Origin of the sequence: Micromonospora sp. NPDC007220 (assembly GCF_040634035.1) — a bacterium.
Classification (GTDB): Bacteria; Actinomycetota; Actinomycetes; order Mycobacteriales; family Micromonosporaceae; genus Micromonospora; species Micromonospora reichwaldensis.
On record NZ_JBEYEU010000009.1, the window covers coordinates 115,344 to 171,680 of the forward strand.

The window sequence follows — 56,337 nt, forward strand, 5'->3', positions numbered from 1 at the left end:
GTCGGTGCCGGCGGCGACGCCACCGTCACCACCGTCGACCCCACCGCGCGGCAGCACGACCAGCTCGCCCTCGCCGCAGGAGCCCTTGAGCTCGTAGCGGCCCGGCTTGGCGTCCTCGGAGACCTCGGCCTCGCCGTAGTAGATGAAGTCCCGCTTGTGCTCCCAGCGGTCCTCGTCCTTGCCGTTGCCCTCGGACTCCTCGTCCGACCAGCCGCTGTCGTGGCCCTTCCGGTCGTACTCGTCCGAGCCGTTGCTGTCCGAGCCGTTCCCGTCGTGGTCCTTGCGGTCCTCGCGGTCGTACTCGTCCGAGCCGTTGCTGCCCGAGCCGTACTTGTCCTCGCGACCCTCGCGGCCCTCACGGTCGCCCTTGTCGTGGCCCTTCTCGCGGCCCTCGCGGTCGCTCTTGTCGTGGCCCTTTTCGCGGCCCTCGCGGTCGCCCTCGGCGTCCTGGCCGTGCTCGTAGCCCTTCCAGTCGCGCTCGCCCTCGGCGCCGGCGTCGGCGGCGCCGCCACCCTGGCCGTTGGTCGGCGGCTTCGGCTCTCCGGTGGCGGTGGCGGTGGCGGACGGCTGCGGCTTGGGCGTCTCGTCCTTGCCGTTGTCGTCCTTGCCGTGGTCGCGGCCCTTGTCCTCGTGGTCGCGGCCCTTGTCCTCGTGGTCCTTGCCCTTGTCGTGGTCCTTGCCCTTGTCGTGGTCCTTGCCCTTGTCGTGGTCGCGGGAGTCCTCCTCCCCGCCACGCCAGTCGTTGCGGCCCTCGGCCGGCTTGAGCTTGACCTTGCCGGTGACCTTCGACCACACGAAGGCGTGCTCCTGCCGGTCCGGGCAGACCTCGAGCAGCTTGACCGTCTCGCCCGCCCTGACGACGTGCGGCTTGGCGTAGACCTTGCCCTCGTCGTCGTGGTGACCGTCCGCGAACGCGATCCCCGGCGTGAACACGAGCAAGGAGGCGCCACCGAGGGCCGCGCCAGCAACGACCTTCCCGAGCATCTTGTTTGCCATGACCTGCGTCACTCCATCCCTGTTGTCCTCGAGCCCGGTGACAACCGAGCTAAGGACGACGTTAGACCGATTCACGAGCTATGCAGGGAAAGATTCGTGTTTTGGTATTTATGGAGGCTAAGGGCGGTAGGGGAGCTACGCCGCTTTGGTAACGTGCCCGACCGGCTCGGGTGGTTCCCGCCCTCCCGGCACCCGGAGGGCCGGTCGCGCGGCGCGTGCCCGCGCCGGTGGTCGCGTCCCGTCCCGTCCGCCCCGCCGGCACCGGGCGTCCCCTCCGGCCGCTCCCTGCCACATCGAGGCATTGCCATGGAAGCGCTCCCATGCAAGAATCGCTGCACGCGGTTCGGGGAGCCACACCGCGCAGGCAGGAGTCGAGGGCACCGGTCCGCCGGACGACATCCCGCCTCCCGGCCGGCCCATCGTCGCCGGTCGGACCACCACCAAACGCCCGTCCGGGTCGGGCACCCCCCGAAGAACCCGTGGTACCGGCGGACGTCCGCGCAGGACGCCCATCGGGCCTTATCGCCGGGCCGTTCGCGGATCCGGTCTCGCCCAAGGAGATCAGTGGCATGAATGTGTGGAGAAGGCTGTCCGGCCCCCGCCGGGCCCTCGCGCTCGGTGGCGCGGGCGCTCTGGTCGCGGGCGGACTGGTGACCCTGCCGGTCACCGTGGCGCACGCCGCCACCCAGTGCGACGTGTCGTACACGACCAGCGACTGGCAGGGCGGGTTCACCGCCTCCGTCAACATCAAGAACACCGGCGACGCCCTCAACGGCTGGACGCTGGGCTTCACCTTCCCCGACGGCAGCCAGCGGGTGCAGCAGGGCTGGTCGGCCCGCTGGTCGCAGAGCGGCCAGAACGTCACCGCGCAGAACGAGTCCTACAACGGCGTGGTGGCCAGCGGCGCCACGGTGAGCCTCGGCTTCAACGGCGCCTGGAGCGGCAGCAACCCGAAGCCGACGTCGTTCACGCTCAACGGCGTGACCTGCAACGGCGGCACCAACCCCACCACCCCGCCGCCCAGCACCCCGCCGCCGTCGACGCCGCCGCCGACGACCCCGCCGCCCACCACCCCGCCGCCCACCACGCCGCCCCCCGGTCAGCGGGTGGACAACCCGTACCTGAACGCCAAGGGGTACGTGAACCCGGAGTGGAAGGCCAAGGCCGAGTCCGTTTCCGGCGGCAGCCGGGTGTCGAACAACCCGACCGCCGTCTGGATCGACCGGATCGCCGCCATCAACGGCACCCCGGACAGCAGCTCCAACGGCGCGATGGGCGTCCGGAACCACCTGGACAAGGCGCTCGAGCAGGGGGCGAACTACATCCAGTTCGTCATCTACAACCTGCCCGGCCGCGACTGCGCCGCGCTGGCCTCGAACGGTGAGCTGCAGGCTCACGAGCTGCCCCGGTACAAGGCCGAGTACATCGACCCGATCGCCGCGATCCAGGCCGACCCGAAGTACGCCAGCCTGCGGATCGTCAACATCATCGAGATCGACTCGCTGCCGAACCTGGTGACCAACACCTCCGGCAACCCCGGCGGCACCGCGATGTGCGACACGGTGAAGGCCAACGGCGCCTACGTCAACGGCGTCGGGTACGCCCTGTCGAAGCTGGGCGCGATCGGCAACGTCTACAACTACATCGACGCCGCCCACCACGGCTGGATCGGCTGGGACAGCAACTTCAGCCCGACCGCGCAGATCCTGAAGGACGCCGCCGTCGCCTCCGGCAGCAACGTGAACAACGTGCACGGCTTCATCGTCAACACCGCCAACTACTCGGCGCTGCGTGAGCCGTACATCAAGATCACCGACAACGTCAACGGCAGCAGCGTGCGGCAGTCGAAGTGGATCGACTGGAACTTCTACGTGGACGAGCTCTCGTTCGCCCAGGCGTTCCGCAACGAGCTCGTCGCCAAGGGCTTCGACTCGAAGATCGGCATGCTGATCGACACGTCCCGCAACGGCTGGGGCGGCACCGCCCGGCCCACCGGCCCGGGCGCGACGACCAACGTGGACACGTACGTCAACGGCGGTCGGGTGGACCGTCGGATCCACGCCGGCAACTGGTGCAACCAGGCCGGGGCCGGCCTGGGCGAGCGCCCGAAGGCCGCGCCGGAGCCGGGCATCGACGCCTACGTCTGGGTGAAGCCCCCGGGCGAGTCGGACGGCTCCAGCAAGGAGATCCCGAACAACGAGGGCAAGGGCTTCGACCGGATGTGCGACCCGACCTACACCGGCAACGCCCGCAACGGCAACAGCATGAGCGGCGCCCTGCCGGACGCCCCGATCTCGGGCGCCTGGTTCCCGGCGCAGTTCACGCAGCTCATGCAGAACGCGTACCCGGCGCTCTGAGACTGGAGCCCACCCGCCGCTGGCAGTAGGTGAGGCGCTCCAGCGGCAGGTTCCCCGGGCCCCCGGTCCGACCGTCCGACGGTCGGGCCGGGGGCCCCTCGCGTACGCCGGTCAGGGCACCGTCTTCTCGATCGCCGCGCGGCCCAGCTCGGCCAGGTCCCGGCGGGCCCGCTCGACGTTCTCCGGCGTGACGTCCTGCCCCCGGGCCGCGACCAGGTCCTCCGGCTCCCAGGGCTGCTCCGCCCCGGTACGGATGTCGTCCGGGGCCGCGCCCGTGCCGGTGCCGGTCGCGCCGGTGCCGGCGGCGTACGGGTCGCCGATCAGCTCGTCGCCGCCCGACCGGTCCCCGGTGAACGACGGAGTGTCGCGGTCGGCGCCGCCGCCGGTCCTCAGCTGCGGGATGCCGGTGTCGTCCTCGACCGCCGCGGCCACCTCCGGGCTCTCCTCTAGCGGTCGGTCACGGTCACGATCCGTCATGTCGCTGCCCTCCTGTCGCCAGGTGGTCTCCTGATCCTGCTTGCGTACCCGGCGGGGCGGTGCCCATGCCGGGTGTCGGCGGGGCGGCTCAGCGCTCCTCGTCGGGGGTCTCCGGCGGTTCGACCGGATTGCGCCACTGCCAGAGCAGCATCAGCACGCCGAAGGCGAGCATGCCGAGACCCGCCCAGAGGTTGATCCGGACCCCCTGCGCCTTCTGCACGGCGGAATCGCCGTCGAAGACGCCGATCAGGGTGACGATCGCCCCGTACGCGGTGAAGAGGCCACCGATCACCCGGCGGATGTCGAACAGCCGCGCGGCGGCCGAACGGCGGCGGGCCTCCTCGGTGGCCTCGACCGACCGGTCGTGCCCGTGCGGGTTGAGGTTTTCCATGCTCATGGCCGAGCGCCCCTTCCTAGAAGAACGGCACGTAGAGGAGGAGGGACAGCGCCACCGCGATCAGGCCGAGGAGCACCGGGGAGCGCCACCAGACGGCGTCCCCGGTCAGCAGGTCGCCCTTCACGTCGACGGCGCCCATGCCGTAGACCAGCCCGCGCAGGTCCTCGTCCTGCTTCTTCGCGGTGAACGGGGTGACGACGGCGGCGACGACGGCCGCCGTGACGAACGCGATGCCGGCGCCCCAGAAGCTCTCCTCCAGGTCGGAGTTGAAGTGCACCACCCCGGCCTTGTAGAGCAGGTAGGTGGCCAGCGCCGCCAGGGTGCCCAGCAGCAGGGAGAGGAAGCCGGCCGCCGCGCTCATCCGCCGCCAGAACATGCCGATGATGAAGGTGGCGAACAGCGGCGCGTTGAACAGCGAGAACAGCGCCTGGATGTAGTTCATGATGTTGCTGAAGCCGGCGGCGATGAACGCCGTGCCGATGCCGACCAGCACGCCGCCGACCGTCGCCCACCGGCCGATGCGGATGTAGTAGTCGTCGGGGCGGTCCCGCCGCACGTACTGCTGCCAGATGTCGTAGGTGAACACGGTGTTGAAGCCGCTCACGTTCGCCGCCATGCCGGCCATGAACGACGCGACCAGGCCGGTCACCGCGATCCCGAGCACGCCGTTGGGCAGCAGGTCACGCATCAGCAGCGGGATCGCGTTGTTGTAGACCAGGTCGCCGCTCTCCGCGCCGAGCCCCTGCACCGTCACCAGGGCGACCAGGCCGGGGATCACCGTGACCACCGGGATGAGCAGCTTCGGGTACGCGGCGATGATCGGCGTCCGCCGGGCGGCGCTCATGTTCTTGGCCGACAGCGCGCGCTGCACCTCGGCGAAGTTGGTCGTCCAGTAGCCGAAGGAGAGCACGAAGCCGAGCCCGAAGACGATCCCGATCCAGTGCGCGCCGAGCGGGTTGTCGGTGCCGCCGGTGTCCTGCCAGGTGTGCAGCCCCGCCTCGCCCAGCTTGGACTCGCGCACCGCGTCCATCAGGCCGGACACCCCGCCCACCTTGACCAGTCCCAGGATCGTGATCGGCAGCAGGCCCGCGATGATCACGAAGAACTGGAGCACCTCGTTGTAGATCGCCCCGGAGAGCCCACCCACGGTGATGTACGCCAGCACGATCAGCGCGCCGACCACGATGGCGACCCAGAGCGGCCAGCCGAGCAGCGCCTGCATGATCAGTGCCAGGGCGTAGAGGTTCACGCCGGCGATGAGCACCTGGGCGACGGCGAAGCTGAGCGCGTTCAGCAGGTGGGTGGGGCGGTTGAAGCGCAGTCGCAGGTACTCGGGCACGCTGCGGACCTTGGAGCCGTAGTAGAACGGCATCATCACGATGCCGAGGAAGACCATCGCCGGCACGGCGCCGATCCAGTAGTAGTGCAGCGTCATCGCGCCGTACTGGGCGCCGTTGGCGGCCATGCCGATGATCTCCAACGCCCCGAGGTTGGCCGAGACGAAGGCCAGGCCGGTCACCCAGGCGGGCAGCGAGCGGCCGGAGAGGAAGAAGTCGACGCTGGTCCGGATGGCCCGCCGGGCGGCGAAACCGACACCGAGCACCGTGACGAAGTAGAGCGCCAGGATGCCGTAGTCCAGGACGTTCATGTTCAGCCGCAGGCCATCGCCGTCCATCCCGGTAACCCTTCGTCGACCGTCCGTGCCCGATGAGTGTGCGCGGGCAATTACCCCGAACGCGCAGTTTCACGCCTGCGACGGCCAAACCCGCCCGCACCCTGCTTCCCGACCCCGGAAGGCACGGACGGGACGGCCTCACCGGAGGTGTCGGAGGGCGGCCGCCGACAGCGGGGTCCGGACGCGGAGGCGCCCCCGGCCGGTCGGCCGGGGGCGCCTGTGGGGAACCGGGGTCAGCGCCCGAGCACCCGGTCCAGGAAGTCGCGGTAGTGGCGGACGGCCATCCGGAGCTGTTCGGTGTCGGCGGAGCCGGCGTCCTGCCAGCCGCCCAGCTTGTTCTTCTGCGCGGACAGCGCCGAGGAGAGCGCCTGGATGGCCTCGTCGACCAGCGACTGGGCCTCCCCGGCCGCCGCGCGGGGATCGTCCACGAAGCGCAGCTGGACGTTGCGCCAGCGGTCCCGGAAGCCCTGCGCCGTCGCCGGGTCGAAGAGGCTGGCCGGTTCGGCGGCCACGGTCGCGCCCGCCGGCCGGTCGGTGCCGGCGACCCCCAGTTCCCCGGTGGCCGCCCGCCCGGCCGGCGCGTGCTCGGCGTCCGGGTCGACCATCGTGGGCGTGGCGCTGCCGTACCCGGCAGCCCCGGCCGCGCCGCCCTCCGGGTCGCCGGCCCACCCGGTGACGTCGGCCCGGCGCTCGGGACGGCCGTCTGCGGCGTCCGGCGGCAGCACCTCGGCGCCGTCCCGGCGGTCCTGCCGGTCGTCGGAACGGTCGTCGCCGAGCCCGACGGAACGGTGGAACTCGGCGGTCGGGTCCGCCCGGCGGCCCTCCCGGGGGCCGCCCACGGCACCGTCGCCCGGGCGCGCGGTCGACTCCGTACGCGGGTCGGGCTCGTCCTCCGGCAGGGGGCTGGCCAGGGCGGACGCGGCGACCGCGCCGCCGACGCTGGTGGCCCCGAAGGCGGTCGGCACCGGCCCCGGCTCGTGGAACCCGCCCCGGTCGCGGTCGGCGTCCCGGTCGTCCGGCCGGGCCCGGCCGGCGTCCCGGTCGCGCGACGGCTCGTCGTCGTCGCGGCCGGTCCGGTTGCGGCCGGTCCGGTCGCGGTCGGCGACCGCCGGATCGTCGAAGGTGCCCCGGTCGTCGAGGACGTCCTCGGGTACGTCGGCCCGGCCGGACCGGTCGCCCGGAGGCGGCACCGGCACCGGCTCGGAGCGGACGGCCTCGGGGTGCTCGTTGCCCACCCGCTGCTCTTCCTGGCGCATGGTCATCCTCCTAGCGGCTCGTGACGTCGTGCTGGCTGTCCGGGTCGTGCTGCTCGGACGGTCGGGCTCCGACCGGCTCCTCGCCGAGCAGGTCTGCGAAGAGGGCGCGGTAGTGGACGACGGCCTGGCGGAGTTCCTCCGTGCTCGCCTCGCCCCGGGAGTTGCGCAGGTGGATGTCGTGGGCGTCGCGGTAGTGGCCCAGCGTGCGGGCGTGTTCGACGGAGAGGTGGGCGATCTGGTCGGAGAACTCGCCGGTGGGGTAGCCACGTTCCGCGATGAGCCGGGTGACCAGTTCGTCCGCCTCACCCACGGTCTCGGCGGGGGAGTCGACGAAGCGGACCTGGAGCTCCTCCCACGCGGCGGAGTACCGGGCCCGGGACTCGGGGGCGAGGGGGGTCAGCGTGAGCTCCGCGTGGCGGCGCTCCCGCTCCCGCAGTTCCCGCTCGGCGGCGGTCCGGCTGTCCTGCTCGGCGACGGCACGGTCGTACTCGGGACCGAACCGCGACCGCAGCGCGCGGCGGCGGGCGTACGACCGGGCGGCCACGGCTACGGCCGCGATCACCAGCACGACGAGAACGATGACGACTATCTGCGTGGGCGACATGGCTCCTCCTTCGTCAGGTGGTATTCCCTCCGCTCACTGCCCGCCAATCCCGTTCCGGTGCACTTTCCTGACGAACCCGACCCCGCTGCCCGGCGGACCCGGCCCCCGCTGATTCCCCGCCATGGCATGACGAGTCACACAGCGTGACCGGCTGCCAAAACTTGACTCGTTCCAGAAAACGCGCTTGGGTGGGGTGATGCCGGTCGGATCCTGCTGCGCCGGTTCGCCCCGGCCGGCGGACCGGCCCGGTACGAGCTGGGCGGGACGACCACGACCACCGGAGGAGAGCCATGAGCGACCCGCAGGCCAACAGGCCGATCCTCACCACCCGTCAGGGTCACCCCGTGCACAACAACCAGCAGCAGCGGACGGTCGGTTCGCGCGGCCCGGCGACGCTGGAGAACTACCACTTCCTGGAGAAGATCAGCCACTTCGACCGGGAGCGCATCCCGGAGCGGGTGGTGCACGCCCGCGGCTTCGTCGCGCACGGCGAGTTCGAGGCGTACGGGACGATCGGCGACCAGCCGGCGTCGACGTACACCCGGGCCAAGCTGTTCCAGACCAGGGGCAACAAGACGCCCGTGACCATCCGCTTCTCCACCGTCATCGGCGGCCGGGACTCCTCCGAGGCGGCGCGCGACCCGCGCGGCTTCGCCGTCAAGTTCCGCACCGAGGACGGCAACTGGGACATGGTGGGCAACAACCTCCAGGTCTTCTTCATCCGCGACGCGATCAAGTTCCCGGACGTGATCCACGCGCTGAAGCCGGACCCGGTCACCTTCCGTCAGGAGCCGAACCGGATCTTCGACTTCATGTCGAACACGCCCGAGTCGATGCACATGCTGACCTGGCTCTTCTCCCCGTACGGCATCCCGAAGAACTACCGGACGATGCGCGGCTCCGGGGTGAACACCTACCGCCTCGTCAACGCCGAGGGCGAGGGCGTGCTGGTCAAGTTCCACTGGCTGTCCCAGCAGGGCGAGCACAACCTCACCCAGGCCGAGGCGGACGCCATCCAGGCCACCGAGCTGGGCCACGCCTCGAAGGACCTCTACGAGGCGATCGAGCGCGGCGACCACCCGAAGTGGGAGCTCAACGTCCAGGTGATGAGCGACGACGAGCACCCGGAGCTGGACTTCGACCCGCTCGACGACACCAAGATCTGGCCGGCGGAGGACTTCCCCTACCTGCCGGTCGGCATGATGACGCTCAACCGCAACATCACCGACCACCACAACGAGAACGAGCAGATCGCCTTCGGCACCGGCGTGCTGGTCGACGGCATCGACTTCTCCGACGACAAGATGCTGATCGGCCGGACGTTCTCCTACTCGGACACCCAGCGTTACCGGGTCGGCCCGAACTACCTCCAGCTGCCGGTCAACCGGCCGCGCGAGGACGTACGGGTCAGCACCAACCAGACCGGCGGCCAGATGTCGTACGGGGTGGACGACCGCGGCGCCAACCCGCACATCAACTTCGAGCCGTCCTCGGTCGCCGGTCTCCGGGAGGCCGACGAGTCCTACCGGGAGTACCGTCCGTTCGTCTCGGGCCAGGTCATGAAGGCCCCGATCGAGCGGCAGAACAACTACTCCCAGGCCGGCCGGCGCTACCGCGAGATGGCCGACTGGGAGCGGGACGACCTGATCCTCAACCTCACCACCCTGCTGGCCCAGTGCGACAAGCACATCCAGGAGAAGATGGTCTGGCACTTCAGCCAGTGCGACGCCGACTACGGCCGCCGGGTCGCCGAGGGCCTCGGCATCTCCGTCGACGCCTGATCCGTACCACCCACGAACGCCCCGCCGGCCCCCGGCGGGGCGTTCGTCGATCATGGACGTTCGTCCGGTAGGCCCGGCGCGACGGACGGTAGTGCATCGGGCGAGGATTACGTATCCTGCCCAAGGCGTCAGCCGGACCTGCCCGGCACCGCGGGCCGGAACAGTCCGACCGCGACGCTGCCCGGCCGGCGCCGGCGCCCCCGCAGCCACACCTTCCGGGCGAGGTCTGATTGAACACCCGCGACTGGCCGATCCGCTCGAAGCTGACCGCATTGGTCGTCGTGCCGGTGACCGCGCTGCTGGCACTCTGGATCTTCGCCACCACGCTCACCTTCGGGCCCGCCCTCGACCTGCTCGCCGCCCGGACGCTCCTCTACGACCTCGGCCGTCCCGGCGAGACGGTGGTGGCCGAGCTGCAACGGGAACGCCGGCTCTCGGTGGTGCAGTTGGCGGGCGAGAGCGACGCGCCGGGGCTCGCCGAGCAGCGGCAGCGGACCGACCGGGCGATCGCGGAGCTGCGCCGGCGGGTCGGCGGGGAGGAGTTGCGCGACGCCGCCGACGACATCCTCGACGCCCGGCTCGACCAGCTGGTCACCGCGCTGGACGCGCTGCCCGCCGGGCGGGGGTTCATCGACCGGCGGGCGGTGGACCGGGCCGGCGCGGTCGGGCTCTACAGCGGAATGATCAATTCGGCCTTCCAGGCGTTCTCGGCGATGGCCAACCTGCCCGACCGGGACCTCAACCGGCAGGCCCTGGCCGTCACCGGGCTCGGCCGGTCCCGGGAGCTGCTCGGGCAGACCGACGCCCTGCTCGCCGGGGCGTTCACCGCCGGCCGGTTCGCCGACGGCGAGCACCTCCAGCTGGTGCAGACCGTCGGCAACCAGCGGTTCCTCGCCGAGACGGCGATCGCCGACCTGCCGGACGCCGAGCGCGCCGCGTTCCAACGGCTGACCGAGGGGGCGACCTTCGGCCGGCTGCGGGCCATGCAGGACGAGCTGGTGGGCGCCGGCTCCGCCACCCGGCCGACCGTGGACCCGAGGGCCTGGCAGGAGAACTACCAGGCGGTGCAGCAGGCACTGCGGGAGTTCGAGCTGGCGCAGGCCGACGGGCTCGCCGAGCGGTCGGTGCCGTCGGCCGTGCGCATCCTGGTCCGCCTCGGCGCCGCCGGGCTGCTGGGCCTGGCCGCCGTCGTGGTCTCGGTCCTCGTGTCGCTGCGGGTCGGCCGCAACCTCGCGCACCGGCTCTCCGGCGTACGCACGGCCGCGCTGGAGACGGCCGAGCACCGGCTGCCCGACGTGGTGGCCCGGCTGCGCCGGGGCGAGCAGGTCGACGTCGCCCGGGAGGCGCCCCCGCTGGAGTACGGCGGCGACGAGATCGGCCAGGTGGCGCGGGCGTTCACCGCGGTGCAGCGCACCGCCGTGCAGTCGGCCGTCGACGAGGTGACCCTGCGCCGGGGCCTCAACGAGGTGTTCCTCAACATCGCCCGGCGCAGCCAGGGGCTGGTGCACCGGCAGCTCGCGCTGCTCGACCGGATGGAGCGGCACACCGAGGACCCGGACGAGCTGGCGGAGCTGTTCCGCGTCGACCACCTCGCCACCCGGCTGCGGCGGCACGCCGAGGACCTGGTCATCCTGGCCGGCGCGGCCCCCGGGCGCGGCTGGCGCAACCCGGTCGCGACGGTCGACCTGGTCCGGGGCGCGATCTCCGAGGTCGAGTCGTACGACCGGGTCGACATCACCACCGTGGCACCCGCCGGCGTGCTGGGGCGGGCCGTCGGCGACGTGATCCACCTGCTCGCCGAGCTGATCGAGAACGCCACCGCGTTCTCGCCGCCGAAGACCCGGGTCGAGGTCTCCGGGCAGCACGTGGCGAACGGCTACGCGGTGGAGGTCACCGACCGGGGCCTGGGCATGTCCGCCGCCGCGCTGGAGGACACGAACCGGCGGCTGGCCCGCTCGCCCGACTTCGAGCCCTCCGAGACCGCCCGCCTCGGACACTTCGTGGTGGCCCGCCTCGCCGCCCGGCACGGGGTCCGGGTGCGGCTGCGCCCGTCCGACGGCGGCGGGCTGACCGCCGTGGTGCTCATCCCCGCCGACCTGGTCACCGACGAGCCCTCCCTGCCCCCGACCGGCGGCCCGCGGGTGGCGCCCCGGCCCGCCTCGACGTCGGAGGAGCGGCGGCTCGCCCGGGCGAGCCGGCTGGGCACGCTGCCCCGCCCGGCCCGCTCCACCGGGCCCGCCACGGCACCCTCCACCGGGGCTCCGGCCGCCTCCCGCTCCGCGCACGCCGGCACGGGCCCCGCGCGGCCGGCCCCGGCCGGCGCGGCCCCCGGTTCGGCCCCGGGTGGGGCGGATGCCGGCGGTCCCGCCCCGGTCGAGGCCGTCGGGGAGATCGACGGGCTGCCCCGTCGGGTGCGCCGCCGGCCTCCGACGGTCCGGCCCCGGCACCCGGACACGACCGGGGAGCACTCCTCCGCCGGGGACGCGTCGGGGCGGCGGTCCGCGCTGGACGGCCCGACGCTGCGGCAGCCGGTGATCGCCAGTCCCGCCCCGCGCAGCCCGGAGGAGGCACGGCGGATCATGTCCGCCCTCCAGGCCGGCACCGCCCGTGGCCGCGCGGCGGCCACCGGGACGACCCCGCGACAGGCCGCGCCCGCCGCCGCCGACCGGCCGGACCCGCCTCGTGCGGACCCGAGCCCGGCGCCGGCCGACCCGCCGAGTGCGGACCCGAACCCGACGCCGGCCGAGCAGCCGGTGGACACCGAACCCAGGACCGCGACTGAGAGGGACGCCTGATGCATCCGACTAGGCAGAGCGCCGATCTCGACTGGTTGCTCGACGAGCTGGTGGAACGGGTGCCGCCCGCCCGACAGGCGGTGGTGCTCTCGGCGGACGGGCTGCTGATGGGCGCCTCCGCCGGGATGGACCGTGCCGACGCCGAGCACCTGTCCGCGCTGGCGTCGGGCTTCTCCAGCCTGGCCCGGGGCGCGAGCCGGCAGGTGGCCGGCGGGGCGGTCCGGCAGACCGTGGTGGAGATGGAGTCCGCGTACCTCTTCGTCACCGCGGCCGGGCAGGGCGCCTGCCTGGCCGTGGTCGCCGACGCGGACGCGGACATCGGCCTCGTGGCGTACGAGATGGCGATGCTCGTCACCCGGGTCGGGGAGTACCTCAGCGCCCCGGCCCGGACGACGGCGGGGACCGCCGATGCGGGCTGACTCGCCCGGGCCGCAGCACGAGTGGCTCGACGACGACGCCGGCCCGGTCGTGCGGCCCTACACCCTCACCGGCGGTCGGGTCCGCTCGGGCGCGGTCGGCTTCGACCTGGTCGCGTACGTGCTGGCCGAGGCGGCCGCCGACCCGACCGTCCACCCGGAGCTGCACCCCGAGCACCGGCGCCTGGTGGAGCTGGCCGCCCGACCGGTCCCCGTCGCGGAGCTCGCGGTCGACCTCGACCTCGCGGTGGGCGTGGTCCGCGTGCTCCTCGGCGACCTGCTGTCGCGCGGGCTGGTCGCGGTGCACCAGCCGACGGCCGCCGCATACCTGCCCGACGACGACATCCTCAAGGCGGTGGTCAGTGGACTCCGTGCGCTATGACCGGACCGGATCCGAATCCCGGATCCCGCTCGCGTTGAAGATCCTGATCGCCGGGGGGTTCGGCGCCGGCAAGACGACGCTGGTGAGCGCGCTCAGCGAGGTCCGGCCGTTGCAGACCGAGGAGGTGCTGACCGGTGCCGGCATCGGCACCGACGACCTCTCCGGCGTAGAGGCGAAGTCGACCACCACGGTGGCGATGGACTTCGGCCGGATCACGATCAACGACGACCTCCAGGTCTACCTCTTCGGCACCCCGGGCCAGGACCGGTTCTGGTTCCTCTGGGACGAGCTGGCGTTCGGCGCGCTCGGGGCCGTGGTGCTCGCCGACACCCGCCGACTGGCCGACTGCTTCCCGTCGATCGACTACTTCGAGCAGCGGGGCGTCCCGTTCGTCGTGGGGGTCAACTGCTTCGACGGCGGCCGCCGGTTCAGCCTGGAGTCCGTACGCCAGGCGCTGGACCTCGACCCCGACGTGCCGCTGGTGCTCTGCGACGCGCGGGACCGGCAGTCCGGCAAGGAGGTGCTGATCGCGCTGGTCGAGCACGTGGCCCGGCAGCGCGGCGAGCCCGTCCCGGCGGCCTGAGCCGGCGGCGGCCCGGCGGGCGTCTGCCGGCGGGCCGCCACGATTCGGTGGGGGTTTCGGGGCTAAGCAAGCGGCCCAGTGGGAACGCTGGTGGGATCGACGGAGGAATCGGCGGAAGGCGGACGCGGTGACAGGTCAGGGCGAGATCGTCCACATCGGCGGCTACACGGCGCACAGCGGGGGCCGGGCCGCCGGCATCGTCGCGGCGCGGCGGGACCCCGTCTCCGGTGAGCTGACCCCGCTCGGCACCGTCGCGGTCACCCCCTCGCCCTCCTTCCTGGCTCGGCACCCGCGGCTGCCCGTCCTCTACGCGGTGAACGAGCTGCCCGACGGGCAGGTCAGCGCCTTCCGCGTCGGCGCCGACGGCGAGCTGACCCCGCTCGGCACCCGGCCCACCGGGGGCGCGGAGCCCTGCCACCTGGCGGTCGTCCCGGACGGCGGCCACCTCGTGGTGGCCAACTACGGCGGCGGCAGCGTGACGGTGTTCCCGCTCGACCCCGACGGCGCCCCCGGCGAGCGCAGCGACCTGGTGCAGCACGAGGGGCACGGGCCGGACCGGGAGCGCCAGGAACGCGCGCACGCCCACATGGTGAACCCCGATCCGGGCCAGGGCCCGCTGCTCGCGGTCGACCTGGGCACCGACTCGATCTACCGCTACGACCTGGACGCGGCCTCCGGCCGGCTGGTACCCCGGGCACCCCGGGTGCGCACGGCCGCCGGCGTCGGTCCCCGGCACCTGGCCCGGCACCCGGACGGGCGGCGCTGCTGGGTGGCGGGGGAGCTGGACGGTTCGGTCACCGCCTACGAGCTGACCGGCGACGGCGCGCTGCACCAGCGGGGCCGCGTCGAGGCCAGCGACCGCACCGGGCCCGTCCAGCCGTCGGAGATCGCGGTCGGCCCGGACGGACGCTTCCTCTACGTCGCCAACCGGGGAGTGGGCACCGTCGCGGTCTTCGCCGTGGCCGGCGAGCTGCCGGAGCTGGTCGCCGAGGTGGACACGGGCGGGGAGTGGCCGCGGCACTTCGCCCTGGCCGGCGAGCACCTCTACGTCGCCGACGAGCGGGCCGACATGATCCGGGTCTTCCGGGTGGACGCGGGCACCGGCGTCCCGGCTCCGGTCGGGGAGCCGGTGGCTGTGACGTCCCCCACCTGCGTGGTGCCCTGACCAGCCAACATCTTCGCGACATCGACGCCACGGGGCGGCATGATCACCCACCGTAGCAATTCGGTGATCAACTATTTCTTCTGCGTAACTTTCGTCCGAACGGCCCGTGGCAGTCGTCCCGACAGGTCCGCAAGATGGTCACCGTGTCAGCAGGCCGCCATCGCATGCGTACGAATTTCCACGCAGCCACCGCCGCCGCTGCCGTGGGCGTCCTCGCCGTCACGGCCGGCGGCTGGTTCGGCTACCAGCAGCTGGCGCAACCGAACTGCTCGGGCCGTACCGAGCTGTCCGTCGCCGTCGCGGCCGAGCTCGCCCCGGCGGTCGACGCCGCCGCCGCGCGGTGGGTGAAGGACGGTGCCGCGGTGGGCGGCACCTGCATCGCGGTGAACGTCACGGCGTCCGATCCGGTCGACGTGGCCGCGACGGTCGCCGCCAAGCACGGCGTCACCCTGGCCGGCGTGGGGCAGGCCAGCGGCACCTCGGTCAGCCCGGACGTCTGGGTGCCCGACTCCTCCACGTGGCTGCTGCGGCTCAAGACCGGTGGCGCCACCGCCTTCGAGCCGGGCAACGGGGCGTCCATCGCCCGCAGCCCGGTGGTCGTGGCGATGCCGGTGCCGATCGCCACGCGGCTCGGCTGGCCGCAGAAGAAGTTCAGCTGGACCCAGCTTCTGCAGCAGGTGCAGAGCGACAAGCCGTTGCGCACCGGGATCGTCGAGCCGACCCGCGACGCCGCCGGCCTGTCCGGCCTGCTCTCGCTGACGGCCGCCGCCAGCGCCTCCGGCGGCCCCGACGCGGAGAAGGAGAAGGTGGCCGCGCTGCGGGCGCTCGCCACCGACCGCTCGGCGCTGCGGCCGGACCTGCTCGCCCGGTTCCCCACCGCCTCGGATCCCACGACGATCGCGAGCAGCCTGGGTGCGGCGGCGCTCTCGGAAGAGGACGTGATCCAGTACAACAGCAAGAAGCCGCCGGTGCCGCTGGCCGCGCTCTACCTGGAGCCGGCGCCCGCGCCGCTGGACTACCCGTACGCGGTGCTGCCCGGCATCGAGCCGGCCAAGGCGGCGGCGGCGAGGGTGCTCTACGAGGTGCTCGTCACCGACGACTTCCGTGACCAGTTGGCGAGCCGGTCGCTGCGCGCGCCGGACGGCAACTGGGGCGCGGGCTTCGACGCGCCGCAGGGCGCGCCCAGCCCGGCCGGCGGCGCTCCCGCCCCGCCGGCCAACGGCGGCGGATCGGCTCCGGGCGGGCTCGACCCGCAGGCCATGGAGCGCGCCGTCTCCAGCTGGTCGATCGCCACCCAGTCCGGCCGGATGCTCGCCGTCATCGACGTCTCCGGGTCGATGAAGGAGAAGGTGGCCAACGCCGGCAACGCGACCCGGCAGCAGGTCACCGTCGAGGCGGCCCGGCGCGGGCTGAACCTCTTCGACGACTCCTGGTCGATCGGTCTCTGGACGTTCTCCACGCAGCTGGTGGGCGCCCGCGACCATCGGGAACTGCTCACCATCGGGCCGCTGTCCCGCCAGCGCGGCAAGCTGGAGCAGTCCCTGGGCTCGATCCGCTCGTCGAATGGTGACACCGGCCTCTACGACACCGTGCTGGCGGCGTACCAAGAGGTGCAGGACAACTGGGAGCCCGGCCGGGTCAACTCGATCGTGCTGTTCACCGACGGCAAGAACGAGGACTCCGACGGCATCACGCAGCAGAAGCTGCTGGCCGAGCTGAACAAGCTCAAGGACCCGGAGCGGCCGGTGCAGGTCGTGATCATCGGTATCGGCAGCGACGTGAGCAAGGCCGAGCTGAAGTCGATCACCGACGTCACCGGCGGAGGCGCCTTCGTCACCGAGGACCCGACCAAGATCGGCGACATCTTCCTCAAGGCGATCGCGCTGCGCAAGGCCCCGGCCTGAGCCGCAACGCAGCGCGGGGCGCACCCGCCGCACGGGATCCGGTGCCGTGGGCCCTTTCCCCGCAAGGGGTTCCTCGGGGAAAGTAGTGACGGTAATGCGTCCGAAGCAATCGGCGAGCGGGGTTGTCGGGGCACGATGTCCTGGTGCCCCTACGGCCGGCCCGCGACCCGGGCCCGGCGTACGGGCCGTCGGCGACCGAAGTGGGGAGGGCCGGTGACCTCAGCGACGCTGTTGACCCCCGCCAGCACGTCGTCGAGACCGGACGAACCGCGGCCAGGGCCGGCCCGCACCCGCGAGCGTGCCTACGTCCGCTCCCTGGTGGTGCTGGACACCACCGTCCTGACCCTCGCCGTGCTCGTCGGGTACGTCGCCCGGTTCGGCGACGACGCCCCCGGCGGATCGAAGATCCCGTACGTTCTGGTCGCCCCCGGGCTGGTCCTCGCCTGGCTGGTCTCGCTGCGGGTGCTGCGCTGCTACGACGACCGCGTCCTCGGCTACGGCGCCGACGAGTACCGGCGGGTCGGCACCGCCAGCCTGCGCCTCGCCGGTGGCATCGCGATCGCCGGCTACATCGCCGACGTGGGCGTCTCCCGGGGATTCCTCGGCATCTCGTTCGCCGTCGGCATGCTCGGCCTGGAGGTGGCCCGGTTCGCCGCCCGCAAGCGGCTGCACCGGGCGCGTTCCGAGGGCGCCGGCTGGTCGCGCAAGGTGCTGGTGGTCGGCGACACCGCGCACGTGCTGGAGTTGGTGCACACCCTGCGGCGCGAGCCGTACGCGGGCTACCAGGTGGTCGGGGCCTGCATCCCGGACGCGCTGCTCGCCCCGGTCGCGCAGCGGCTGGGCGACGTGCCGGTGGTCGGCTCGTTCCGGGGCATCCCCGAGGCGGCCACCGCCATCGGCGCGGACACCGTCGCGGTGACCGCCTCCGGCGAGCTGACCGCCACCCGCCTGCGCCGGCTGGGCTGGCAGTTGGAGGGCACCGGCATCGACCTGGTGGTGGCCCCGGCGCTGACCGACGTCGCCGGCCCGCGCATCCACACCCGGCCGGTCGCCGGCCTGCCGCTGATCCACGTCGAGGCGCCCGAGTTCCGCGGGGCCCGCAAGCTGGTCAAGGGCTTCGTCGACCGGGCCGTCTCGTCGGTCGCCCTCACGCTGCTGCTGCCGTTGCTGGCCGTCGTCGCGCTGGCGATCAAGGTCGACAGCCGGGGGCCGGTGCTGTTCCGGCAGACCCGGGTCGGGCAGGGCGGGCGGGAGTTCGGCGTCTACAAGTTCCGCACCATGGTGGTAAACGCCGACGCCCTGCTGGCCGCGCTGGCCGTCCGCAACGAGACCGACGGCCTGATGTTCAAGATGCGCGACGACCCGCGGGTGACCCGCATCGGGCGGCTGCTGCGCAAGTGGTCGCTGGACGAGCTGCCGCAGCTGGTCAACGTCCTGCTCGGGGACATGAGCCTGGTCGGCCCCCGACCGCCGCTGCCCTCGGAGGTGGCCCGCTACGACGGCGACGTGGCCCGCCGGTTGCTGGTCAAGCCGGGCATGACCGGGCTCTGGCAGGTGAGCGGCCGATCCGACCTGAGCTGGGAGGACGGCATCCGGCTCGACCTCTACTACGTGGAGAACTGGTCGCTCGCGGCCGACCTGACGATCCTCTGGAAGACCTTCGGCGCGGTGGTCAACAGCCGTGGGGCGTACTGAGCGGCCGGACGCTCAGTCCTGCGGGCCCGTCCAGTCCAGGCACACCACCACCGCGTCGTCGGTCAGGTCGCCGGCGACGAACGCGCGCAGGTCGCCGATCAGCGAGCGGACGGCGTCCAGCGGCTCCATCGGTCCGGTCCGGCGCAGGAACCGGTCGAGCGCGGTCTCGCCGTACCGGACGTCCTGCCCGGTGGCCTCGATGACGCCGTCGCTGACCACGAAGAGCCGATCGTCGCGGCACAGCTCGAAGTGCTGCTCCCGGTAGTCGGTGGCCTCGAACATGCCGAGCGGGAACTGCGCCTCCAGCGGCAGCTCCCGGACCTGCCCGTCGCGCAGCAGCACGAGGCGGGGCGACCCGGCGTCGACCACTGTGAGCAGCCCCGAGCGCAGGTCCAGCTCCATCAGCAGCACCGCGAGGTGCTGGTCTCCCCGGTGCAGGTCGTAGACCGCCTGGTCGGCGAGGGCCGCCTGGTCGGCGAGGCTGAGCCCGGACCGGCGGGCGTTGCGCAGCGCGTGGGTGGCGAGCGAGGTGAGCATCGCGGCGGCCACCCCCTCGCCCGTGCCGTTGATGGTCGCCAACCAGACCCGGCTGCCGTCGTCGGACCAGTCGAAGCTGTCGCCGCGCACCGCGTACGCCGGTTCCAGCTGTCCGGCGAGGCTGAACGACGGGCGGGTCCGGCTGCGGCCCGGGAGCATCTCCCACTGCATCTCGGCGGCGAGGGTGAGCCGCCTGCTACGCCGTGCGGACCGGTACACGTCCGTGCCCGGGGTGACCGCGGCGATCTCGTGGGCGAGCGTGGTGGCGATCTCCGTCAGCTCGTCGAGCGCGGCCGGCCGGGCCGGCACGGGGGTCACGACCAGCACGCCGCGGCGTTCCCCGCGCATGGACACCGGGAGGTATCCGGTGTCGTCGGCGACGATCGGGGCCTGGTGGTCGAAGCAGCGCCAGGCGGGGTGCCCCGGCGCGGTGACGGGCTCGTCCCCGACGAGCGGCAGCAGCGCCGCCAGCCGGTAGTCGACCTGGAGCAGTTCCACCCGGGCGATCCCGTAGTCCGCGGCCAGGACGTCGGCGATCCGGTCCAGCAGCAGGTCGGCGGGCGCCTCGTTGAGGACCTGCCGTGCCCGGTTGACCGGTTCGCTCATCATCGCTCCCTCGTCACGAGCCCAGACTTGGGGATTCGGAGTAGTCTCGGGCCCACCATGGCGGATGTGCACGGTCCCTCCGGACCCGAGACGAGTATGGCCGTCGAGCTCGACGCGGTGGCCGACGCCCTGCTGACGGTCTGGGAGGCCGCGCGGGAGCGGACGACCAGTCGCGTCTCCGGCGCGCAGTTGCGCGCGATCATGCTGGTCGAGCAGCACGAGGGGATCAACCTCCGCGGCCTGGCCACCGGGCTCGACATGCTGCTCTCCTCCGCCAGCCGGCTCTGCGACCGCCTGGTGGCGGCGGGCATGCTGGAACGGGAGCCCGGCCGGTTCGACCGGCGGGAGATCTCGCTGCACCTGACCCCGGAGTCCCGCCGGCTCCTCGCCGAGCTGCGGGACGACCGGCGCCAGCAGCTCGCGGCGATCCTCGCCGACATGACCGCCGAGGGGCGGCAGGCTCTCCTGCGGGGCATGCGGGAGTTCGACGAGGCGGCACGGCACCGGAACGCCTCCGTGCAGTCCGTCGAGGCGGCCGGCCCCTGGCCGGCGGTGCCGCGGGAGCGCCCGGTCGGCCTACCGGCGCAGGAGCAGCCGGGGAACGGGCCGCGGGTGGCCAGGACGGCCTGACCCGGCCGGAGCGGGCACACGGGTTCCCCGCGTCGACGGGGTTCGCCGAAGGATCGGGCGTGGCCGGCGGACACCCGGCCGCGACGGTTCGGCCGGTCAGGGCGCTGCCGCCGCGACGGCCAACATCGCGATGTCGTCCTGGCTCTGCCCGTCGAGCCACTCGTCGACGGCGTCGAGGAGCCGGTCGACCAGCGCGGCCGGGGCCAACCCGGCGGCCGAGGCCAGCGCCGCGCGCAGCCGCTCCTCGCCGAACATCTCCTGGCCGCCGGGGCCGCCGCGCGCCTCCAAGACCCCGTCGGTGTACGCGAGCAGCAGCTCGCCGGGGCCGAGGCACAGCTCCGCCTCGGCGAACCGGGCGGTGGCCAGCGCGCCCACCGGCATCCCGCCGACCGCGACCGGGGCGACCTCACCGTCGGCCCGGACCAGCAGCGGGGACGGGTGGCCGCCGCCGGCGATCCGGACGGTGCACCCGCCGCCGGGCGCGGCGTGGAGGGTGCCGAGCAGCAGGGTGGTGAACTGGCTGCGGCGGGCCGCGTCCGGGGAGTCGAGAAGCGCCTGGTCGAGCAGCCGCATCAACTCCAGCGGCCGTTGCTCGACCAGGCGCAGGGTCCGCAGGGACTGGCGGACCCGCCCGGTGAGGACGGCCGCGCCGACGCCCTTGCCGGCCACGTCCCCGAGGGCGAAGATCGCGCCTCCCGGGATGGGGAAGACGTCGTAGAAGTCGCCGCCGATGCGCAGCCGGTCCCCGGCCGCCCGGTACCCGCCGGCGAGGGTGGCGCCCGGCACGGCCGGCAGGTCGGGCGGGAGCAGGCTGTTCTGCAACACCCGCGCCAGGTGGACCTGTTCGCCGTAGAGTTCGGCGGCGCCGAGGGCCGCGCCCGCGCGGGCGGCGAACTCCCGGGCCAGCTCGACGTCGCGCCCGGCGAAGCCGGCCCGCCCGGCACGACGGACCAGCACCAGGGCTCCGGTGGTGCGTCCGGCGCCCCGCATGGGGCTGACCAGCACGGTGCCGGGCCGGCCGAAGCCGGGCGGAAGCACGGAGGACAGGCCGGCCGTCTCCTGATCCGGCCACGGGGCCGGGTTGGCCGCGTGCCCGGCCAGCGCCTCGGCCAGGCCGGGCAGCGAGCCGGTCAGCGACCAGGTCGCCAGCCCGGTCGCCGGGGCGGGATCGACCCCGTCGTACCGGATCCAGTGCGGCTGGCCCTCCGCGGGCGGGGGCGGCAGGTGGACCACCATGGCCAGGTCGGCCAGGTAGGGGACGGGCAGGGTCGTGGCGGTCCGCAGCGTCTGCTCGCGCTGGAGCGACAGCCCGAGGCGGCTGCCGGCCTGGGCGAGGAACGTCGTCCGGGACCGCTCGACGCCGAGCGCCTCGGTGCGCGCGTGTTCCTCGGTGACGTCCCGCACGTACCATGCGTGCCGCCCGTCGGCCAGGTCGCGTCGTACGCCCCGCAGCCGGCGACCGCCGTGTTCGGCGTCGAAGCTGTCCGCCCCGGCCCTCACCGACCGGGCCATGGCTGGTATCGGACAGGTGCGCAGGTCGGTGCCGGGCACGAGCTCGGGGAGGAGGGCGGTCGCCATCGCGTTGACCAGGGTCACCAGCCCCGCCCGGTCGGCCGTCACGACCGCCTCGGTGAGCCCGTCGAGCACCTCCCGGGTCAGCCGGGAGTCGACCGGGCGCGCGGGGTCGGGGGAGAGGCCGGAGCGGAAGCGGGCGGGCTGCCCGCCGTCGGCCGGGCGCGTGCCACCGCCCCCGGGAACGGTGGTCACCGCCGCTCGCCGGGCGCCCCGGTCGGTCGACCTGTGCGCATGCTGGTCGTGCTCTCCTCGGTTGGGGGTGGTTGCCTCGGGACAAGCGTACCGAGGCGGGGCGACGCCACCCCCGGGGGAATCCGGCTCAGGCCGCCCGGGCCAGCCAGCCGGCCGGGCGCGCCAGGATCCGGCGTACCACCGAGCCGGCCCCGCCGACGGCCGCGGCGGCGGCGCCGAGGGACGCCGGGCGGACGGTGACCGGCGACCAGGCCGCGGTGAGCACCCGCCGGGAGATCTCGGCGAGCACCGGCGGGCGCAGCCACGGCGCCAGCGGGGCGTACCCGCCGCCGAGCACCACGGTGTCCAGGTCCAGCAGGTTCACCACGCCGGCGACGGCGACCCCCAGGGCGGTGCCGGCCTCGGCCAGGGCCCGCAGCGCGCCCGGGTCGCCGGCCCCGGCCAGCTCGGCCAGCCGGGTCGTCGCGGTGTCCGCCGGCAGGTCCGCGCCGGCGAGGCCGGCCGCGGCGAGGATCGCCTCCTGACCGGTGTACGTCTCCAGGCAGCCCCGCCCGCCGCACCGGCAGGGCGGGCCGTCGGGCCGGATCGGGAGGTGACCGATCTCCCCGCTCCAGCCGCGTGCGCCCCGGAACAGGGCTCCGTCGAGCACGATCCCGGCGCCGATGCCGACCTCGCCGGAGATGTGCAGGAAGCTGGCCCGGCCCGCCGGCCCGGCGTGCAGCTCGCCCAGCGCGGCGAGGTTGGCCTCGTTGTCGACCACCAGCGGCGGTACGCCGTCGACGTGCGCGGTCAGCGGCGGCCCCTCGGCGAGCAGCGCGGGGACGGGCACGTCGCGCCAGCCGAGGTTCGGGGCGAGACGGACCAGGCCGGCGTCGTCGACCAGGCCGGGCACCGCGAGGGCGGCGCCGGCCAGGGTGAGCCCCTCGCGGGCGGCGTCGGCGCGGGCGCGGGCGGCCAGGTCGGCCAGCCGGGCGAGCGCCTCGGCGGGGGAGACGGGCCGCAGGTCGGCGCGGTGCACGGTGTGGTGGCGGACCCGGCCGGCGAGGTCGACCACGCAGGCGGCCAGGTAGTCGACGTTGACCTCCAGGCCGAGCCCGGCCGGGCCGTCCGTGGCGAGCACCAGGCCCCGTGAGGGCCGTCCCGCGCCGGTCCGGGGCGTCGGCTCCGACTCGGCGACCAACCGGCCGGCGAGCAGGTCCTCCACCACGGCCGAGACGGTGGCCCGGGTGAGGCCGGTGCCGGCGGCCAGCTCGGCCCGGGAGGGCGGGCGGTCGGCGGCGGCGATCCGGCCGAGCACCACGGCGAGGTTCCACTCGCGCAGGCTGCCCTGCCGCACCGGTCCGGGCGGGGCGTCGGGTCGGGTCACCCCTTGACACTGCCACAGGCCCGCCAAATAATTCAACCACTGAACAAATAGCGGACGACACCTCGGAGGTCTGCCATGGCACCCCGTCCCACCCCCGCCGACAAGTTCTCCTTCGGCCTCTGGACGGTGGGCTGGCAGGCCCGCGACCCGTTCGGCGACGCCACCCGCCCCGAGCTGGACCCGGTCGAGGCGGTGCACAGGCTCGCCGAACTCGGCGCGTACGGGATCACGTTCCACGACGACGACCTGGTGCCCTTCGGCGCGGACGCCGCCACCCGCGACCAGCACGTGGCCCGCTTCCGCAAGGCGCTCGACGAGACCGGCCTGGCGGTCCCGATGGTGACCACCAACCTCTTCACCCACCCGGTCTTCAAGGACGGCGGCTTCACCAGCAACGACCGCGACGTCCGGCGCTACGCGCTGCGCAAGGTGCTGCGCAACGTCGACCTCGCCGCCGAGCTGGGCGCCCGCACCTTCGTGATGTGGGGCGGCCGGGAGGGCGCCGAGTACGACCTCGCCAAGGACGTCCGGGCCGCGCTGGACCGCTACCGGGAGGCCGTCGACCTGCTCTGCCAGTACGTCGTCGACTCCGGCTACGACCTGCGCTTCGCCATCGAGCCCAAGCCGAACGAGCCGCGCGGCGACATCCTCCTGCCCACCGTCGGGCACGCCCTGGCCTTCATCTCCACCCTGGCCCGCCCCGAGCTGGTCGGGCTCAACCCGGAGGTGGGGCACGAGCAGATGGCCGGCCTGAACTTCGCCCACGGCATCGCCCAGGCGCTCTGGCAGGGCAAGCTGTTCCACATCGACCTCAACGGCCAGCGCGGCGTCAAGTACGACCAGGACCTCGTCTTCGGCCACGGCGACCTGCTGAACGCGTTCGCCCTGGTCGACCTGCTGGAGCACGGCGGCCCCGGCGGCGGGCCCGCCTACGACGGCCCCCGGCACTTCGACTACAAGCCCTCGCGCACCGAGGACATGACCGGCGTCTGGGCGTCGGCGGCGGCGAACATGCGCACCTACCTGCTGCTCAAGGAACGGGCGGCGGCGTTCCGGGCGGACCCGGAGGTCGCCGAGGCGCTGGCCGCGAGCCGGGTCGCCGACCTGGGCACGCCGACGCTGGCGCCGGGCGAGGGCTACGCCGACCTGCTCGCCGACCGCTCCGCGTTCGAGGAGTTCGACGTCGACGGGGCCGCCGCGAAGGGCTTCGGTTTCGTCCGGCTCAACCAGCTCGCCGTCGAGCACCTGCTCGGCGCCCGCTGAGGCCGCCGGAGATGCCGATCGTCGCGGGGGTCGACTCCTCGACCCAGTCCTGCAAGGTCGTCGTCCGGGACGCGGAGACCGGCGCCCTGCTCCGGCAGGGCCGGGCGCCGCACCCGGACGGCACCGAGGTCGACCCGGCGGCGTGGTGGACCGCGCTGGGCGCGGCGGTCGACGCCGCCGGCGGGCTGGCCGATGTGGCGGCGGTCTCCGTCGCCGGCCAGCAGCACGGCATGGTGTGCCTCGACGAGGCGGGCGACGTGGTCCGGCCGGCGCTGCTGTGGAACGACACCCGTTCCGCCGGGGCCGCCGCCGAGCTGGTCGAGGAGGCCGGCGGCGGGGAGGCCGGCCGCCGCTTCTGGGCCGACGCGGTGGGCAGCGTGCCGGTCGCCAGCTTCACCGTCACCAAGCTGCGCTGGCTGGCCCGGCACGAGCCGGCACACGCGGCCCGGGTGGCGGCGGTCTGCCTGCCGCACGACTGGCTGACCTGGCGGCTGGCGGGCGCGCCGGGCCTGCCGGCGCTGCGCACCGACCGGGGCGACGCCAGCGGCACCGGCTACTGGTCCCCGGCCACCGGCGACTACCGCCTCGACCTGCTGGAGCGGGCGTTCGGCCGGCGCCCGCACGTGCCGACCGTGCTCGGCCCGGCGGAGCCGGCGGGCGCCGTACGCCCCGACGCCCTGCCGGGCCTGCCCGCCGGTGGGGCGGTGCTCGGCCCCGGCACCGGGGACAACGCCGCCGCCGCGCTCGGCGTCGGCGCGGGCCCGGGCGACGTCGTCGTCTCGATCGGCACCTCCGGCACCGTGTTCAGCGTCGCCGACGCCCCGGCCGCCGACCCGAGCGGCACGGTCGCCGGCTTCGCCGACGCCACCGGCCGCTTCCTGCCCCTGGTCTGCACGCTCAACGCCGCGCGGGTGCTCGACGCCGCGGCGGCGATGCTCCGGGTCGACCTGGACGAGCTGGCCCGGCTGGCGCTCTCCGCCCCCGCCGGCGCGGACGGGCTGGTCATGGTGCCCTACCTGGAGGGCGAGCGGACGCCCGACCGGCCACTGGCGTCCGGGGCCGTGCACGGGCTGACCCTGCGCACCTCGACGGCCGCCCACCTGGCGCGCGCCGCCGTCGAGGGGTTGCTCTGCGCCCTCGCCGACGGCCTCGACGCGCTCACCGCCCAGGGCGCCGCCGTGCGCCGGGTGATCCTGGTCGGCGGGGGCGCCCGCTCGGCGGCGGTGCGCCGCATCGCGCCGCAGGTCCTCGGCGTGCCGGTGGTCGTCCCGCCGCCCGGCGAGTACGTCGCCGACGGCGCCGCCCGCCAGGCCGCGTGGGTCGCCCTGGGCGGCGCGGCGCCCCCCACGTGGTCCGTCCACGGCACCGAGGAGTACGCCGCCGCCCCCGTCCCCGCCATCCGGCAGCGGTACGCCGCCGCCCGCGAGCACTTCCTCGACCGGGTCGACGCCGTGGCGGGGTAAAGGACTGTACGGGCGCGCCCCGGCTCGCGATCATCGACGGATGCGAACCACCCCCGAAGCGGACGAGGCGCCCGGCACCGGCATTCCCTCGATGCTCCAGTACGACGACGCGGACACCCCCTGCGACGTCATCGACGCGCTGGTCCTGGCGGACTTCGTCACCGGCCGCCACCCGTGGTCGCACACCGTCCGGCTCTCCCGGGTGCGCCCCGACGCGCCGCTGACCGCCCCGGACGGGCGACTGCTCCGCACGGCGGTGGAGAACCGCCAGCTGTCCCGCCTGCTGGCCGGCGACGGCTGGACGGCCCGGGTGGTCACCTGGAAGGGGCGCGGCGCGGAGGTGACGGTCACGGCGATCTCGGAGGAGGTGGGCCGGCCGGCCCTGGACCGGATCGTCGACGGCGCCGCCGAACCGGAGGATCCGGGCGCCGGCCGGATCGGCTTCTGGCACCAGAACCCCCGCCGGGGCAGCCAGCGCGACGTACGCTCCATCGCCGCGCCGGAGTGGGCGGCGATCCGGCCGAACTACGCCGCCGCGGCACGCGACGCGCTCGACGAGCTGATGGCGACCACCCCGGAGCGCCTCTCCGGCCGGCTGGTGCTGCTGCACGGGGCGCCCGGGACGGGAAAGACCACCGCGCTGCGCGCCCTCGCCCGCCAGTGGCGCGACTGGTGCCAGGTCGACGCCGTGCTCGACCCGGACGTGCTCTTCGCGGACACGGCGTACCTGTCCGAGGTGGCGGTCGGGGACGAGGACGGCGAGCCGGGGACGGGCCGCCGGTGGCGGCTGCTCATCCTGGAGGACTGTGACGAGCTGATCCGGGGCGAGGCGAAGCAGGCCGCCGGGCAGGCCCTGTCCCGGCTGCTCAACCTCACCGACGGGCTGCTCGGGCAGGGGCGCGACGTGCTCGTCGCGATCACCACGAACGAGGACCTGTCCCGGCTGCACCCGGCGGTGGTCCGCCCGGGTCGCTGCCTGGCCCGCATCGAGGTGGGCCCGCTGTCGTACGGGGAGGCGACCGGGTGGCTGGGCACGGCGGCGGGGGTGCCGCCCCAGGGCGCGACCCTCGCCGAGCTGTACGCGCTGCGGGCGGGCACGCCGGCCGCGCCCGCCGCCCCGCCCGCGATCGGCGGCTATCTCTGAGCGCCCCGGCGCGCCCGCGCGTCGTCACCCGCTCGTGACCTGATCCTGGTTGGCTGCCGCACATGACCTTGACCAGGGGCGGGCCGGCGCGGGCCCGGGGCGGGACGCCCACGCACCGGTTCTACAGCGTCGTGGTCTTCGTGCTGCTCGCCTCGCTGGACAACGTGGCGATCGGTCTGGTGCCCCCGCTGTACGGGCCCATCTCCGCCGCCTTCGACGTGCCGCAGCGGCTGCTCGGCCTGGTCACCGCCGTGAGCTTCCTGGCCAGCGCGGTCGCCGCGGTGGGCTGGGCGTACGTGGGCGACCGCGCGAACCGCAAGCCGCTGCTGATGGTCGGCACCCTCATCTGGGCGCTGGGTACGGGCGGCAGCGCGGTCGCGGCGAACTATCCCGCCTTCCTGGCGGCGCAGATCCTGGCGGCGGTCGGCCTGGGTGCGGTCGGGTCGGTCGGCTTCTCGGTCGTCACCGACCTGATCTCGCCCCGCCGCCGGGGGCTGGTGATGAGCTTCTGGGGGCTGTCGCAGGGCGTCGGCACGCTGGCCGGCACGCTGGTCGGCGGGCTCCTCGGGGCCGCCGACTGGCGACGCCCGTTCCTGCTGCTGACCGTGGTCGGCGTCGCGGCGACCGTCGCCTACCTGTTCACCTACGACATCCGGCGCGGGCAGAGCGAGCCGGAGTTGGCCGACGCGCTCGCCACCGGCGCCGAGTACGACTACCGGATCAGCCGGGCGGACCTGCCGAAGATCCTCGGCCGGCGGACGAACCGCTGGCTGATCCTCCAGGGCCTCACCGCCCAGGCTGCCTTCGGGTCGCTGGTCTGGCTGCCGGTGCTCTTCGCCCAGCGGGCCGAGGACCAGGGCTACTCCGCCGCCACCGCCGTGGTCGTGGGCAGCGTCTTCGCCACCCTGTTCCAGCTCGGCGGGGTGCTCTCCATCGTGGGCGGGCTGGTCGGCGACGTGCTGCAACGGCGTACGCCCCGGGGCCGGGCCCTGGTCGCGGCGGTCGGCATCCTCGCGGCGCTGCCGTTCTACCTGGTCCTCTTCTTCGTGCCGGTACGCATCGACGTGCCGGACGGCGCCGGCGCCGGCGCGGTGGTGCGGGCGGTGCTGACCAGCGTGTTCACCGAGCCGACGGTCGGGCTGAGCCTGCTCACCGCCGTCGTGGCGCTGGCGCTCACCTCGGCGAACTCGCCGAACTGGTTCGCCCTGATCGCCGACGTCAACCCGCCCGAGCACCGGGGCACCGTCTACAGCCTCGGCAACCTGGTCAACGGTGTCGGCCGGGCGGCCGGAAACGGGCTGGTGGGGGTGGCCTTCCACGGCCTGCGGGCGGCCTTTCCGCCGCCGCTGAACTACGCCGTCGGGCTGGCGGCCTTCCAGCTCTTCTTCATCCCGACGGGCGTCATGTACTGGCTGGCCTCGCGGACCTCGCCGGGCGACATCGACGACGTCCGGGACCTGCTGCACGACCGCGCCGAACGGCTGTAAGCGAAGGGCACCTTCCCACGCACAGCGTTGGGGAAGGTGCCCCTTGCTCACCCGTCAGGCCGGGCGGACCCAGACCGTCACGTCGGTGGGCACGGCGCCGTCGGCGTCCAGCGGGGCGCTGGCGTGCACCAGCTCGGACCCGGCGGGCAGCGGCACGGCGGCGTCGCCGAAGTTGGTCAGCACGGTCAGCCCCCCGTTGCGGAACGAGAGCACCTCGTCGCCGGAGGCGAGCCACTCCAGCGGGCCCTCGCCGAGCCGGTGCTCGCGGCGCAGCCGCAGCGCCGTCCGGTACAGCTCGTACGTCGAGCCGGGCGTGTCCCGTTGCCGGTCCAGGGCGAACTCCGCCCAGAGCGACGGCTGCGGCAGCCAGCTCGCGTCGGTCGGCCCGAAGCCGTACGAGGGGGCGTCGGCCTCCCACGGGATCGGCACCCGGCAGCCGTCGCGACCCCGCTCGGTGTGACCGCTGCGCGCCCAGGTCGGGTCCTGCCGGGCCTCGTCGGGCATCGTGGTGTGCTCCGGCAGGCCCAGTTCCTCGCCCTGGTAGAGGTAGGCCGAGCCGGGCAGGGCGAGCATCAGCAGGGTGGCCGCCCGGGCCCGGCGCAGGCCGAGCGCGGCGTCCGGCTGCGGGTCGCCGATGCCGATGCCGTTGGGCCGTTTTTCGCCGATCGGCAGCCCCAGCCGGGAGGCGTGCCGGACCACGTCGTGGTTGGAGAGCACCCAGGTGGTCGGGGCGCCGACGGCGTCGGTGGCCTCCAGCGAGCGGGTGATCACCGCGTACTGGGCCGGGGCGGTCCACGCGGCCAGCAGGTACTCGAAGTTGAACGCCTGGTGCATCTCGTCCGGGCGGACGTACCGGGCCAGTCGCTCGGCCGGCTCGACCCACGCCTCGGCGACCAGGACCCGCTCGTCGGGGTAGCCGTCCAGCACGCGCCGCCAGTCCCGGTAGATCTCGTGCACGCCCTCCTGGTCCCACATGGGCGGGCGCGGCTTGTCGATCTCCTGACCGGAGAGGATCTCCTGCGGCTCCTGCCAGTCGGCCAGGTCGGCCTGCTTGATCAGGCCGTGCGCCACGTCGACGCGGAAGCCGTCGACGCCGCGGTCCAGCCAGAACCGGAGCACCTCCAGGAACTCCTCCCGGACCTCGGAGTTGTCCCAGTTGAGGTCGGGCTGACCCGGGTCGAACAGGTGCAGGTACCACTGGCCGGGGTGGCCGTCGGCCCCGGTGACGCGGGTCCAGGCCGGCCCGCCGAAGACGCTCTGCCAGTCGTTCGGGGGCTGCGCGCCGTCCGGCCCCCGGCCGTCACGGAAAACGTAGCGGTCGCGCTCCGGGCTGCCGGGGGCGGCGGCGAGCGCCGCGGCGAACCACTCGTGCGCCGACGACGTGTGGTTGGGCACCAGGTCGACGATGACCCGCAGCCCGCGCGAGTGCGCCCCGGCGATCAGCCGGTCGGCGTCGGCGAGGGTGCCGAAGAGCGGGTCCACGTCCCGGTAGTCGGCCACGTCGTACCCGGCGTCGGCCTGCGGCGACGGGTAGAACGGCGACAGCCAGAGCGCGTCCACGCCCAGTTCCACGAGGTGGTCCAGGCGGGCGGTGATGCCGGGCAGGTCACCGATCCCGTCGCCGTCGGAGTCGGCGAAGGAGCGCGGGTAGACCTGGTAGATGGTGGCCCTGGTCCACCAACCGGTGGCCGGGCCGGCAGGCGTGTCCTGGTGCGTCGGGTTGCTGTTCAGGGCCTTCTCCCGTGTGTCGAGCCGGACGGTCGGATGCTGCCGGGCGTCGCCGGTTCCCGTTAGTGTGCCCGGGGTGGTGCGGTCGATTCACGCACGATCAGCCGAGTGGGCAGGATCACCGGTGATCCCGGCGTGTCGAGGTAGGGGGTGCTCCCCGGCGGCAGGGCCCGGCCGTGCAGCGGGTCGAGCAGGATCCGCGTGGCGAGCCGGCCCTGTTCCGCCGCCGGCTGGGCGATCGTGCTCAGCCCGAGGACGCTGGCCAGGTCGTGGTCGTCGACGCCGATCACGCTGACGTCCTGCGGCACCCGCAGGCCGGCGTCGCGCAGCGCGGTCATCGCCCCCATCGCCATCTCGTCGCAGGCCGCGAAGATGGCCGTCGGCGGGTCGCCGCGCCGGAGCAACTCCTCGGTGGCCCGCGTGCCGCCGCTGATGGTGAACTGTGACTCCACGTCGAGCTCGGGATCGGGGACCAGCCCGGCGTCGCGCAGCGCCTCCCGGTAGCCGCGCCGCCGGTCGAGGTGGGTGGTGTAGGCCAGTTCGTCGTCCGGGTCGCCGGAGATGTGGGCGATCCGCCGGTGCCCCAGGTCGAGCAGGTGCCGGGTGGCGGTCCGCGCGACGCCCACGTCGTCGATGCGTACGCAGGGCCAGCCGGGCACCACCGTGCCGGAGCTGATGGTCACCCCGGGCAGCTTCAGCTTCGTCAGGGCGGTCAGGTCGGCGGGCCGCAGCGGCGTGGCGACCAGCATGATCGCGTCGACGCGCTTGTGCAGGTTGGCGGTGCGCAGCACCCGCTGACGGATCTGCTCCCGCCCGCCGAGGTTGTAGAGCAGCAGGTCGTAGCCCGACTGCTGGAGGATGTCCTCGACCGCCTCGACGACGGTGCCGAAGAACCACCGGGTGATGCGGGGGACCACGACGGCGACCGTGCCGGTGCGTCCGCCGGCCAGCCGCGAGGCGCTCGGCGAGACGGCGTACTCCAGTTGCTCGGCCGCCGCGAGCACCCGGCGCCGGGTCGCGGCCGAGACCGTCGGCAGCCCTCGCAGCGCCCGGGACACGGTGGCGGTGGAGACCCCGGCCAGGCGTGCGACATCATCGATCCTCGTCACGCTACCCCCCGCTCCGTGCAGCTCCGCCGCCGCCGGGTCACCGGCGGCGGCGGAGACGCCTCAGCCCTTGACGCTGCCGGCGAGCAGGCCGCGCACGAAGTAGCGCTGGAGGGACAGGAAGACGATCAGCGGTACGACGATCGAGACGAACGCGCCGGCGGTGAGCCGCTGCCACTCGTTGCCCCGGGTGCCGGCCATCTCGGCCAGCCGGACGGTGAGCGGGGCGGTCTCGTCGCCGCCACCGGCGAAGATCAGCGCGACCAGCAGGTCGTTCCAGACCCAGAGGAACTGGAAGATGCCGATCGCGGCCAGCGCCGGGGTGATCAGCGGCAGCACGATGCTGCGGAAGATCTTCGGGTGGGTGGCCCCGTCGACCCGGGCCGACTCCATCAGCTCTCCGGGCAGCTGCGACATGAAGTTGTGCAGCAGGAAGACGGCGAACGGCAGCGCGAAGCAGGTGTGCGCGAACCACACCTGCGCGAACTTCTGTTCGTCGACCAGGTCCCAGGCCGGCAGGATGGTGACCCCGCCGACGGTGACGCCGGTGGAAAAGAACTTCAGCAGCGGCACCAGGGCCATCTGCAACGGCACGATCTGCAACGCGAAGATCGCGACGTAGAGCCAGTCCCGGCCCCGGAAGTTGATCCAGGCGAGCGCGTACGCGGCCAGGGCCGCGAAGGCGATCGGGAAGAGCACCGACGGGATGGTGATCGCCAGCGAGTTGATGAAGTAGCTGGCGAGCTGCCCGGACGACGAGGAGCGCCCGAACAGCACCTCCTGGTAGTTCTCGAGGGTGAACGACGGGCTGGTGAAGAAGTTCCACCACCCGCTGCTCTTGATCTCGTCCTCCGGCCGGATCGAGGAGACGAACAGGCCGAAGGTGGGGATGGTCCAGAACACCGCGATGACGATCGAGACGACGGTCGCGGTACGGCTGTTCAGCCGCCTGCGGACCCGCCCGGCGGTGCTGGTGCCCCGGCCGCCGGTCTTCTGGGTGCCGGCGGCGACGGTGGGCGTCGCGGTGGTCATCTCAGCCCTCCCGCTGCTGACGGATGTTGCGGATCTGGTAGATCACGATCGGGATCACCAGGACGAACAGGAACACCGCCAGCGCCGAGCCCTGCCCGTTCTCGCCGTAGCGGAACGCCTGGTTGTACATCTCGTTGGCGATCACGCTGGTGTCGTAGTTGCCGTTGGTGGACGTCCGGACGATGTCGAAGACCTTGAGGGTGGCGATCGACAGCGTCACCACGACCACGATCAGCGCCGGCCGGATGCTCGGCATGGTGATCTGCCAGAACATCTGCCACGGGGTGACCCCGTCGAGCCGGGCGGCCTCCACGATGTCGGCGGGGATCGCCTTGATCGCGGCGGAGAGCACCACCATCGCGAAACCGGCCTGGATCCAGACCATGATCACGATCAGCAGCAGCGTGTTCAGCGGTGAGTCGAGCAGCCACTGCTTCGGCTCGCCACCGAGGCTGACCACGATCTGGTTGAGCAGACCAATCTGCTCCTGCCCGTCGCCCCGGTAGGCGTAGACGAACTTCCAGATGATGCTGGCGCCGACGAAGGAGATCGCCATCGGCAGGAAGATCAGCGACTTGGCGACCGCCTCGAACCGGGCCTTGTCCACCAGCACGGCGTAGACCAGGCCGAACGTGGTGGCCACCAGCGGGACGAGGAGCACCCAGATCAGAGTGTTGAGCAACACCCGGACGATGGAGTCCTCGGAGAACATCCAGCCGTAGTTGCGCAGCCCTACCCAGTCGTTGCTGCCCTGGTCCATGAACGACAGCAGCACGGTGCGGACGGCCGGGACCACCAGCCCGATGGCGAGCAGCAGCAGCGTGGGTAGCAGGAAGAAAAGCGCGAAGACACCCTCGCGCGGCTTGCGCCGGCGGGGGATCGGGGCGCCGCTCGCGGAGGCAGCGACGAGCTGCGCCTCCCGGCGGCGGGCGAACCAGGCCGGCACCACGTCGAGGAGCAGGAGCAGACCGCCCACCACCGCGACGAAGGCGACCAGCCCGTACATCAGCATGAGGAACTTCGGCTGTTCCGCAGCGAAGTCGAACTCCATCGACCCTCCCAGGTCCTTGACCGGCCGGTGGGCCGGCCCGCGTCCCCGCGGACCGGCCCACCGGTCAGATCACTTCCAGCCGCTCTCCACGTCCCGGAGCACGGTCGCGGTGTCCTTACCGTTGATCCACTGCACCATGGCCTTCCAGAACGTCCCGGAGCCGACGGCCGCCGGCATCAGGTCCGAGCCGTCGAAGCGGAAGACGCTGGACTTGTCCTGGAGGATCTGCACGGAGAGCTTGTCGACGGGGTTGGGGACGTTGGCCAGGTCGAGCTTGTTGTTGGCCGACACCCAGTCGCCGATCTTGGCGCGGCTGTTGGTGTACTCGCCGGACGCGAGGTAGGTCTGCACGGCCTGGACCTCGGGGCGGTCGTTGAAGGCCGCGACGAACTCGCCGCCGCCCAGCACCGGCTTGCCCTTGCTGGCGTCGATCGCCGGGAAGTAGAAGGCGAAGACGTCGCCGTCCTCGGCCACCTTGGTGCCCTCCGGCCAGTTGTTGGCGTAGAAGGACGCCTGCCGGTGCAGCGCGCACTTGCCCGTGGTGATCGGCACGCCGGCCTCCTGGAAGGAGGTGGTGGCGATGCTCTTCACGCCGCCGAAGCCGCCGTTGACGTACTTCTCGTTCTTGAGGATGGTGCCGGCCTTGTCGAGGGCCTCGGCGACCTTCGGGTCGTTGAACGGGATGCCGTGGGTCACCCACTGGTCGTAGACCTCGGGGGTCTGCGTCCGCAGCATCAGGTCCTCGATCCAGTCGGTGGCCGGCCAGCCGGTGGCCTCACCCGACTCGATGCCGGCGCACCACGGCTTGGTGCCGGTGGCGGCGATCTGGTCGCTGAGCTTGATCAGCTCGTCCCAGCTGGTCGGGACCGTCCAGCCCTTCTCCTTGAAGGTCTTCGGCGAGTACCACACGAAGGACTTCACGTTGGAGCCGAGCGGGGCGCCGTAGAACTGGCCGTTGACGGTGCTGTACTTCAGCCAGTCGGCCGGGTAGTTCTCCTCGGCCATCTTCTTCGTCTCGGCGCCGACCGGCTTGAGCTTGCCCGAGTCGACGAACCGCTTGAGCAGACCCGGCTGCGGGATGAACGCGAGGTCGGGGGCGTTGCCGCCGTCGACCAGGACGTTGAGCTGCGCCTCGAACTCGCCGCTGCCCTCGTGGTCGATCTTGATGCCGGTGCAGTCCTCGAACTGCTTCCAGGACTCCGCGAGGCGGTCGGCCTCGATCTCCCGGATCGACGAGTAGATCTTGACCTTCTTGCCGTCGATGTCGCCGTACTTCTCGTATGCGGCGCACTCCGCGGAGCCCGCGGTGTCGCTCTTCTTGTCGTCGCCGGTGCCGCAGGCGGTGGCGCTCAGCGCCAGCCCCAGCACGCCGGCGATCGCGAGAGCCTGGCGTGATCTGGCAAACGCCATGCCGTTCTCCTTCCTTGCCGGCGCGTCAGGGATCGAACCCGCGCCGGTCCGATGGGCGTCACCACATGTAAGCGCTTGCATCTGGCCTGGTCCACCCCTATCCGGACACGAGCGAGTAACAATCCGGAAACCCGTAAACCCCCTGTTGGGCACGCTCCCACACGGGAATTCGACCCCTTTCCATCGATGTCATTTTCTGACACTCTGGAGGTCAGTGATCGAAGGATTTCGACATAGGAGGTGTTGGATGGGCAAGCGCTGGTTGGGCCTGCTGGCGGCCGGTCTGCTGGCTGTGGGCGCGCTGGTCGTCCCGGCGGCCCCGGCGATGGCGGCCCCCACGTTCAAGGTCCCGTTCCCGTGCGGGCAGTCCTGGTCCGGTCAGACCCGGACCAACCACAGCCCGGCGTACTCGCTCGACTTCAACCGCACCGACGACCTCGGTGACGCGGTGGTGGCGAGCGCGCCCGGCACCGTCGACCGGGTCACGGATCTCGGCGGCACCAGTTACGGAAAGTACGTCCGGATCAGCCACGCGGGTGGTTACCACACCTACTACGCCCACCTGAACGGCTTCAACGTCTCCGTGGGCCAGGCGGTCGGCTACGGCAAGGTCATCGGCTGGGTCGGCAGCACCGGCGGCTCCACCGGCCCGCACCTGCACTACGAGCAGCGGCTCAACGGCGCCGACATCCAGGTGCGGTTCAACGGCGCGCTCGCCCTCTACTGGGGCACGAAGAACTACTCCAGCGACAACGGCTGCGGCAGCAGCGCCGGCTCCGGCACGGTCAACACCACCAGCGGGATCGCGCTGACCGTGCGGTCCGGCCCCGGCACCGGCTACGCCGCCGTCGGCACGGTCGCCGACGGCGCCCGGGTGACCATCCAGTGCCAGACCAGCGGCACCAGCGTCACCGGCACCTACGGCACCAGCACGATCTGGGACCGGATCGGCTCCGGCCGCTTCATCTCCGACTCCTACGTCTACACCGGCTCCGACGGCTACATCCCCGGCGTACCCCGCTGCTGAACGGGTGACGGGGCCCCGGCTGCGCGCCGGGGCCCCGTTCCGTCGTCGTGTGCTCCGTCGCCCGGCTCAGCTGTTCCGGCGCCAGATGGCGCTCAGCTGTTCAGGCGCCAGATCGTGAAGTTGAGGGCGGCCGCGAAGGTGACCCACGCCCAGTAGGGCAGCATCAGCAGGGTCGCCGGGCGGGACACCTTGCGGAAGAGCGCGACCGTCACGCCGATCGCCACCCACATCAGCAGGATCTCGGCGAACGCCAGCCCGTAGCGGCCGGCGCCGAAGAAGAGCGGCGTCCAGACGGCGTTGAGCACCAGCTGGGCGATCCACGCCCAGAGGGCCGGGCCGAAGCCGACCCGCCGCCAGACCAGCCAGCCGGCCACCGCGATCATCGCGTAGAGAAGGCTCCAGACCGGTCCGAAGAGCCAGGACGGGGGAGCCCAGGCGGGCTGTTCGAGGCTCGCGTACTCGGCCGAGGTGCCCTGCACGCCGAGCCCGCCGATCGCCGCGGCGACGAACACCGCCGCCCCGAAGCCGAGCAGCGCCCACCACTGCCGGGCCCCGCCGGTCCGTTCCGCGCTCCTGGACATCTCCATGGTCGGGATATGTCCGCTGAAGGTGGACGGTAAACCCGCGGTCACCCTCCGGCCGGCACGACACCGGGGTCGTCGTGTCCGGATGCTCCTGTCGGGAGGACGGAGTTCCGGTCACGACGACCCCGGTGGGTCCTGAACGGCGGCCTGTAGCCGCCTCGTCAATTGAAGATGCTCACACCACCCGGCCCGACGAGCAGGCCGACCACGATGAGGACGATGCCCCACAGGATCTGCCGCCGGAACAGCGCGAGGATGCCGGCGACCACGAGTACGACTGCGAGAATCCAGAGAATCAGCTCCATGTTTGCTGAATACCCGACCCGCCGACGCCGGAAACCTGTGCGTGATCGAGGTGGTCGCCCAGGTGGAAGACGCTGTACGCCTGCTTGATCACGGGGTGGGCGACGTTACGGACGCGTACCCCGCCGGGCGTGGTGCCCCGCTCGGAGCCGGCGTGCGCGTGCCCGTGCAGGGCCAGCGCGGTCGGCGCCGAGTCGATCGCCTGCCCGAGCTGGTACGAGCCCAGGAACGGGTAGATCTCCAGCGGCTCACCGGCGAGCGTGTCGGGCACCGGCGCGTAGTGGGTCAGCGCCACCAGCACGTCGCACTCCAGTCCCCGCAGGGCGGCGGACAGGGCGTCCGCGCTCTGGGTGGTGGTCCGGACGAACGCCTTCATCTCCGGCTCGCCGAAGTCGCTGGCGCAGCGGCCGGCGAACCCCCCGCCGAACCCCTTCACCCCGGCCACACCCAGCCGGCCGCCGGCGCAGTCCAGCACGACGCCGTCGCCCTCCAGCACGGTGATCCCGGCGTCCTCGAGCACCTTGACCACCTGCGGCACCTGGTCGCACTGGTGGTCGTGATTGCCCAGCACGGTCACCACCGGCACGCCCAGCCCGCCGAACTCGGTGGCCACGCACCGGGCCTCCGACTCCGTCCCGTGCCGGGTCAGGTCGCCGGCGAGCAACAGCACGTCGGCGTGCTCGGGCAGCTCGTCCAGTGCCGGCCGGAACCGGCCGACCACGTCCTCGTCCAGATGCACGTCGCCCACGGCGGCGATCCGGATCACCATGGAACCTCCTCAGGGCAGTTGCTCGATCTCCGTGGGCGCCTGCGCGCGGATCACCCCGATGTCGCTGGTGACCGGCACGTCGGGGAAGCGTTCGGCCACCCGGCGCAGGATCTCCTCGCGCCGGTGCGGGCTCTCGACCTCGCCGTAGAGCACGAGGCCGCGCTCGCGGCGGACCACGGTGATCCCCTGCTCGGCCACGTCCGGGTCCTCGGCGAGCAGCCGGTGGATCTCCGCCTCGACGTACTCGTCGGGCGGTCCGGTGGCGACGTCGCGGTGCTCGGTCACGGTGTCCCCTCTCCCTCGCCGGTGCCGGAGTGCGGCACCACTTCCAGCCGGTCCAGCAGCACCAGGAACGCCTCCGCGTACGGGGAGTGCTGCGTCTCCTTGCGTACCCGTTCCCAGTCGATCTGCTCCCGCAGGGAACGGGCCAGCGGCAGGCCCCGGGCGAAGTCGCAGTAGTGCTGCGAGAAGCTCAGCAGCTTGTGCACCATGAGCTGGCTGGCCGAGAGCACCGGCATGTGGATCGCGTCGACCGGCCGCACGACCGTGTCGGCGAACGTCTCCTCCGTGACCGGCGTCTCGATCGGCCGGTGGATCAGGTCCACCATCCGACCGTCGTCGAACACCTTGACCAGCCAGTCCTCGGGCGGCCGCTCGGCGGTGAAGCCCGCCGCGACCAGCGCCTCGAGGGACCGTTCCACGTCGACCTCCCGGATGAGGAAGTCGACGTCGTGGTCGCTGGAGTGACCGCCGTGGGCGTACACCGCGAAGCTGCCCCCGAGCGCGAAGGGAATCTCTTCCTGCTTGAGCACGGCGGCGACCTTCTTCAACGTGTGCACCAGGCTCTCGTCCCCGCGCTCTGCCATTGGCGTCTCCCGTCGATGGTGGTGGGCGGCTGATCCAACTCCGGTACCCGGCATCCCGGCGGGCCACACCTGGCAGGTGGCACGGTCGGGGTCAACCGGGAGGACACGGCACAAATCTCCGGGTACGCGAGCGTGGGTCGGATAGCCTGTGCAGAGTGTCCAGATCACCGGGGGCGCGGCGCGGCAGGGCCCGATTGCGCGCCGTCGCCCTGATCGGCATCGACGGCTCGGGCAAGACCACCCAGGCGCACCGGCTCGCCGACGCGCTCACCGCGGCGGGCCGCCCCGCCACCTACCACCGCAACGCCGGCGGGCGGCGCTGGCTGGGCCGCCTCGCGCACCGCCTCGGCCGTCCGGACGCACAGCGCCTCGTCGGGCGCAGCGGCATGCTGGCGGTGGAGTCCGTGCTCCGCTGGCTGGCGATCGCCCTCGCCCTGCTCAGCTGCCTGGCCACCGGCCGGGTCGCGGTGATGGACCGCTACTCCGCCTGCCAGTACGCGAGCATCCGGGCGCACGGGGGCCAGCGCTGGGAGCGGCTGGCCCGCGCCGGCTACCGGATGTTCCCGCGACCGCAGCTGACCTTCCTGCTGACCGTCGATCCCGCCGAGGCGTACCGGCGGATCGAGCAGCGCGGCACCGACCACGAGAGCATGCGCTACCTGACCGCCGCCGACACCGCGTACCGGACCCTGCCGGAGTATCCGACCTTCGTCGTGGTGGACGCCGGGCGCCCGCCGGAGGAGGTCTCCCGGCTGATCCAGGCCCACCTGGCGGGCTGGCTGGCGTCGTCCGCCGACGGTCGCGACGGCCGGCCGACCGACGATCGCGACGGCCGGGCGCCCTACGGGCGGGACGTGCGGTCCGCCGTCGTGCCCGCGCCGCCGGGCGCGGAACCGGTCGCGATCGGCCGGCTGAGCGCCTGAGCCGACGGACCTCCGGCCGGCTGCCCGGGATCCGGCCTCGTGACGGGGCGCCGCGGGAGGCGGCGTGATGGCATCGTCCGTACGGGGCCGAGTGCGGGCCGGCGGCGACCGGGCGGCCTCTCCACGCAGGTCCGGCGGGGGAGGCGACCTCCTCCGTGGAATGGCACGCTGGGCGGTACGGATGGCACGCTGGACGAAACGGCGTGTCCGGGCGGGCGGTACTTTCCTCAATACGCGCAGTCATGGTTGACGCTCACGCCTCGTGAAAGTAAGTTTCATCCGTGGCGAAGAGTCCGAAGATTTCTGCGAGTCACGAGCCGGGTGGGCTTATCGTCCACATCAGCGGCCTGCTCCCGTCGTTGTCGCCGGCCGAGCAGCGGGTCGCCCGGCTGGTGGTCGCCGACCCGGCCGCCGCCTCGCGTCGGACCATCACCGACCTCGCCACCGCCGCCGAGACATCCGAGGCGACCGTCATCCGGTTCTGCCGATCGGTCGGCATGGACGGCTACCCGCAGCTGCGGATCCGGCTCGCCGCCGAGGCCGCCCGCCGGATCGAGCCGCCCGACGCGCGGGTCGTCGGCGGCGACATCCCGCCCGGGGCGGACCTCGCCCAGATCATCGCGACCATCGCCTTCAACGACGCGCGGGCCGTCGAGGAGACGGCCGAGCAGCTCGACCCGGCGATCTGCGAGCAGGTCGTCGACGCCATCGCGGGCGCCGGCAGGATCGACGTCTACGGGGCGGGCGCCAGCGGCTTCGTCGCCTCGGACTTCCAGCAGAAGCTGCACCGCATCGGCCGCACCGCCTTCTACTTCCCGGACGTGCACACCGCGCTGACGTCGGCCGCGCTGCTCGGGCGGGGCGACGTCGCGGTCGGCATCTCGCACACCGGCACCACCTCCGACGTGATCGAGGTGCTGGAACAGGCGCGGGCCCGGGGGGCGGCCACGGTGGCGCTCACCAACTTCCCCCGGTCGCCGATCACCGAGGTGGCCGACTTCGTGCTCACCACGGCCGCCCGCGAGACCACCTACCGCTCGGGCGCGATGGCGAGCCGGCTGGCCCAGCTCACCGTCGTCGACTGCCTCTTCGTCGGGGTGGCCGCGCGCAACCGGTCCCGGGCCAGGAAGGCCCTCGAAGCGACAGCCGAGGCGGTCCGGTCGCACCGGGTCGGCCCGGGACGGAGGCGGGCATGACGGCGGGCGCGGTGGAACCCCACGAGGTGACGACCCCGGTGACGGCCCGGCCGGTGATCCGGGTCGGCGCGCCGACGGAGCGGCGCAACCCGCTCAGCGCGGACCTCGACCTCATGTCGACCCGGGACGTGCTCACGGTCATCAACGAGGCGGACCGGCGGGTGCCCGGCGCCGTCGCGGCCGTCCTCGACGAGATCGCGGCGACGGTGGACCTGGCGGTGACCGCCCTGCGCGGCGGGCACCGGGTGCACTACTTCGGCGCCGGCACCTCCGGCCGGCTCGGCGTGCTCGACGCCGCCGAGCTGGCGCCCACCTTCAACTCGCCCCGGCACTGGTTCTGCGCCCACATCGCGGGCGGGCCGGAGGCCATGTGGCGGGCGGTCGAGGACGCCGAGGACGACGACCGGGGCGGTGCGGCGGAGGCCGCCGACTGCGTACGGGCCGGGGACCTGGTGGTCGGGCTCGCCGCCAGCGGACGCACACCGTACGTCCTGGGGGCGCTCGCCGCGTCGAGTGCCAAGGGGGCCTCGACCGTGCTGCTCTGTGCCAACCCGGAGGCGCAGGCCGCCCGGTCGGTGGACGTCTTCATCGGGGTGGACACCGGACCGGAGGTCGTCACCGGGTCGACCCGGATGAAGGCGGGCACCGCGCAGAAGCTGGTGCTGAACACGTTCTCCACGGCCGTGATGGTTCGGCTGGGCCGGGTCTACTCGAACCTCATGATCGACATGGTCGCCACCAACGCCAAGCTCCGGGGCCGGATGATCTCGATCCTGATCGAGGCGACAGGCTGCTCGGAGGAGATCTGCCGGCGAGCCCTGAACGAGGCCGACGGGGACATGAAGGTGGCGCTGGTCTCGCTCGTCTCCGGGGTGGAGGTGTCCGCCGCGCGGGCCGCCCTCTCCCGCTCCGCCGACCAGGTCCGCGGCGCCCTGGCCCTGCTCGCCTCCTGAGCCGACCCCACACCCTGCCCTCGCCGCAGCTGCCCTGCGATCCCCGTCACGTACGGGCACGGGTCCGCGGTGCGGATTGTTCACCGGGGGGTGGGGTATTACCACGGGCGTGGATGAACCGACCGGTCCACCCGTGCGTGACTCCGCAGTGACCAGGATCGCAGCCCGACGGTGACCCGGGTCGCTGCGTCTGCGGGCGGGGCGGTGCTGCCATGGACCGGGACACGGCGACACGTCGATCCGCCGCCCCTGGCGTGGTGCCCATCGGAGAGCCGCCACCCGGGGTGCTGACAGCAAACATGGACCGCGCTCTCAGCGGATTATCAGGCATTCGTGACACTTTCGACTCACGACATGGAATCCCCGGCGCGTCTCAACTGTTGTGTAGGTGTCAGCACCGGTGGGCACAGCGGGTTACGGGGGAGGGCTGATGGACGTGGGGATGGCAAGGAACCGGGCAACCGGCGCGAGCGAGGGGACCGTGGGCAACGTGGACAAGAACATCGGCATGCGAACCGACGAGGTTGCCGAGGAGCGCGACCTGGTCGGCGTCTACCTTCACGAGATCTCCCGGACGCCACTGCTGGACGCCGCCAAGGAGGTCGACCTCTCCAAGGCCATCGAGGCCGGCCTCTACGCCGAGCACCTGCTCGGTGCGGACCGCGTCCCCGCCGGCGCCGACCGGGACGACCTGGAGCGGCTGGTCGCCGAGGGCGAGCGGGCCAAGGACCTGTTCATCCGGGCCAACCTGCGACTGGTCGTGTCGATCGCCCGCCGCTACGTGCGTTCGGGCATGCCCATGCTGGATCTGATCCAGGAGGGCAACACCGGCCTGGTGCGGGCGGTCGAGAAGTTCGACTACGTGCGCGGCTACAAGTTCTCCACCTACGCGACCTGGTGGATCCGCCAGGCGATCAGCCGGGCGATCGCTCAGCAGGAGCGCACCGTGCGACTGCCGGTGCACCTGGTCGAGGACGTCAACCGGATGCGCAACGTGGCCCGGCAGCTCACCCGTGAGCTGGGCAGCGACCCGGAGCCGGAGCAGATCGCGGCGTCCCTCGGGGTCACCGTGGAGCGGGTCAACGAGTTGGTCCGCTGGTCGCAGGACACCGTCTCGCTGGACACCCCGGTGGGCGACGACGGCGACACCAACCTCGGTGACCTGGTCGCCGACAGCGACGCGCCGTCGCCGGAGGAGATCGTCCTGACGGGGCTGGAGCGGCAGCGGATCGAGGGTCTGCTCAACCACCTCGACGACCGTTCGGCCGGCATCATGCGGGCCCGCTACGGGCTCGAGGACGGCCGGGAGCACTCCCTCACCGAGGTGGCCTCGCGGTTCTCGCTCTCCCGGGAGCGGATCCGGCAGCTGGAGATCCAGGCGCTCGGTCGGCTCCGCGAGCTGGCCCGGGCCGAGGGCCTACAGGCGGCCTGAGCAGGGTAGGAACAACGCGAACGGCCGGCGTCCGATAGGGGGACGCCGGCCGTTCGCGTTGCGGGTGGGTCAGCGGACCCGACCGTAGCCCTGGATGGGCATCAGGTTCATGCCCCGTTTGAGCACGTTGCGCCCGGCGCTCGGCGCGTCGATCACCTGACCACCGCCGACGTAGAGGCCCACGTGCCCGAGCCCGCTGTAGAAGACGAGGTCGCCGGGGCGCAGTTCGCTGCGGCTGATGTGGGCCACCGCGCCCCACTGCATCCGGGTGTTGTGCGGCAGTGACTTGCCGGCCGCCCGCCAGGCCGCCGAGGTCAGGCCCGAGCAGTCGTAGCCGTTCGGCCCGTCGGCGCCCCAGACGTAGGGCTTGCCGAGCGCGCCGTACGCGTACCGCACCGCGACGCCGGCCTTGCCGGAGACCGTCGGCGCCTCCTTCGCGCTGTCGGACCGGGCGGCCGGCTTCTCGGTGGCCCGGCCGTACGCCTGCCGGCGCAGCTCGTAGAGCTCGGCCAGGTCGCCCTCGATCCGCTTCTTCGTGGCGGTCATCTCGCGGGCCTGCGCCGCCTGCCGGCCCAGCGTGACCTCCAGCCGGGTCTTCTCGTCGAGCAGCCGGCGCTGGTTGCCCGTGAAGTTCGAGATCTTCGCCTGCCGCTGCCGCGTGAGCTGGTCGAGCATGCTCAGCCGGTCGAGCAGGGTGTCGGCGCCGCCGGGACGCAGCAGCGCCTCCGCGGTGCTCAGGTTGTTGCCGGTCTTGTACGCGGTCACCGCCATCTCGCCGACGTCCGCCCGGCTCCGTTCGGTCTCCTGCTCCAGCGGACCGATGCGGCTCTGTACCCGCGCGACGGCGGCCTGGTTGGTCTTGATCTCCTCCCGGAGCTTGTTGTACGCCTCGACGACGTGCTCCAGCTGGGAGGAGGAATTCTCGATCCGCCGGGTCAGCTCGGCGGGGGACGGTTCGGCCCGGGCGGGTATCGCCGGGGCGAGCAGCGTGGCCGACACCACGGCGACCGCCAGGGCGCGCAGCGTGTTCCTGAGGGACGACAAGAGCGGAAGGCTCCTCTCCCATCGGCCGCCGCGGGCTGCTGACGCCCCCGACGGCACCGGGCCGGTGCCGTCCGGGTGGACGGCGTTCGACCGGGCCGACCGGGACAACCTATCCCGGGGCAGGAGTGATGCGCAGTTGAAGCAGGGTCGAATGTTGGCCGAGTGACGGAAATTGTGGATCACGACGGGTGCGGCGCGTGATCGACTCCTCCGGCTCGCCGCGGCGGGCGACGGCTATTGTCGGCGATCGGGCGATCCGTGCCGTTCGTCGTTGTCGGCGTATGCCGTCGGAACGTGAGCCGTTATGACCGACAAGACCGACATGGCGGTCGGAACCGGCGGGCCACCCGACCGCAGCCCTCGGACGCGAGCCGAAATCGCCGTCCGGGCTGGCACGTGCGCCACACAATGAAGCGCGCAGCCGGGAATCCCGTCGACCGGCGATGCGAGACCGTCGACGGGAGCCGACCCGGCACCAGCCGCGGGAGGTAGAACCGTGAACCCTCAAGGCGCCACCCGACAGACGCGGTCATCGCGGACGACCGCGCAGAAGAACACCCTCCTCTACGCCCGACCCGGGATCATCGTGACGGTCGACCGCTTCACCGTCGGCCGCAACAGCTGGCAGGTCACCGAGCTGACCCACCTGCAGACCGGCCGCGGCCCGCACGACCGCGTCGCCGTACGGGCCGTCCTGGTCACCGGCGCCATGATCGGCGGCGTCGGCCTGCTGCTCGGCTTCACCGGCGGGCTGCAACGGCTCACCGCGGGGGCGTACCTCGTCCTGGGCCTGGTGTTCCTGCTGCCGGTGCTGGTCGCGCTGGTGGGGGACCGGTGGCGGCCGCCCGCGTACGAGCTGTGGGGCCGGTGCCGGGGCGACCGGGTGCTGCTGTTCAGCAGCGACGACGAGCGGCAGTTCGGCCAGGTCACCCGGGCCCTGCGCCGGGCCCGGGAGATGAACCGGTACGGCGGCTGGGAGGACCCGCTCGCCTCGGTCGACCCGTGGCGGCCCGCCCGGTGACCGGCGTCAGCCGGCGACCGGCTCCGGGGTGCGCTCGGACTGTTCCGCCGTCACCCAGGAGCTGACCCGGCGCTCCGCGTAGAAGGAGACGAACGGCACCGTGCCGGCCAGCATCACCAGGACCATCCGCTTCAGCGGCCAGCCGGCCCGGCGGGACAGGTCGAAGGCGGCCACCAGATAGAGCATGTAGAGGAAGCCGTGCGCCTGGCCCACGGTCTCCACCAGGATCGGGTCGTCGAAGCCGTACTTCATCGGCATGCCGATCACGACCAGCAGGATCAGCGCCACGCCGACGATCCAGGCGATGACTCGGTACCGGGTCAGGGCTGCGCCCACCGTCGTCCGTCCTTTCGCGTCCGGCCTCAGCCGGGGTAGTCACCGGGCTTGGCACCCGGGTTGTCGTTCAGCCATTGCAGGTAGTGGTTGTAGGCGACGAGGTCGCCGTCCTCGCCGCCGCCGGCAGCCGCGGACCCGCGGGCGACCCGCACGGGTCGGCGTACGACCGGGCGCGTCGCGGCGGCCTGCGGGGCGTCGGCCGGTCGCGTCCCGGCGGCGCTCGACGTTTCTCCCTGCGCGTCGGCCGGCGCCGCCGGCCCGCGCAGGGTGTGCCGGACCTCACGCCACCAGACGAAGACCACGAAGCCCGCGAAGATCGGCCACTCGACCGCGTAGCCCCAGCTGATCGCGTTGCCGGCGGCGGCCCGACTGACCTGCCACCAGCCCAGCGCCAGGAAACCGGTGACGAGCACGACCATGGCCACGTGGCGCGCGATCCACGCCGGGGTCCAGAGCCGTTTCATGGCATCGAGAGTACCGGGGGCCGCCGGGGTCTCCGACGCGGCGTCGTAGGTGCGGGTGGGGTTTGGTGCCTGCCGGTGTGGGCATCCGTCTAGACGCGAGCCCAAACCAGAGCAGGGGGTCGATCATGACGGGATCGGTACGGCAGGACGACTTCGGCAGCCCGGAGCAGCGGATGCCCGAGTGGGACGGCGACCATGTCCACGACAGGGCCTCCGGCGAGGCGGATCCGCCCGACGGCGAGCTGCTCGGCGTCGACCCCGCCGAGCTGGCCGACGAGGACCTGATCCGGGAGATGCACAGCCTGCACCGGACCCGCCTGGACACCCTGCGCCACGCGGCGGACTCCGCGCTCGCCAACCACCTGCGGCGCACCGCCGAGCTGGAGACCGAGTACCTCGCCCGGCACCCCGGCCGCGAGGTCGACCCGAGCCGGCTGCGGGACGCCTGATGGCGTCCGCCGAGCGCGGGATGTCCGCGCCGCCGGAGGTCGTGTTCAACACCGCCACCGACCCCGCGCGGGCGTCGGCGTGGCTGCCCGAGCCGCTGCGGGCCGACGGCAGCCCGGCGGACGAGGTCAGCGCCGAGGAACTGCGGGCCCGCTGGAGCGCCGCCGAGGACTGGTCGGCGGAGATCCTGGTGGAGCCCGCCCAGGCCGGTGGCGCCCGGATGCGGCTCGACCTCACCGGCGGGCCGGACGCCGAGCGGCTGGCCGACGAGGCGCTGGACAGTCTCGCCCGCGAGGTGGCCGACAACCTGCAGGCCGGCTGAGCCGGACCGCACCCGAGAGGATCGAGGAGACCGGGTGACCGCCCTGAAGGAGAAGGTGGCGCGGCTGCGCCAGGCGTACGCGCCGCACGAACACCGACCGCTGGGCGGGTACCTGGCGGCGATGGGAACCTACGCCGGGGTGACCGCCGGCATCGCCGGTCTGGTCAGGGCGACCGGCCGTCCGGTCCCCGAGCGTCCCGCCCCGGCCGACGTGGTGCTGCTGAGCATCGCCACCCACAAGCTGAGCCGGCTGCTGACGAAGGACGCGGTGACGAGCCCCCTACGGGCGCCGTTCACCCGGTACGACAAGCCGATCGGCAGCGGCGAGGTGATGGAGCAGGTCCGTGACCAGGGCAGCTCCACCCGGCACGCGATCGGGGAGCTGCTGAGCTGTCCGTTCTGCCTCGCCGTCTGGGTCGCCACCGGGTTCACCGGCGGCCTGGTGCTCGCTCCCCGGCTCACCCGCCTGGTGGCGACCGCGCTGACCGCCGTGGCCGCCTCGGACTTCCTCCAGATGGCGTACGCGGTGGCCCAGCAGGCCGCCGAGGGTGGCGACCCCGACGAGGACTGACGACGTACGACGAAGGGGGCCGGCGCTCGGGCCGGCCCCCTTCGTCGTGGCTGTCCTCAAGTCGGGGTCGTGCCGTGGTCCTGGCCGGCCCAGCCGCGGGAGGCCTCCGGCTCGCGCTCGTCGGCGTCCGCCCCGGTGATGACGTCCCGGTCGACCGCGGTGCGGTCGTGCTCGTTGGCGAAGTCGGGCTCCGGCAGGGTGTCCCGGCCCTCGGGGGGCTGACCGAGTGCCGGCAGCTTCTCGTGCTCTTCCTCGTGGTGGGACATCTCGCTCTCCTCACTGCTCGTCGGCCTCCGGTGCGGAAGGCCGTCCGCCCCCGGGGGACGGGTGGGCGGCGGTCTCGCCCCACGACGGGTCGTCACGGCCCGCCGGGGCCGTGCCGGTCCCGGCCCCCTGGCGTCAGGTGACCGAACCGCCGAGCAGGTCGGCCACCTCGTCCACGGCGTACTCGCCCTCGGGCAGGGCGGCCATGCGGGTGAGGAGCTGCGCGGGAAGCTCGGCGGCGACGGCCCGGCGGTAGATGTCCGCCTGACTGATCCGCTCCTGGCCGTGGTAGAGATCCTCGAGGAGGTCGTCGAGGCGCCGGATGTCCGGCTCCTCGACCACGGGCGCGTCCGTCACGGGTGCGTCGTCGGTCACGACGGTCAGCTACCCGCGTCCGAACCGGTGAAACGTCGCCGGGCCGCGCGCGGAGTGGTCGCCGGGGCTGTGACGGCGGTCATGGCGCGGGTCGGAACACCGGCGGCGGGTCCCCGGTTGAGTCAGGTGTCGGTGTGTCCAGTGTCCCCGGGCCTCACCTAATTGCCTTCGCGGAATACCGTTCGGCTGGAGCCGCGTCGTGCCACTCGCCGAGAGGCGACCTGCACACCGACACCGGTGCCGCCCCCGAGCCCTCCCGGGCCCGGGGGCGGCACTGTCCGTCTCCACCTCCCCCTGCGTGCGGGGTGGGGGTCAGGCGGGTGCGGGGGCCGGGGTACGGCGGCGGGTGCGGACGGCGGCGGCCAGGTGGCTGAGGACCTCCTCGGTGGTGTCCCAGCCGATGCAGGCGTCGGTGACCGACTGGCCGTAGGTCAGCTCGCGGGTCGGGTCGAGGTCCTGGCGGCCGGCGAGCAGGAAGCTCTCCAGCATGATCCCGACGATGCCGCGCTGGCCGGCGTCGAGCTGGGCGGCCACGTCGGCGGCCACCCGCGGCTGGTTGCGGTGGTCCTTGCCGCTGTTGGCGTGGCTCGCGTCGATCACCACGCGCTCGGGCAGGCCCGCCGCCCGCAGCAGCTCCAGGGCGCCGGCCACCGACTCCGCGTCGTAGTTCGGCCGCCCGCCGCCGCCGCGCAGCACCAGGTGCCCGTCCGCGTTGCCCCGGGTGTGCAGGATCGCCGGCGTGCCGGAGACGTCGATGCCGGGGAAGACGTGCGGTACGCCGGCGGCGCGGATGGCGTCCACGGCGGTGCCGATGCTGCCGTCCGGGCGGTTCTTCATGCCGATCGGCATCGACAGGCCGGAGGCGAGCTGCCGGTGCACCTGGCTCTCCACCGTCCGCGCGCCGATCGCGCCCCACGCCACCGTGTCGGCGATGTACTGCGGGGTGATCGGGTCGAGGAACTCGCAGCCGACGGGGAGCCCCAGGCGCAGCACGTCGAGCAGGAGCGCCCGGGCGGTACGCAGGCCGGTGTTGACGTCGCCGGAACCGTCCAGCCCGGGGTCGTTGATCAGGCCCTTCCAGCCCACCGTCGAGCGCGGCTTCTCGAAGTAGACCCGCATCACCACCAGCAGGTCGTCGGCCACCCGGGCGGCGGCGTCGCGGAGCAGGTGGGCGTACTCCAGGGCGGCGGCCGGGTCGTGCACCGAGCACGGGCCCACCACCACCAGCAGGCGGTCGTCGGCGCCGTCCAGCACCCGGCCGACCGCGCGTCGCCCGGCCAGCACGGCCGAGGCGAGCGTGTCGTCGAGGGGCAGGTCGTGGTGCAGCAGGGCCGGGGTGGTCAGCGGCACGACGCGGTCGATCCGCTGATCGCTGACCCGAACGGTCTCCGGGGTGGTCACGGTGGGAATCCTTCCGCCGACCGTGCCCCGGGGCCGGTGCCCAGGTCGAGCCGGCTGCTCGTACGCAAAAGGGCAGGAACGAGAGCTCCTGCCCGGCCGGCTCGAATGTGGTGACGTCAGATCATGGTGAAGTCACCGGCGTGCGAGCCGGCTGCCTAAACCATCGATACGAACGCGTCACGCGGCCAAGCGTACCCGGTTGCGCGGGAAGGTCCACCCGGTCGTCGGGAAAGACTCGCTTCGTGTTCACCTCCATCGATGCGTGCGACGGTAGTTTCATCGACACCGACCGCTGTTTCCCGGAGGTTCCCGATGGACCGTCGTACCGTCCTGCGCGCCACCGTCGTCGGCGGCGCCGTCGCCTTCTCCGGCAGTCTCTGGGCCGGCGCCGCCCATGCCGCCCCTGCTCAGCCGGGTGCCAGCCCCTACGGGCCGCTCGGCGCGGCCGACGCCAACGGCATCCAACTGCCCGCCGGCTTCACCAGCCGGGTCGTCGCCCGCTCCCGCCAGGCGGTGCCCGGCACGTCGTACACCTGGCACGACGCGCCCGACGGCGGCGCCTGCTTCGTCGCCGGCACCGACTGGATCTACGTCTCGAACTCCGAGATCCTGAGCACCGGTGGGGCATCCGCGGTGCGCTTCGCCGCCGACGGCAGCGTCGTCTCGGCGTACCGCATCCTGTCGAACACCAACCGCAACTGCGCGGGCGGCGCGACCGGGTGGGGGACCTGGCTCTCCGGCGAGGAGGTCAACCGGGGGTACGTCTACGAGACGTACCCCCAGGGCGGCCGGGCCGGGGTCCGGCGGGCCGCGATGGGCCGGTTCAACCACGAGGCCGCCGCCTGCGACCCGGACCGCCGGGTCGTCTACCTCACCGAGGACGAGACCAACGGCTGCTTCTACCGGTTCCGGCCGACCACCTGGGGCGACCTCTCCGCCGGCACCCTGGAGGTGCTGGTCGCCGGCACGGGCACCAGCGGCCCGGTGAGCTGGGCACGGGTGCCCGACCCGGACGGCTCGCCCACGCTCACCCGCGACCAGGTCGCCGGGGCGAAGAGGTTCAACGGCGGCGAGGGCTGCTGGTACGCCGACGGCACCTGCTGGTTCACCACCAAGGGCGACAACCGGGTCTGGGCCTACGACGCGGTCGACCAGCGCATCGACCTGGCGTACGACGACTCGCTGGTCTCCGGGACGGCGCCGCTGACCGGGGTGGACAACATCACCGGGGCCCGCTCGGGCGACCTCTACGTCGCCGAGGACGGCGGCAACATGGAGATCAACGTGATCACCCCGGCGGGGGTGGTCGCCCCGTTCCTGCGGATCACCGGCCAGTCCTCGTCGGAGATCTGCGGGCCGGCGTTCTCGCCCGACGGCAGCCGGTTCTACTTCTCGTCGCAACGCGGCACGTCCGGCTCCTCCTCGGGTGGCGTCACCTACGAGGTGCGCGGACCGTTCCGCTCCTGAGCGGCCCGCCGCCGCCGGGGCCGGTCGCGATCAGCCGGGCGCGATCATGCGGCGTGCCGGAGGCGGCGGCGGGGTATGTGGGCGGTCATGAGTCACGAGCAGAGCGACCAGGAACGAGTGGAGTCCCGCGCACACCTCCTGCCGGAGGAGGCGGCGGCCGGCAGCGACGACCCCCACGCGCAGGCGGAGGCCATCCTCGCCGAGTCCGACCTCCGGGAGGAGGACCGCAACGCCGCCCCCGACACCGTGCTGGAGCGGCGTACCTCCGATCAGACGGTGACCCCCATCGAGCCCCCCGACTGAGCCACGGCCCCCCGGGCCCGTCGCGAGCCGCGGTAGCTGTGCTCCCGCAGCCAGGCGATCGGGCCGACCGCCCGCAGCCCCGGCGGCAGGTTGCCGATCGGGTCGAAGGCCAGCGCCGCGTCCTCCCGGGCGCCGAGCTGGGCACCGAGGCTGACCTGCCCGAACGGACGCCACGGCCCGACGGCGGACGCGACCGCGAGCACCAGGCGCGGCGCGTCCGCCCGGGCCGCGGCGGCCACCTCGGCCAGGCTGCGGCCCAGGCCGGGCGACTCCGGGTCGGCCAGCGCGGCCAGGAAGAGCCGCCGCCGGCCCGCGCGAAACGGCATGATCGTGCTGTACGTCCCCGCGAAGCGCCGCCGGGGCAGCGGCAAATTCCGCAGCAGCGGCGCGGCCCCGCTGGAGCTGACCAGCAGGTCGAACGGCCGCTCACCGTCGCGGTGCAGCCGCACGGCCAGCCCCAGCACGTCCGGCCAGGCGCCCGGCGTGGGCACGCCCTTGGAGAGCCGGACGGTCGCCCGGAAGCGGCCCGGGCCGTCCAGCAGCGGCACCCCGGTCGGCGGTCCCGACGTACCCCAGACGACGACCTCGCCCGCGAACGAGCGGCCCGCGGGATGCAGCAGGCGGGCCCGGCGCAGCCGGGTCAGGGCGGCGGTCGCGCGGTCGACCGCGACGGCGGCCCGGTCGGTCACGGTGGCGGCAGGCGGCATGCCTCCCCGGTACCCGGCGGCCGGCGGTCGATGCCTCGCCGCGTGCGGCGCGTCCCCTCCCGCGCACCTGATCGGATAGCGTCGTGCCATGCCCGACAGCGGTTACCCCTGGCCCATCGAGACCACCCGCCTGGACAACGGCCTGCGCGTGGTGGTGAGTGAGGACCGCACCGCTCCGGCGGTCGCCGTGAACCTCTGGTACGACGTCGGCTCCCGGCACGAGCCCGAGGGGCAGACCGGCTTCGCGCACCTCTTCGAGCACCTGATGTTCGAGGGCTCGGTCAACGTGGCGAAGACCGAGCACATGAAGCTGGTGCAGGGTGCGGGCGGCTCGCTCAACGCCACCACCAACCCGGACCGCACCAACTACTTCGAGACCGTCCCCGCCGAGCACCTGGAACTGGCGCTGTGGCTCGAGGCGGACCGGATGGGCGGCCTGGTCCCCGCGCTGACCCAGGAGACGCTGGACAACCAGCGGGACGTGGTCAAGAACGAGCGGCGCCAGCGCTACGACAACGTGCCCTACGGCGACGCCTGGCTGCGGCTGCTGCCGCTGCTCTACCCGCCCGGGCACCCCTACCACCACGCCACGATCGGGTCGATGGCCGACCTGAACGCCGCCGACCTGGCCACCTTCCAGGCGTTCCACCGGACGTACTACGCGCCGAACAACGCCGTGCTCACCGTCGTGGGCGACGCCTCGGCCGCCGAGGTGTTCGCGCTGGCCGACAAGTACTTCGGCGCCCTCCCGCCGCGCGCGGAGATCCCGCCGGCCCCGGACGGCCGGACCGTCCCGGCCACCGGCCGACCCGCCGTGGAGACGGTCACCGCCGAGGTGCCGGCGCCGCGCGTCTACATCGCGCACCGCACCCACCCCTTCGGCAGCCCCGGCTACGACGTGCTGACGGTGCTCGCCACCGTGCTGGGCAGCGGCCGGGGCAGCCGCCTCTACCAGCGTCTCGCCGACGGCGAGCGGATCGCCCAGCCCGACATGGTCGGGGCGTACGGGGTGGACCTGGCGCACGCCCCCGCGCCGCTGATCGCCACCGCCACGGCCCGCCCCGGGGTGAGCGCCGAACGGCTGGGCGCCGGGCTGGCCGAGGTGGTCGACGAACTGGCCACCGTCCCGGTCACCACCACCGAACTGGACCGGGCCAAGTCCCTGCTGAGCACCTCGTGGTGGCGGCAGATGTCCACGGTGGACGGCCGGGCGGACACGCTCGGGCGCTACGCCACCCAGTTCGGCGACCCGGCGAAGGCCGCGGAGCGGCTGCCGGCCTGGCTCGCGGTGACCGCCGAGCAGATCGCCGAGGCCGCCGCCGAGGTGCTCGCCGCCGACGACCGGGTCACCCTGACCTACCTGCCCGAGGAGAAGCCCTGATGACGCTGATCGCCGACCGTCCCGGGCCCGGCGCCGCCCGCCCGTACCGGTTCCCGCAGGTGGTCCGCCGCACGGTGGCGGGTGGTCAGGTGGTCGCCGCGCACCTGCCCGGGCAGAACCTGGCGGTGGCGCTGCTGCTGCTCGACGCGGGCGCCGGCCGCGAACCCACCGGCAAGGAAGGGCTCGGCGCGGTGCTCGCCAAGGCCCTGGAGGAGGGGACCGCGCAGCGCGACGCGACGGCGTACGCGCTGGCGATCGAAGGGCTCGGCACCGAGCTGGTGATCGGGCTGGACTGGGACTCCTTCCAGGTCAGCGTGCAGGTGCCGGTGGAGCGGCTGAACGCCGCCGTGGAGCTGCTCGCCGAGGCGGTGCGCACCCCGAAGCTGGACCCGGACGACGTCCGGCGGGTCCGCGACGACGAGGCGACCGCGCTGCGGATGGACTGGGCCAACCCCGGCCCGCGGGCCGACGCGGCGCTGCGCGCGGACCTGTTCGGCGCCGGCAACCGCTGGGGCCGCCCCCTCTACGGCGACCCGGAGTCGGTGGCGGCGCTGGACGTCGAGGACGTCACGGTCTTCCACTCCGAGTGGTTCATCCGCCCCGGCACGCTGGTCGTCGCCGGGGACCTGGACCGGCTGGACCTGGACGCGCTCGGCGCGGCGGCGTTCGCGGGCACCGGCGGCGGGCCGGTCGACCGGGGCGGCCCGATCGAGGTGCCGACCCGGCCCGGCCGGCGGATCATCCTGGTGGACCGGCCCGGCTCGGTGCAGTCCACGCTGCGACTGGGCCACCCGTCGCCGCACCGCTCCCACCCCGACCACGTGCCGATGACGCTCGCCGGCACGGTGCTCGGCGGGGCGTTCACCTCCCGGCTCAACCACCTGATCCGCGAGGTGCGCGGCTACACGTACGGCATCCGGGGCGACTTCGCCTCGTCCCGCCGGTTCGGCCGGTTCGGGGTCAGCTCCGGGGTGCAGACGGCGGTCACCGCGCCGGCCGTCGTCGAGTCGGTCGGCGAGATCACCCGTACCCGGGAGACCGGGGTGACCGAGGAGGAGTTGGCGGTCGCGCGCTCCTGGCGGGCCGGGCAGCTCTCCGTCGAGTTGCAGAGCCCCCGGTCGATCGCCTCCGCGCTGACCACCCTGGTCGTGCACGACCTGCCCGACGACTACCACGCCCGGTTGCGCGAGTCGCTGCTCGCCGCCGACGTGGCGGAGGTCTCCGCGGCGGCCGCCACGCACCTGCGCCCGGAGGACCTCACCATCGTGGTGGAGGGCGACGCCGCGGTGATCCGCGACGAACTCGTCGCCACCGGCCTGGGCGAGCTGGTCGACCACGCCTCCTGAGCGGCCTGGGGCGGTGTGACATGGGTCGCGCCGCCCCCGGCCGGCGCGGGTGGCCCGGCCGGGGCGGCCGGCGTGGATGCTCCGGCGGGCCGCCCCGCCGGCTGACGATCCTCCCGTCCCACCGGCCCCTCCGGCGAGGTCGTTGCGTCCCGGCGCGGCCCGGGGTGACCACGGCCACCGCCGGGCGGGAGCGCCGCCCGCCCCGGTGGGTGGGAAAGCGTTCCCGGTCGGGTCGCCGGGCTGGGTAGCCTCGCGGGCATGAGGATCGGCATTGTGGGGGCCACCGGCCAGGTCGGTGGCGTGATGCGGCAGGTGCTGGCGGAGCGGGAGTTCCCGGCGGAGCAGGTGCGGTTGTTCGCCTCGGCGCGGTCGGCCGGGCGCACCCTGCCCTGGCGGGACGGCGAGGTGACCGTGGAGGACGCGGCCACCGCCGACTATTCCGGGCTCGACATCGTGCTCTTCTCCGCAGGCAAGGGCAGCGCGAAGGAACTCGCGCCCCGGGTCGCCGCCGCCGGCGCCGTCGTCATCGACAACTCCTCGGCGTTCCGCATGGACCCGGAGGTGCCGCTGGTCGTCGCCGAGGTCAACCCGCACGCCGCCGCCGTACGCCCCAAGGGGATCATCGCCAACCCGAACTGCACGACGATGGCCGCGATGCCCGTGCTGCGCCCGCTGCACGCCGAGGCGGAACTGGTCAGCCTGGTCGTCTCGACGTACCAGGCGGTCTCCGGCGCCGGCCTGGCCGGCGTCGCCGAGCTCGACGAGCAGGTCCGCAAGGTCGCCGAGCACGCCACCGGCCTCGCCTTCGACGGCGCGGCCGTGGAGTTCCCGGCCCCCCGCTCGTTCGCCCGGCCGATCGCGTTCAACGTGCTCCCGCTCGCCGGCTCGATCGTCGACGACGGCAGCTTCGAGACCGACGAGGAGCAGAAGCTGCGCAACGAGAGCCGCCGCATCCTGGAGATCCCCGGGCTGCGCGTCTCCGGCACCTGCGTACGGGTGCCCGTCTTCACCGGCCACTCGCTCCAGATCAACGCCCGCTTCGCCCGCCCGATCAGCCCGCAGCGGGCCCGCGAGCTGCTCGACGGCGCTCCCGGCGTGGCGCTCGCCGACGTGCCGACCCCGTTGCAGGCGGCCGGCCAGGACCCGACCTTCGTCGGGCGGATCCGCGCCGACGAGACCGTCGAGCACGGCCTCGCCCTGTTCTGCTCCAACGACAACCTGCGCAAGGGCGCCGCGCTCAACGCGGTGCAGCTCGCCGAGCTGGTCGCCGCCGAGCGCCGCTGACCGACGCGCCTTCCCCGGGCCTCCGCCAGCTGTGGCGGGGGCCCGTCGCGTCCCCCGGTGCGGCCCGTCGCGTCGGCGTACGGCGGGCACACGGGCGCGGGCGGGGCGTCCGCCGTGGTTCGATGGGAACGCCGTGACCGGTCGAAGCGGAGGTTGCCGTGGCGGACGACGAGACCCAGCGGGCGTTGACGGAGCTGATCGCCGGCCACCGGCTGGGGGTGCTGGCCACGCTCAAGCGGGACGGGCGCCCGCAGCTCTCCACCGTCATCTACGCCTTCGACAGCGGCGCGGCCCTGATCCGCGTCTCGGTGACCGACGGCCGGGCCAAGACCGCCAACCTGCGCCGGGACCCGCGCGCCTCGTTCCACGTCGCCAGCGACGACGGCTGGGCGTACGCGGTCGCGGAGGGGCGCGCCGAGCTGACGCCGGTGGCCGCCGACCCGCAGGACGCGACCGTGGCGGAGCTGGTCGACCTCTA

General features: G+C 73.3%; 54 protein-coding genes and 1 pseudogene (2 of these 55 running past the window's edge). 29 read left to right on the plus strand and 26 right to left on the minus strand.

Annotation, left to right across the window (positions count from 1 at the left end; translation table 11 throughout):
• On the minus strand, positions 1-996 hold the 5' portion of the coding sequence (locus ABZ573_RS18465; RefSeq protein ID WP_358119325.1) for a hypothetical protein. Its footprint begins 99 nt before the window's first position; 996 of the gene's 1,095 nt are visible here — the first part of the coding sequence; the start codon lies at positions 994-996; its stop codon lies beyond the left edge, outside the window.
• A 569-nt stretch (positions 997-1,565) separates the two neighbouring features.
• Between ABZ573_RS18465 and ABZ573_RS18470 the strand changes: the two genes are divergently transcribed.
• The gene (locus tag ABZ573_RS18470; protein ID WP_358119328.1) at positions 1,566-3,353 is read left to right on the plus strand and encodes a glycoside hydrolase family 6 protein; all 1,788 of its coding nucleotides are present in this window, start codon (positions 1,566-1,568) and stop codon (positions 3,351-3,353) included.
• 111 nt (positions 3,354-3,464) lie between these two features.
• Here ABZ573_RS18470 and ABZ573_RS18475 read toward each other — a convergent pair whose 3' ends face one another.
• From ABZ573_RS18475 to ABZ573_RS18495, 5 genes and pseudogenes are all read right to left on the minus strand, one after another.
• Positions 3,465-3,830 carry a hypothetical protein gene (locus ABZ573_RS18475; RefSeq protein ID WP_151453314.1) on the minus strand — a complete coding sequence of 122 codons (366 nt, stop codon included), beginning with the start codon at positions 3,828-3,830 and terminating at the stop codon, positions 3,465-3,467.
• Between the two features lie 88 nt (positions 3,831-3,918).
• Positions 3,919-4,227 (minus strand): hypothetical protein, encoded by a 309-nt coding sequence (locus tag ABZ573_RS18480; RefSeq protein WP_151453313.1) that lies wholly within the window; start codon positions 4,225-4,227, stop codon positions 3,919-3,921.
• A gap of 16 nt (positions 4,228-4,243) precedes the next feature.
• On the minus strand, positions 4,244-5,902 hold the full coding sequence (locus tag ABZ573_RS18485) for a sodium:solute symporter family protein (protein WP_151453312.1): 1,659 nt from the start codon (positions 5,900-5,902) through the stop codon (positions 4,244-4,246).
• Positions 5,903-6,693: 791 nt separating this feature from the next.
• A pseudogene (locus ABZ573_RS18490) lies at positions 6,694-6,909 on the minus strand (hypothetical protein); the annotation flags it as partial.
• Positions 6,910-7,168: 259 nt separating this feature from the next.
• Complete coding sequence (locus ABZ573_RS18495) at positions 7,169-7,762, minus strand: hypothetical protein (protein ID WP_151453310.1); 594 nt, start codon at positions 7,760-7,762, stop codon at positions 7,169-7,171.
• 290 nt (positions 7,763-8,052) lie between these two features.
• On the opposite strand from ABZ573_RS18495, the gene ABZ573_RS18500 reads away from it, so the two are divergent.
• From ABZ573_RS18500 to ABZ573_RS18535, 8 genes are all read left to right on the plus strand, one after another.
• The gene (locus ABZ573_RS18500; RefSeq protein WP_358119335.1) at positions 8,053-9,543 is read left to right on the plus strand and encodes a catalase; all 1,491 of its coding nucleotides are present in this window, start codon (positions 8,053-8,055) and stop codon (positions 9,541-9,543) included.
• 230 nt (positions 9,544-9,773) lie between these two features.
• A complete protein-coding gene (locus tag ABZ573_RS18505; protein ID WP_358119338.1) occupies positions 9,774-12,338 on the plus strand; it encodes a nitrate- and nitrite sensing domain-containing protein in 2,565 nt (854 codons plus the stop codon).
• A complete protein-coding gene (locus ABZ573_RS18510; RefSeq protein ID WP_151453307.1) occupies positions 12,338-12,757 on the plus strand; it encodes a roadblock/LC7 domain-containing protein in 420 nt (139 codons plus the stop codon). Before ABZ573_RS18505 ends, ABZ573_RS18510 begins: the two co-directional genes overlap by 1 nt.
• Positions 12,747-13,136, plus strand: coding sequence for a DUF742 domain-containing protein (locus ABZ573_RS18515; protein ID WP_151453306.1), 390 nt, complete (start codon positions 12,747-12,749; stop codon positions 13,134-13,136). Before ABZ573_RS18510 ends, ABZ573_RS18515 begins: the two co-directional genes overlap by 11 nt.
• A complete protein-coding gene (locus tag ABZ573_RS18520) occupies positions 13,117-13,719 on the plus strand; it encodes an ATP/GTP-binding protein (RefSeq protein ID WP_151453305.1) in 603 nt (200 codons plus the stop codon). Before ABZ573_RS18515 ends, ABZ573_RS18520 begins: the two co-directional genes overlap by 20 nt.
• A gap of 127 nt (positions 13,720-13,846) precedes the next feature.
• Entirely contained in the window at positions 13,847-14,884 is a 1,038-nt protein-coding gene (locus ABZ573_RS18525) for a lactonase family protein (protein WP_151453304.1), read from the plus strand.
• A 143-nt stretch (positions 14,885-15,027) separates the two neighbouring features.
• On the plus strand, positions 15,028-16,788 hold the full coding sequence (locus ABZ573_RS18530) for a substrate-binding domain-containing protein (protein WP_151453303.1): 1,761 nt from the start codon (positions 15,028-15,030) through the stop codon (positions 16,786-16,788).
• Between the two features lie 213 nt (positions 16,789-17,001).
• A complete protein-coding gene (locus tag ABZ573_RS18535; RefSeq protein WP_151453302.1) occupies positions 17,002-18,483 on the plus strand; it encodes a sugar transferase in 1,482 nt (493 codons plus the stop codon).
• Positions 18,484-18,495: 12 nt separating this feature from the next.
• Here ABZ573_RS18535 and ABZ573_RS18540 read toward each other — a convergent pair whose 3' ends face one another.
• Entirely contained in the window at positions 18,496-19,626 is a 1,131-nt protein-coding gene (locus tag ABZ573_RS18540) for a PP2C family protein-serine/threonine phosphatase (RefSeq protein ID WP_327029409.1), read from the minus strand.
• A gap of 96 nt (positions 19,627-19,722) precedes the next feature.
• Here ABZ573_RS18540 and ABZ573_RS18545 point away from each other — a divergent pair, with 96 nt between their 5' ends.
• Positions 19,723-20,256: a MarR family transcriptional regulator gene (locus tag ABZ573_RS18545; RefSeq protein WP_151453300.1), complete on the plus strand. Its 534-nt coding sequence runs from the start codon at positions 19,723-19,725 to the stop codon at positions 20,254-20,256.
• Positions 20,257-20,352: 96 nt separating this feature from the next.
• Here the strand turns inward: ABZ573_RS18545 and ABZ573_RS18550 are convergent, their stop codons facing one another.
• Together ABZ573_RS18550 and ABZ573_RS18555 are read right to left on the minus strand one after the other, a co-directional pair.
• A complete protein-coding gene (locus ABZ573_RS18550; RefSeq protein ID WP_358119348.1) occupies positions 20,353-22,023 on the minus strand; it encodes a PP2C family protein-serine/threonine phosphatase in 1,671 nt (556 codons plus the stop codon).
• A gap of 127 nt (positions 22,024-22,150) precedes the next feature.
• Positions 22,151-23,389 carry an ROK family protein gene (locus ABZ573_RS18555; RefSeq protein WP_225852012.1) on the minus strand — a complete coding sequence of 413 codons (1,239 nt, stop codon included), beginning with the start codon at positions 23,387-23,389 and terminating at the stop codon, positions 22,151-22,153.
• Between the two features lie 75 nt (positions 23,390-23,464).
• Here ABZ573_RS18555 and xylA point away from each other — a divergent pair, with 75 nt between their 5' ends.
• The 4 genes from xylA to ABZ573_RS18575 all read left to right on the plus strand — a co-directional run bounded on the left by xylA (position 23,465) and on the right by ABZ573_RS18575 (position 28,746).
• Positions 23,465-24,652, plus strand: a complete 1,188-nt coding sequence (xylA, locus tag ABZ573_RS18560; protein ID WP_151453299.1) for a xylose isomerase — start codon at positions 23,465-23,467, stop codon at positions 24,650-24,652.
• Between the two features lie 11 nt (positions 24,653-24,663).
• Complete coding sequence (gene xylB, locus ABZ573_RS18565; protein ID WP_151453298.1) at positions 24,664-26,115, plus strand: xylulokinase; 1,452 nt, start codon at positions 24,664-24,666, stop codon at positions 26,113-26,115.
• A 40-nt stretch (positions 26,116-26,155) separates the two neighbouring features.
• Positions 26,156-27,259, plus strand: coding sequence for a DUF5925 domain-containing protein (locus ABZ573_RS18570; RefSeq protein WP_358119353.1), 1,104 nt, complete (start codon positions 26,156-26,158; stop codon positions 27,257-27,259).
• A 62-nt stretch (positions 27,260-27,321) separates the two neighbouring features.
• Positions 27,322-28,746, plus strand: a complete 1,425-nt coding sequence (locus tag ABZ573_RS18575) for an MFS transporter (protein WP_358119356.1) — start codon at positions 27,322-27,324, stop codon at positions 28,744-28,746.
• 54 nt (positions 28,747-28,800) lie between these two features.
• Here the strand turns inward: ABZ573_RS18575 and ABZ573_RS18580 are convergent, their stop codons facing one another.
• The 5 genes from ABZ573_RS18580 to ABZ573_RS18600 form a co-directional block, all read right to left on the minus strand.
• Entirely contained in the window at positions 28,801-30,477 is a 1,677-nt protein-coding gene (locus ABZ573_RS18580) for a glycoside hydrolase family 13 protein (protein WP_358119470.1), read from the minus strand.
• Between the two features lie 59 nt (positions 30,478-30,536).
• Entirely contained in the window at positions 30,537-31,583 is a 1,047-nt protein-coding gene (locus ABZ573_RS18585; protein WP_327029402.1) for a LacI family DNA-binding transcriptional regulator, read from the minus strand.
• A 60-nt stretch (positions 31,584-31,643) separates the two neighbouring features.
• Entirely contained in the window at positions 31,644-32,612 is a 969-nt protein-coding gene (locus ABZ573_RS18590; RefSeq protein ID WP_327029401.1) for a carbohydrate ABC transporter permease, read from the minus strand.
• 1 nt (position 32,613) lies between these two features.
• On the minus strand, positions 32,614-33,663 hold the full coding sequence (locus ABZ573_RS18595) for a sugar ABC transporter permease (protein ID WP_151453293.1): 1,050 nt from the start codon (positions 33,661-33,663) through the stop codon (positions 32,614-32,616).
• Positions 33,664-33,732: 69 nt separating this feature from the next.
• A complete protein-coding gene (locus ABZ573_RS18600) occupies positions 33,733-35,073 on the minus strand; it encodes an ABC transporter substrate-binding protein (RefSeq protein WP_151453292.1) in 1,341 nt (446 codons plus the stop codon).
• 247 nt (positions 35,074-35,320) lie between these two features.
• Here ABZ573_RS18600 and ABZ573_RS18605 point away from each other — a divergent pair, with 247 nt between their 5' ends.
• Complete coding sequence (locus ABZ573_RS18605) at positions 35,321-36,100, plus strand: peptidoglycan DD-metalloendopeptidase family protein (protein WP_151453291.1); 780 nt, start codon at positions 35,321-35,323, stop codon at positions 36,098-36,100.
• Positions 36,101-36,192: 92 nt separating this feature from the next.
• Here the strand turns inward: ABZ573_RS18605 and ABZ573_RS18610 are convergent, their stop codons facing one another.
• The 5 genes from ABZ573_RS18610 to ABZ573_RS18630 all read right to left on the minus strand — a co-directional run bounded on the left by ABZ573_RS18610 (position 36,193) and on the right by ABZ573_RS18630 (position 38,676).
• On the minus strand, positions 36,193-36,687 hold the full coding sequence (locus ABZ573_RS18610) for a TspO/MBR family protein (protein ID WP_358119363.1): 495 nt from the start codon (positions 36,685-36,687) through the stop codon (positions 36,193-36,195).
• Between the two features lie 158 nt (positions 36,688-36,845).
• Complete coding sequence (locus ABZ573_RS18615) at positions 36,846-36,989, minus strand: GPGG-motif small membrane protein (protein ID WP_007464364.1); 144 nt, start codon at positions 36,987-36,989, stop codon at positions 36,846-36,848.
• Entirely contained in the window at positions 36,980-37,756 is a 777-nt protein-coding gene (locus ABZ573_RS18620; RefSeq protein WP_151453289.1) for a metallophosphoesterase, read from the minus strand. The genes ABZ573_RS18615 and ABZ573_RS18620 overlap by 10 nt, the downstream gene beginning before the upstream one ends.
• 9 nt (positions 37,757-37,765) lie before the next feature.
• Positions 37,766-38,041 (minus strand): hypothetical protein, encoded by a 276-nt coding sequence (locus tag ABZ573_RS18625; protein WP_132239421.1) that lies wholly within the window; start codon positions 38,039-38,041, stop codon positions 37,766-37,768.
• A complete protein-coding gene (locus ABZ573_RS18630; RefSeq protein ID WP_132239419.1) occupies positions 38,038-38,676 on the minus strand; it encodes a nucleotidyltransferase in 639 nt (212 codons plus the stop codon). Before ABZ573_RS18630 ends, ABZ573_RS18625 begins: the two co-directional genes overlap by 4 nt.
• A gap of 101 nt (positions 38,677-38,777) precedes the next feature.
• Here ABZ573_RS18630 and ABZ573_RS18635 point away from each other — a divergent pair, with 101 nt between their 5' ends.
• The 4 genes from ABZ573_RS18635 (at position 38,778) to ABZ573_RS18650 (ending at position 43,126) form a co-directional block, all read left to right on the plus strand.
• Positions 38,778-39,545 (plus strand): dTMP kinase, encoded by a 768-nt coding sequence (locus tag ABZ573_RS18635; RefSeq protein ID WP_358119367.1) that lies wholly within the window; start codon positions 38,778-38,780, stop codon positions 39,543-39,545.
• A gap of 281 nt (positions 39,546-39,826) precedes the next feature.
• The gene (locus ABZ573_RS18640; RefSeq protein ID WP_151453287.1) at positions 39,827-40,741 is read left to right on the plus strand and encodes a MurR/RpiR family transcriptional regulator; all 915 of its coding nucleotides are present in this window, start codon (positions 39,827-39,829) and stop codon (positions 40,739-40,741) included.
• Positions 40,738-41,694, plus strand: coding sequence for an N-acetylmuramic acid 6-phosphate etherase (locus ABZ573_RS18645; protein WP_358119371.1), 957 nt, complete (start codon positions 40,738-40,740; stop codon positions 41,692-41,694). Before ABZ573_RS18640 ends, ABZ573_RS18645 begins: the two co-directional genes overlap by 4 nt.
• 442 nt (positions 41,695-42,136) lie before the next feature.
• On the plus strand, positions 42,137-43,126 hold the full coding sequence (locus tag ABZ573_RS18650; protein ID WP_192581293.1) for a sigma-70 family RNA polymerase sigma factor: 990 nt from the start codon (positions 42,137-42,139) through the stop codon (positions 43,124-43,126).
• Between the two features lie 69 nt (positions 43,127-43,195).
• On the opposite strand, the gene ABZ573_RS18655 is transcribed toward ABZ573_RS18650, so the two are convergent.
• The gene (locus ABZ573_RS18655) at positions 43,196-44,170 is read right to left on the minus strand and encodes a C40 family peptidase (RefSeq protein ID WP_151453284.1); all 975 of its coding nucleotides are present in this window, start codon (positions 44,168-44,170) and stop codon (positions 43,196-43,198) included.
• A 496-nt stretch (positions 44,171-44,666) separates the two neighbouring features.
• On the opposite strand from ABZ573_RS18655, the gene ABZ573_RS18660 reads away from it, so the two are divergent.
• Entirely contained in the window at positions 44,667-45,191 is a 525-nt protein-coding gene (locus ABZ573_RS18660; RefSeq protein ID WP_358119376.1) for a DUF6232 family protein, read from the plus strand.
• A gap of 6 nt (positions 45,192-45,197) precedes the next feature.
• Here the strand turns inward: ABZ573_RS18660 and ABZ573_RS18665 are convergent, their stop codons facing one another.
• Both ABZ573_RS18665 and ABZ573_RS18670 read right to left on the minus strand, forming a co-directional pair.
• Complete coding sequence (locus tag ABZ573_RS18665; RefSeq protein ID WP_091628654.1) at positions 45,198-45,527, minus strand: DUF3817 domain-containing protein; 330 nt, start codon at positions 45,525-45,527, stop codon at positions 45,198-45,200.
• Between the two features lie 26 nt (positions 45,528-45,553).
• Positions 45,554-45,991, minus strand: coding sequence for a hypothetical protein (locus ABZ573_RS18670; RefSeq protein WP_151453282.1), 438 nt, complete (start codon positions 45,989-45,991; stop codon positions 45,554-45,556).
• Positions 45,992-46,113: 122 nt separating this feature from the next.
• Between ABZ573_RS18670 and ABZ573_RS18675 the strand changes: the two genes are divergently transcribed.
• Genes ABZ573_RS18675 through ABZ573_RS18685 form a run of 3 tightly spaced genes read left to right on the plus strand, consistent with a single transcriptional unit; the run spans position 46,114 to position 47,331 of the window.
• Complete coding sequence (locus ABZ573_RS18675) at positions 46,114-46,440, plus strand: DUF6158 family protein (protein WP_132239489.1); 327 nt, start codon at positions 46,114-46,116, stop codon at positions 46,438-46,440.
• Positions 46,440-46,760: a hypothetical protein gene (locus tag ABZ573_RS18680; protein WP_132239403.1), complete on the plus strand. Its 321-nt coding sequence runs from the start codon at positions 46,440-46,442 to the stop codon at positions 46,758-46,760. Before ABZ573_RS18675 ends, ABZ573_RS18680 begins: the two co-directional genes overlap by 1 nt.
• Before the next feature lie 34 nt (positions 46,761-46,794).
• Positions 46,795-47,331: a DUF1360 domain-containing protein gene (locus tag ABZ573_RS18685; protein WP_327029396.1), complete on the plus strand. Its 537-nt coding sequence runs from the start codon at positions 46,795-46,797 to the stop codon at positions 47,329-47,331.
• 56 nt (positions 47,332-47,387) lie between these two features.
• Here ABZ573_RS18685 and ABZ573_RS18690 read toward each other — a convergent pair whose 3' ends face one another.
• The 3 genes from ABZ573_RS18690 to ABZ573_RS18700 form a co-directional block, all read right to left on the minus strand.
• Positions 47,388-47,597 (minus strand): hypothetical protein, encoded by a 210-nt coding sequence (locus tag ABZ573_RS18690; RefSeq protein ID WP_132239399.1) that lies wholly within the window; start codon positions 47,595-47,597, stop codon positions 47,388-47,390.
• A 133-nt stretch (positions 47,598-47,730) separates the two neighbouring features.
• On the minus strand, positions 47,731-47,970 hold the full coding sequence (locus ABZ573_RS18695) for a hypothetical protein (protein WP_151453280.1): 240 nt from the start codon (positions 47,968-47,970) through the stop codon (positions 47,731-47,733).
• 312 nt (positions 47,971-48,282) lie between these two features.
• Positions 48,283-49,380 (minus strand): 3-deoxy-7-phosphoheptulonate synthase, encoded by a 1,098-nt coding sequence (locus ABZ573_RS18700; RefSeq protein ID WP_327031086.1) that lies wholly within the window; start codon positions 49,378-49,380, stop codon positions 48,283-48,285.
• Positions 49,381-49,683: 303 nt separating this feature from the next.
• Here ABZ573_RS18700 and ABZ573_RS18705 point away from each other — a divergent pair, with 303 nt between their 5' ends.
• Positions 49,684-50,838: an alkaline phosphatase PhoX gene (locus ABZ573_RS18705; protein ID WP_358119383.1), complete on the plus strand. Its 1,155-nt coding sequence runs from the start codon at positions 49,684-49,686 to the stop codon at positions 50,836-50,838.
• Between the two features lie 87 nt (positions 50,839-50,925).
• Complete coding sequence (locus ABZ573_RS18710) at positions 50,926-51,141, plus strand: hypothetical protein (protein WP_101415193.1); 216 nt, start codon at positions 50,926-50,928, stop codon at positions 51,139-51,141.
• On the opposite strand, the gene ABZ573_RS18715 is transcribed toward ABZ573_RS18710, so the two are convergent.
• Positions 51,108-51,848: a phosphodiesterase gene (locus ABZ573_RS18715; protein ID WP_358119387.1), complete on the minus strand. Its 741-nt coding sequence runs from the start codon at positions 51,846-51,848 to the stop codon at positions 51,108-51,110. The genes ABZ573_RS18710 and ABZ573_RS18715 overlap by 34 nt on opposite strands.
• A gap of 88 nt (positions 51,849-51,936) precedes the next feature.
• Between ABZ573_RS18715 and ABZ573_RS18720 the strand changes: the two genes are divergently transcribed.
• From ABZ573_RS18720 to ABZ573_RS18735, 4 genes are all read left to right on the plus strand, one after another.
• Positions 51,937-53,229: a pitrilysin family protein gene (locus ABZ573_RS18720; RefSeq protein ID WP_151456418.1), complete on the plus strand. Its 1,293-nt coding sequence runs from the start codon at positions 51,937-51,939 to the stop codon at positions 53,227-53,229.
• Positions 53,229-54,575 carry a pitrilysin family protein gene (locus ABZ573_RS18725; protein ID WP_151456417.1) on the plus strand — a complete coding sequence of 449 codons (1,347 nt, stop codon included), beginning with the start codon at positions 53,229-53,231 and terminating at the stop codon, positions 54,573-54,575. The genes ABZ573_RS18720 and ABZ573_RS18725 overlap by 1 nt, the downstream gene beginning before the upstream one ends.
• A 258-nt stretch (positions 54,576-54,833) precedes the next feature.
• The gene (locus ABZ573_RS18730) at positions 54,834-55,859 is read left to right on the plus strand and encodes an aspartate-semialdehyde dehydrogenase (protein ID WP_311411981.1); all 1,026 of its coding nucleotides are present in this window, start codon (positions 54,834-54,836) and stop codon (positions 55,857-55,859) included.
• Between the two features lie 158 nt (positions 55,860-56,017).
• Positions 56,018-56,337, plus strand: the 5' portion of a protein-coding gene (locus ABZ573_RS18735; RefSeq protein WP_358119391.1) for a PPOX class F420-dependent oxidoreductase. It continues 121 nt past the right edge of the window; only the first 320 of its 441 coding nucleotides appear in the window; it begins with the start codon at positions 56,018-56,020; the stop codon falls past the right edge of the window.

Coding starts and splice junctions, on each gene's coding strand:
- ABZ573_RS18470 (WP_358119328.1), top strand. CDS start 1,566: ATGAATGTGTGGAGAAGGCTGTCCGGCCCCCGCCGGGCCCTCGCGCTC.
- ABZ573_RS18475 (WP_151453314.1), bottom strand. CDS start 3,830: ATGACGGATCGTGACCGTGACCGACCGCTAGAGGAGAGCCCGGAGGTG.
- ABZ573_RS18480 (WP_151453313.1), bottom strand. CDS start 4,227: ATGAGCATGGAAAACCTCAACCCGCACGGGCACGACCGGTCGGTCGAG.
- ABZ573_RS18485 (WP_151453312.1), bottom strand. CDS start 5,902: ATGGACGGCGATGGCCTGCGGCTGAACATGAACGTCCTGGACTACGGC.
- ABZ573_RS18495 (WP_151453310.1), bottom strand. CDS start 7,762: ATGTCGCCCACGCAGATAGTCGTCATCGTTCTCGTCGTGCTGGTGATC.
- ABZ573_RS18500 (WP_358119335.1), top strand. CDS start 8,053: ATGAGCGACCCGCAGGCCAACAGGCCGATCCTCACCACCCGTCAGGGT.
- ABZ573_RS18510 (WP_151453307.1), top strand. CDS start 12,338: ATGCATCCGACTAGGCAGAGCGCCGATCTCGACTGGTTGCTCGACGAG.
- ABZ573_RS18515 (WP_151453306.1), top strand. CDS start 12,747: ATGCGGGCTGACTCGCCCGGGCCGCAGCACGAGTGGCTCGACGACGAC.
- ABZ573_RS18540 (WP_327029409.1), bottom strand. CDS start 19,626: ATGAGCGAACCGGTCAACCGGGCACGGCAGGTCCTCAACGAGGCGCCC.
- ABZ573_RS18545 (WP_151453300.1), top strand. CDS start 19,723: ATGGCCGTCGAGCTCGACGCGGTGGCCGACGCCCTGCTGACGGTCTGG.
- xylA (WP_151453299.1), top strand. CDS start 23,465: ATGGCACCCCGTCCCACCCCCGCCGACAAGTTCTCCTTCGGCCTCTGG.
- xylB (WP_151453298.1), top strand. CDS start 24,664: ATGCCGATCGTCGCGGGGGTCGACTCCTCGACCCAGTCCTGCAAGGTC.
- ABZ573_RS18570 (WP_358119353.1), top strand. CDS start 26,156: ATGCGAACCACCCCCGAAGCGGACGAGGCGCCCGGCACCGGCATTCCC.
- ABZ573_RS18575 (WP_358119356.1), top strand. CDS start 27,322: ATGACCTTGACCAGGGGCGGGCCGGCGCGGGCCCGGGGCGGGACGCCC.
- ABZ573_RS18590 (WP_327029401.1), bottom strand. CDS start 32,612: ATGACCACCGCGACGCCCACCGTCGCCGCCGGCACCCAGAAGACCGGC.
- ABZ573_RS18595 (WP_151453293.1), bottom strand. CDS start 33,663: ATGGAGTTCGACTTCGCTGCGGAACAGCCGAAGTTCCTCATGCTGATG.
- ABZ573_RS18600 (WP_151453292.1), bottom strand. CDS start 35,073: ATGGCGTTTGCCAGATCACGCCAGGCTCTCGCGATCGCCGGCGTGCTG.
- ABZ573_RS18605 (WP_151453291.1), top strand. CDS start 35,321: ATGGGCAAGCGCTGGTTGGGCCTGCTGGCGGCCGGTCTGCTGGCTGTG.
- ABZ573_RS18610 (WP_358119363.1), bottom strand. CDS start 36,687: ATGGAGATGTCCAGGAGCGCGGAACGGACCGGCGGGGCCCGGCAGTGG.
- ABZ573_RS18615 (WP_007464364.1), bottom strand. CDS start 36,989: ATGGAGCTGATTCTCTGGATTCTCGCAGTCGTACTCGTGGTCGCCGGC.
- ABZ573_RS18620 (WP_151453289.1), bottom strand. CDS start 37,756: ATGGTGATCCGGATCGCCGCCGTGGGCGACGTGCATCTGGACGAGGAC.
- ABZ573_RS18630 (WP_132239419.1), bottom strand. CDS start 38,676: ATGCCGGGTACCGGAGTTGGATCAGCCGCCCACCACCATCGACGGGAG.
- ABZ573_RS18645 (WP_358119371.1), top strand. CDS start 40,738: ATGACGGCGGGCGCGGTGGAACCCCACGAGGTGACGACCCCGGTGACG.
- ABZ573_RS18650 (WP_192581293.1), top strand. CDS start 42,137: ATGGCAAGGAACCGGGCAACCGGCGCGAGCGAGGGGACCGTGGGCAAC.
- ABZ573_RS18670 (WP_151453282.1), bottom strand. CDS start 45,991: ATGAAACGGCTCTGGACCCCGGCGTGGATCGCGCGCCACGTGGCCATG.
- ABZ573_RS18680 (WP_132239403.1), top strand. CDS start 46,440: ATGGCGTCCGCCGAGCGCGGGATGTCCGCGCCGCCGGAGGTCGTGTTC.
- ABZ573_RS18690 (WP_132239399.1), bottom strand. CDS start 47,597: ATGTCCCACCACGAGGAAGAGCACGAGAAGCTGCCGGCACTCGGTCAG.
- ABZ573_RS18705 (WP_358119383.1), top strand. CDS start 49,684: ATGGACCGTCGTACCGTCCTGCGCGCCACCGTCGTCGGCGGCGCCGTC.
- ABZ573_RS18710 (WP_101415193.1), top strand. CDS start 50,926: ATGAGTCACGAGCAGAGCGACCAGGAACGAGTGGAGTCCCGCGCACAC.
- ABZ573_RS18715 (WP_358119387.1), bottom strand. CDS start 51,848: ATGCCGCCTGCCGCCACCGTGACCGACCGGGCCGCCGTCGCGGTCGAC.
- ABZ573_RS18720 (WP_151456418.1), top strand. CDS start 51,937: ATGCCCGACAGCGGTTACCCCTGGCCCATCGAGACCACCCGCCTGGAC.
- ABZ573_RS18725 (WP_151456417.1), top strand. CDS start 53,229: ATGACGCTGATCGCCGACCGTCCCGGGCCCGGCGCCGCCCGCCCGTAC.
- ABZ573_RS18730 (WP_311411981.1), top strand. CDS start 54,834: ATGAGGATCGGCATTGTGGGGGCCACCGGCCAGGTCGGTGGCGTGATG.